The organism is Streptomyces sp. NPDC087300 (assembly GCF_044744425.1).
Taxonomy (GTDB): domain Bacteria; phylum Actinomycetota; class Actinomycetes; order Streptomycetales; family Streptomycetaceae; genus Streptomyces.
Genome location: NZ_JBIUYI010000018.1, coordinates 1 through 57,671, shown reverse-complemented (window position 1 = coordinate 57,671; position 57,671 = coordinate 1). Strand labels below are relative to the sequence as shown.

Genomic DNA, 57,671 nt, shown 5'->3' with positions numbered 1-57,671 from the left:
GCAGCCGAACCGGTGTGTTCGTGGGCTCGATGTCCCCTGACTACGCCGTCCCGACGGCGCCGGGCGAACAGGGTAGCGAAGGATACGTGCTCACCGGTACCAGCGGCAGCGTGCTCTCGGGCAGGCTCGCGTACACCTTCGGTCTTGAGGGACCTGCGGTCACCGTGGACACCGCCTGTTCCTCGTCCCTGGTGGCGCTGCACCTGGCGGCGCAGGCGCTGCGGCGCGGCGAGTGCTCCCTGGCGCTGGCCGCGGGGGTCACCGTGATGTCGACGCCGCGCACCTTCATCGAGTTCAGCAGGCAGCGGGGGCTGGCGGCGGACGGCCGGTGCAAGTCGTTCGCCGAGGCCGCCGACGGCACGGGGTGGGCCGAGGGCGCCGGGACGCTGCTGGTGGAACGGCTGTCCGACGCGCGGCGGCAGGGGCACCGGGTGCTGGCCGTGCTGCGGGGCAGCGCGGTCAACCAGGACGGCGCGAGCAACGGCCTGACCGCCCCGAACGGCCTCGCCCAGCAGCGGGTCATCCGGGAAGCGCTGACCGCGGCAGGACTGACGGCGGCTGAAGTGGATGCGGTGGAGGCGCACGGCACCGGCACTGCGCTCGGCGACCCCATCGAGGCACAGGCGATCCTGGCCACCTACGGGCAGGAGCGCACGCAGGGCCGGCCGCTGTGGCTCGGTTCGCTGAAGTCGAACATCGGGCACGCACAGGCCGCCGCGGGCATCGGCGGAGTCATCAAGACCGTGATGGCCCTGAGGCACGGCCTGCTGCCGAAGACCCTGCACGTGAACCGCCCGTCGACGCACGTCGACTGGACGGCGGGCGACGTCGAGCTGCTCACCGAAGCCACCCCCTGGCCGGAGACCGGGCGGCCCCGCCGAGCAGGGGTGTCCTCCTTCGGCATCAGCGGGACGAACGCGCACGTCGTCCTGGAACAGGCCGAGCCCGCGATGACGCCGGAGCGGGTCGAGACACCCGTGGTGCCCTGGGTGCTGTCCGCCAGGACCCCCGAGGCGCTGGCCGAGCAGGCCGCCCGGCTGGCGGCGTACGCCGAAGAGCGGGCGGACCTGGAGCCGGCCGCCGTGGGACGCGCACTGGTCGGGTCGCGGGCCCTGCTGCCGTACCGGGCGGTGGTGACCGGCGAGGACCGGGAAGAGCTCGTGGCGGGACTGCGCGCGCTGCCCGCGGACAGACTCCCGCACGAGGTGGGAGCGGTGGGCGGCAAGGTCGCCTTCCTCTTCAGCGGGCAGGGCTCGCAGCACCCGGGCATGGGCCGTGAACTGTACGAGCGGTTCGCGGTGTTCGCCCAGGCCTTGGACGCCGCGTGCGCGGAGCTTGATCCGCTGCTGCCGGCGCCGCTGCTGCCGGTGATCCTTGGTACGGCGGAACCGGAACGGGCGGGCGACCTGGACCTCACGGTCTTCACGCAGCCCGCGCTGTTCGCCTACGAGGTCGCCCTGTTCCGGCTGTTGGCTTCGTGGGGCCTGCGCCCCGACCACGTGGCGGGGCACTCGGTGGGCGAGCTGGCAGCCGCGCATGTGGCGGGTGTCCTGACCCTCGCCGACGCGGCCGTACTGGTAGCGGCACGGGGCACCGCGATGCAGGCACTGTCCGCCCGCGGCGCGATGGTGGCGCTCCAGCTGCCGGAGTCCGAGGCGCTGCTGTTGCTCGACGGCCAGCCCGATGTCTCGGTCGCGGCCGTCAACGGCCCCGCAGCCGTGGTGATCGCGGGGGACGAGGACGCCGTGCTGGAGATCGCCGCGCAGGTGCGGGAACGGGGAGTCAGGACGCGTCGGCTGCGGGTCAGCCACGCCTTCCACTCGTCGCACATGGACCCCGTGCTTGACGGCTTGCGCAACGTGGCCCGGGGCCTTGACCCAAGAGCCCCTGAACTGCCCTTCGTCTCCACGGTCACCGGGCAGGCGGACAGTCCCGCCGACGCCGAGTACTGGGTGCGCCACGTGCGCCGTGGGGTGCGCTTCCACGACGCGGTGACGACGCTCGCAGAGCTGGGCACCACGCTGTTCGTCGAGGTCGGGCCCGACGGCGTATTGACCGCGATGGCCCGCGAAGCACTCGGCGAGCGGGCCGAAGGCCTGGGCTTTGTGGCGGCCCAGCGCAAGGGACGGCCGCAGGTGCGCGCCGCCGCCGACGCGCTGGGGGCCGGGCACGTCCACGGCGCGGCCGTGGACTGGAGCGCGTTCCTCGGGACAGGCCCGGCGTACGAGAGCGCCGCCGAACTGCCCACCTACCCCTTCCGGCACCAGCACTTCTGGCCAGCCCCGGCACCGGCCGCGGCGGCTGCCGGGCTGGTCGGCACCGGGCATCCGCTCCTGACCGCCGAGGTCCCGCTGGCGAACCGGGCAGGAGCACTGTTCACCGGACAGCTCTCCCTGTGGCGGCAGCCGTGGCTCGGCGAGCACACCGTTCTCGGCACCGCCCTGGTGCCCGGCGCGGCCCTCCTGGAGCTGGTGCAGCACGCCGGTGTCCGTACGGGATGCGAGCAGGTCGCCGAGTTCGTGCTGGAGGCACCGCTGGTGCTGCCCGAACGCGGAGGGCTGATGCTTCAGGTCGTGGTCGACGAACCGGAGGAGTCCGGAGCGCGCCGGGTGGGCGTGTACGCACGCCCCGCCGCTGAGGAAGGCCCCGGCGCCTGGGTCCGGCACGCGGGCGGCACCCTGCGGCCCGCGGACGGGGCGCAGGTGTGCGCACCGCCCCGCGCATGGCCGCCGGAGGGCGCCGAGGAACTGCCGCTCGACGGGCTGTACGAGCGGCTGGCGGAGGCCGGCTTCGTGTACGGACCCGCCTTCGCCGGACTGCGCAGGGCCTGGCGCCGAGGGACGGAGACCTTCGCGGACGTCGCGGTGCGGCACATGGCGGACACCGACGGATTCACGTTCCCGCCCACCCTGCTGGACGCCGCGCTGCACACGACGAAGCTCGACGGCGGGGACGACGGCCGGCTGCCCTTCGCGTTCGGCGAGGTCCGGCTGCACCCGGGGAAGCACGAGGCACTGCGGGTACGTATCGCCTCCGTTCCGGGCAGCGGCCACAGGGTGGAGGCGTTCGGCGTCGACGGACGGCCCGCGTTCACCATCGGCTCCCTGTCCCTGCGGCAGATGTCGCCTCAGGCGTTGCGACGGGCGGGCGGCCGGCCCCCGCTCTACCGGCTGGACTGGACCGCCCTGCCGGCCGCGCCGCGGCCCGCCCCAGACAGCGCCCCCTGGGCCGTGGTCGACTCCGGTGGACTGTTCGGGGCCCCACCTGCCGGGGTCCCGGTCTACCCCGACCTCCAGGCGGTGCACATCGCGGCCGACGTGGGCGAACCCGTGCCGGAAACCGTGCTGTTCACGCTCGCGGCCACCGACGGCAGCGCAGCCGACAGCAGCGCCACCGACGTGCACGCGGTCGTACTCGACGTGCTCGGCGCGGTCCGGCGCTGGCTGGCCGACGAACGCTTCGCCGCCTCCCACCTCGTGCTGGCAGTCCCCGAAACGGCGGGGCTCGGCCAGGCCGCGGTGGAAGGGCTGATGCGGTCCGTCCAGACCGAGCAACCCGGCCGATTCACCCTCGCCCGCCTCGATGCGACGACGGACGCCATGCGGGTGCTCGCCGCGGTCCGACAGGCGCGCCAGGCCCGCGAGCCGCAGTTCTCGCTCCTTGAGGACGGCGTGCGGGTGCCCAGGCTGGTCAGGGCGGCCCCTTTGCGGGAGAGCGCGGAGAAGCCGGTGTTCGGCGGTACGGGCACGGTCCTCCTGACGGGGGCCACGGGTACGCTGGGTCGATTGACGGCCCGTCACCTGGTCGAGGTGCACGGGGTGCGGGAACTGCTGCTCGTCAGCCGCCGGGGCTCCGCGGCGGCGGGGGCCGGGGATCTACTGCGGGACCTCGCGGCGCTCGGTGCCCGCGTGGAGATCGCCGCCTGCGACCTCGCCGACCGCGGCCAGGCCGACGCGCTGCTCGACGCCGTGCCCGCCGACCGGCCGCTGCGGGCCGTGGTGCACGCCGCGGGCGTCCTGGACGACGGCGTGGCGACAGGGCTGACGGCCGAGCAGGTCCGTACCGTCCTGCGCGCCAAAGTGGACGCCGCGCTGAACCTGCACGAAGCGACCGCGGGCCTGGACCTGTCGGCGTTCGTGCTGTTCTCCTCGGCCGCGGGGACGCTGGGCACCGCAGGGCAGGCCAACTACGCGGCGGCGAACGCCTTCCTGGACGCCCTGGCCCGCGCCCGTGCAGCACGCGGACTGCCCGCGCTCTCCCTCGCCTGGGGCCTGTGGGACCAGGCGACGGGCATGGCCGGAGGCCTCGCGCGCACGGAAACGCTGCGGCTGGCACGCTCGGGCGTCGCCGCGCTCTCCGTACAGGAGGCACTGGAGCTGTTCGACGCCGCGTGCGCGGGCCCGGATCCGGTCGTGCTGCCGGTGCGGCTCGACCTGCCGGCCCTAAGGTCCCAGGGTGAGGACGGGCCGGCGCTGCTGCGGGGCCTCATACCGCAGCCGCTCCGCGCCGCCGCCTCAACGGCCGTCGCACCGGAGTCGGCGGCGGAGCGGCTGGTGCGGCTGCCCGCGGTCGAACGCGCCGCGGAACTGCTCGCCCTGGTCAGGACCCAGGCCGCCGCGGTGCTCGGCTTCGCGTCCCCCAAGGCGGTGCGGCCCGACCGAGGGTTCATGGAGATGGGCTTCGACTCGCTGACCGCGGTGGAGTTCCGCAACCGGATCAATCGCGTCACCGGCCTGTCCCTGCCGCCGACCGTGCTCTTCGACCACCCCGAGCCCACCCTGCTCGCCGACCGGCTCGGCGAAGAGCTGGCGGCACCGGCCGGCGAAGCCCCGGCGGCGCCGCACACGCCTCCGCTCGGCGAACTGGAGCGGCTCGAAGCGTGGTTCGGCACGGAACCCGCGGACGAGGCGGTCCGCACATCGGTGATCGGGCGCCTACGGCAGGTGCTGACCCGGGTCGCACCCGAGCCGGTCCCCGTCCCGGAACGACGCGACCCCACCGACATCGACCAGTCCACCGACGACGAAATCTTCGACCTCATCGACAACGCCCTGCGCACGCCGGGCGAGCGCACCGGTGCACCGGTCGACGACAGCCTTCCGTTCAAGGAGTGAACCCCATGGGGAACGAAGAAAAGCTTCGCGGATACCTCAAGCGGGTCACGGCGGATCTGCAACGTGCCCACCAGAGGATTGAGGAGGCCGAGAAGTGGGACAGGGAACCGATCGCCGTCGTGGCGATGGGCTGCCGCTACCCCGGCGGCATCGGCTCACCCGAGGAGCTGTGGGACCTGTTGGACCGCGGTGACGACGTCATCACGGCCTTCCCCGACAACCGGGGCTGGGACCTGGCGGCGCTCTACGACGCCGACCCCGGGGCGACGGGCACGAGCTACACGGCCGCGGGCGGGTTCCTGCACGACGCCGACCGGTTCGACGCCGCGCACTTCGGCATGAACCCGAGAGAGGCGGCCGCCACCGACCCGCAGCAGCGGGTGCTGCTGGAAGTCTGCTGGGAAGCGCTGGAACGGGCCGGGATCGGCGTCTCCTCGGTCAAGGGCAGCAGCACCGGCACCTTCGTCGGGGTCATGTACAACGACTACGGATCGCGACTGCACACCGTGCCCGCCGAGTTCGAGGGGTACGTGGGCAGCGGCAGCGCCCCGAGCCTCGCCTCCGGCCGGATCGCCTACACCTTCGGGTTCCAGGGACCCGCCGTCACGGTGGACACCGCCTGCTCCTCCTCACTGGTCGCCGTGCACCTGGCGGCGCAGTCACTGCGGCGGGGCGAGTGCACGCTGGCGCTCGCGGGAGGCGTCACGGTGATGTCGTCGCCGAGCACGTTCGTGGAGTTCAGCAGGCAGCGCGGGCTGGCACCGGACGGAAGGTGCAAGCCGTTCTCGGCGGATGCCGACGGCACCGGCTGGTCCGAAGGCGCAGGCGTGCTCGTACTCGAACGACTGTCGGACGCGGTCCGCGCGGGCCACCCGGTGCTGGCGGTGATCCGCGGCTCGGCCGTCGGCCAGGACGGCGCGAGCAGCCGGCTCACCGCCCCGCACGGCCCCTCCCAGCAGCGGGTGATCAGGCAGGCCCTGGCCGCGGCAGGGCTGGGACCGGCGGACATCGACGTGGTGGAGGCCCACGGCACGGGGACCGCGCTCGGCGACCCCATCGAAGTCCAGGCCCTGCAGGCGACCTACGGCACCGGGCGGCCCGCGGGGAACCCGCTGTGGCTGGGCGCGGTGAAGTCGAACCTCGGTCACACCCAGGCCGCGGCCGGTGTCGCCGGACTCATCAAGATGGTCATGGCGCTGCGGCACGGCGCACTGCCCCGCACCCTGCACGCCGAACGGCCCCTGACCGGCACGGACTGGGAGTCCGGCGGGGTGTCGCTCCTCAGCGAGAGCCGGCCCTGGACGGCGGGCGACACGCCCAGGCGGGCAGGGGTGTCCTCCTTCGGCATCAGCGGCACCAACGCGCACGTCATCGTCGAGGAACACCACCCAGCGACGGACCGGGACACCCTGCCGGCCCCCGGGCCGGACGTCACACCCCTGCTGCTCTCCGCCCGGAGCGCGGAGGCGCTGCGGGCGGCGGCGGACCGGCTCCTGCCCCTGCTGGAGGGCCAGAACGCGCCGTCCCCGGCCGCCCTCGGCCACGCCCTGCTCACCGAACGCTCCGTCTTCGCGCACCGGGCCGTGGCCCTCGGCACCGGTCGCGCCGAACTGGGCGCCGCCTTGGCGGCCCTGGCACGGGGCGAGGACTTCCCGGGCCTGATCCGCGGCGTGGCCGCGACAGAGGGACGCACCGTCTTCGTCTTTCCCGGCCAGGGTTCGCAGTGGGTGGGCATGGCCACCGAACTCCTCGACTCCAGCGAGGTGTTCGCCTCCTGGATCGGCCAGTGCGCCGACGCACTGCGCCCGTACACCGACTGGGACCTCGTCGCCGCACTCCGCGGTGGCCAGGGAGCGCCCTCCCTGGAGCGAGTGGACGTGGTCCAGCCCGCGCTGTTCGCGGTCATGGTGTCCCTGGCCGAACTGTGGCGTTCGCACGGCGTGCGTCCGGACGCGGTGATGGGCCACTCCCAGGGCGAGATCGCCGCGGCCTGCGTCGCCGGGGCGCTGAGCCTGCCGGACGCCGCCCGTGTGGTGGCCCTGCGCTCCCGCGCGCTGGCGTCCTTGTCCGGCACCGGCGGAATGCTCTCCGTCGCGCTTCCCGCCCGGGAGGTGGCTGCCTTGTTGCCCGCCTGGGAGGGCCGGATCGCCGTCGCGGCGGTCAACGGGCCCCGCTCCACGGTGACGTCAGGTGACCCCCGGGCGCTGGACGAGCTCCTGGCCGCGTGCGAGCGCGACGGCGTACGGGCCCGGATGATCCCCGTGGACTACGCCTCGCACTCGCCCCACATGGACGTTCTGCACGACGATCTCACCGAGGCGCTGGCAGGGCTGGCACCGTGCCCCACGGATACCGTGTTCTGCTCGACCGTCACCGGCGGCCCCCTGGACGCGGCCGGCCTTGGCGCCGACTACTGGTTCCGCAACCTGCGCCGTCCGGTGCAGCTGGAGCGTTCCACGGCCGCTCTGCTGGAGAAGGGCTACGACTGCTTCATCGAGGTCAGCCCGCACCCGGTGCTGACGGTCGGACTCCAGGAGACGGTGGAGGAGCAGGGCGGCGACGCACTGGTGCTCGGCACCCTGCGCCGGGACGAGGGGGGCCCGCTCCGGTTCCTGACAGCCCTGGCACAAGCTCATGTCGGAGGCATCCCGGCCGACTGGTTGCCTGCACTGCCCGACGTCGGCGGGCCGCGGCCGGAGCTTCCCACGTACCCCTTCATGCGCAGCCGCCACTGGATCGAGGGGGCCTCGCCGTCGGCGCGTGCGGACCGGCTGGGCCTCGGCGCTACGGACCACGAACTGCTCGGCGCCGTGGTGAGGCCTGCCAGCGGCCAGGAAGTGCTGCTCACGGGCTCCGTGGGGGTGGACTCGCACCCCTGGCTTGCCGACCACGCCGTGGCGGACACGGTCCTGCTGCCCGGGACAGCGCTGGTGGACCTTGCCCTGCACGCGGCTGGACATGCGGGAATGGGCGGACTCGCCGAACTGGACCTGCGGGCGCCCCTGGTGCTGACCGCGGACGGGGTACGGCTGCAGGTGCTGGTGGGGGCACCTGGCGACACGGGAGCGCGGACGGTGGACATCCACTCCGCGCGCGGGGGACAGGACGACAGCGTGACGTGGCACCATCACGCGTCAGGAGTGCTGGCACCCGGAACACCGGCACCGGTGCAGGACGACGGCACCGCATGGCCGCCTGCGGGGGCCGTGCCGGTCGACCTCGCCGGGCACTACGACGCACTCGCCGACCGCGGTTACCACTACGGGCCCGCGTTCCGCGGCCTGCGGTCGGCCTGGCGGAGGGGCGACGAGGTGTTCGCCGACGTCGCCCTGGACGAGGAAGGCCCGCTGCGCGCCGACGGCTTCGAACTGCACCCGGCCCTGCTGGACGCGGCGCTCCACGCCACGACGCTGCTGTCCGGAGGCGAGGCCGACACGGTGCTGCTGCCTTTCGCATGGAGCGGAGTGTCCCTGTGGGCCACAGGGGCCACCCGGCTCCGGGTGCGTCTGAGCCGGCTTCCCTCGGGCGCGTACAGGCTCCGCCTCGCCGACGACACCGGGGCGGTGGCCGAGGTCGAGGAACTGACGCTGCGCCCGGCCCCGCACGATCTCGGCCGGGCGGGCGCCGAGCATCTGTACCGGATCGACTGGGCAGAGCTGCCGACGGGGGAGGCGCCCCGGGACCCGGGCCCGTGGGCGTTGCTGGGCGGCACCGACGAACTGGCGCACGCGCTGACGGAAGCGGGCGTTCGGACCGTACGTCTGCGCTCGCTCGACGAACTGGAGCCGGACGCGCCTGTTCCGGCGGCGGTGCTGGTGGACTGTGTCGGCGAAGCGGAGGAGGCCCGGCTGCCCCGGGCCGCGCGAGCTGCGGTGGGCCAAGCGCTGGAAGCGGTCCGGGCGTGGCGGTCGGACGAGCGGTTCGCCGACGCCCGGTTGGTGTTCCTCACCCGTGGAGCGGTCACGACCGCTACTGGGGGTGAGGTACCGGACCCCGCGCAGGCCGCTGTCTGGGGACTGCTGCGCTCGGCCCAGGCCGAGAACCCCGGCCGTTTCGTCCTGCTCGACACCGACGGCCGAGCGAGCTCGCTGGGTGCGCTCCCCGCGGCGCTGGCCTCGGGCGAGCCCCAGCTCGCCCTGCGCGACGGACTGCTGTCGGCCCCCCGCCTGGCCCGGTTCGGCGCCGCGCTGCGACCGCCCGCGGAAGAGGTGCCGTGGCGGTTGGACTTCGCCGGGCGGCACATCCTTGAGGGACTGGAGCTGGTGCCGAATCCGGAGGCCGCAGCGCCGCTCGGCCCCGGAAGGCTGCGGATCGCCCTGCGGGCCGCGGGAGTCAACTTCCGCGACGTGCTGATGACGCTGGGCATGGTGCCGGCCACCGCCGGGCTGCCGGGAGGAGAAGGCGCCGGAGTGGTGCTGGAGGTCGGCGAAGGCGTCACAGGCCTGGTGCCGGGCGACCGGGTGATGGGTCTGTTCGCCGGGGGCATCGGACCGGTCACGCTCGCCGACGCCACGATGGTCGCCAAGGTCCCCGCCGGACTGGGCTTCGCCCAGGCGGCCGCGCTGCCGGTCGCGTACCTGACCGCGTACTACGGCCTGGCCGACCTGGCGGGGCTGCGGTCGGGCGAGTCCCTGCTCGTGCACGCCGCCGCGGGTGCCGTCGGCAACGCGGCGGTCCAGCTCGCCCGGCACTGGGGCGCGGAGGTCCACGCCACGGCGAGCCCGCCCAAGTGGGACGCCGTGCGGGCGCTGGGCGTGCCCCGGGAGCGCATCGCTTCGTCCCGCACGCTGGACTTCGAGCCGCACGTGCTGCGGCAGACGGGCGGCGAGGGGGTTGATGTCGTACTCAACTCCCTAGCAGGGGAGTTCGTCGACGCCTCGCTGCGGTTGCTGCCCCGAGGCGGCCGGTTCATCGAGATGGGCAAGACCGGCATCCGCGCCGCCGACGAGATCGCCGCGGACCGTCCTGGCGTGTCCTACCGCGCGTTCGACCTGGGGGAGGCGGGCCCGACCAGGATCAAGGCGATGTTGGAGGAGGTCTCCGCGCTGTACGAACGCGGGGTGCTCCGGCCGCTGCCCGTTACTGCCTGGGACGTACGGCACGCCCCGGACGCCTTCCGGTACCTCAGCCAGGGACGCAACGTCGGCAAGGTCGTGCTCACGCTGCCCGCACCGCCGCGCGCACGAGGGACGGTCCTGGTCACCGGCGGGCTCGGTACCCTCGGCAGCCACATCGCCAGACACCTGGTGACCCGGCACGGCGTGCGGCGGCTGGTGCTGACCGGTCGGCGCGGCCCCGCCACCCCCGGAGCCGCCGCCCTGTGTGAAGAGCTGGCCTCACTGGGGGCCCGTGCCGAGGCGGTGGCTTGCGACACGGCGGACCGCGAGGCCCTGGCCGGAGTGCTGGACGCGATTCCCGCGGCCCATCCGCTGGTCGCGGTTGTCCACGCCGCGGGAGTGCTGGAGGACGGCGTGCTCGACTCGCTCACCGCCGAGGGCGTCGAGCGGGTGTTCCGGCCGAAGGTGGACGCGGCGGTCCATCTGGACGAGCTGACCCGCGACCAGGACCTGGACGCCTTCGTGCTGTTCTCCTCGGCGGCAGGCGTACTCGGCAGCGCAGGACAGGGCGGATACGCGGCCGCCAACGCCGTACTCGACGCGCTGGCGGCCCGGCGGCGCGCGGAGGGCCTGCCCGGGCTCTCCCTGGCCTGGGGCCTGTGGGTCGAACGCAGCGGCATGACCGGACACATGACCGATGCCGACCTGGCGCGCATGCGCCGCACCGGCCTGGCACCGCTGGAGACCGAGGAGGGCCTCGCCCTCTTCGACACCGCGCTGACCGCGCCGGACAGCGTGCTCGTGCCCACTCCCGTGGACGGCGCGGCACTGGGGCGGCAGGCCGCGCACGGTCCGCTGCCGCCGCTGCTGCGGCCGCTGGCCCAGGTCACCGTGGCGCGCCGCACGGCCACGGCACAGTCGCCCGCCACCGCCGACGGGGCGCACGCGCTGACGGACCGGCTGGCCGGCCTCACCGCCCCGGAGCGGACCCGCACCCTGCTCCAGGTCGTCCGCACGCACATGGCCGCCGCACTGGGCCACTCCTCGGCCGAATCGGTCGACGGCGGGCGCACGTTCAAAGAGGTCGGCTTCGATTCGCTCACCGGAGTGGAGTTCCGCAACCGGCTGGCGGCGGCGACCGGGCTGCGGCTGCCGGCCACCCTGGTCTTCGACAAGCCCACACCCGCCGCCCTCGTGGACCACCTCCTGGCACGCCTGGCCCTCGAAGAACCCACGGCGGCCGCCCCCGCGGGCCCGCTGCTGATCGAGGAGATCGACCGGCTGGGCGGGCTGCTGCTGGCTGCACCGGCAGGTGCGGAGGAAGGCGGTGCGGTGGCCGCCCGGCTGCGCGGCCTGCTCGCCCAGTGGCACGACCGGCACGGCGCGCGGGGCGGACCGGCCCCCGATGGCGACCAAGCGCTCTTCGACACGCTCGACAACGAGCTCGGAGTGGCCTGACCCCATGTGTCAGGTGATACGGCGCCCCTTCCGACTTCGTCCTCCAAGGAGTTGACAGCAGTGTCCAACGAGCAAAAACTCCGCGACTACCTCAAGCGTGCGACCGCCGACCTGCGCCAGGTGAAACATGCACTGGCCAAGGCGGAGTCCCAGGACCGGGAGCCGATCGCCGTGGTCGGTGTCGGCTGCCGCTTTCCCGGCGCGGTCGACTCCCCCGAGGGGCTGTGGGACCTGCTGGCGGCGGGCCGGGACGCCATAGGCGCGTTCCCGGTCAACCGGGGGTGGGACCCCGACGGGCGGTACGACCCCAATCCGGAGGCCGTGGGCCGCAGCTACGTCCGCGAAGGCGGATTCATCCACGACGCCGACCTCTTCGACGCCGAACTGTTCGGGATCTCGCCCCGTGAAGCCATTGCCATGGATCCCCAGCAGCGCCTGCTGCTGGAGACCTCGTGGGAAGCGGTGGAACGGGCGGGCATCGACCCCCACGCCCTGCGCGGCACCCGCACCGGAGTCTTCTTCGGCGTCATCGCGCAGAGCTACGGCCCCGCCCTACAGGACGCCGACTCCCAGCTCGGCGGCCATCTGCTGACGGGCACCACCAGCTCCGTCGCATCGGGGCGGGTGGCCTACACGCTGGGCCTGGCGGGTTCGGCCATCACAGTTGACACAGCGTGTTCCTCTTCACTGGTCGCGCTGCACCTGGCCGTCCAGTCGCTGCGCCGCGGCGAACACGACATGGCTCTGGTCGGCGGCGCCTCGGTCATGCCCACGCTCGGTGCGTTCGTCGAGCTGAGCAGGCAGCGCGCGCTGTCACCGAGCGGCCGGTGCCGGGCGTTCGCGGCAGACGCCGACGGTACGGGGTGGGGCGAGGGCGCGGGCGTGCTCCTCGTCGAGCGGCTGTCGGACGCCCGACGCCACGGCCACCCCGTGCTCGCCGTCGTCCGCGGCTCGGCCGTCAACCAGGACGGCGCGACCAACGGCCTGAGCGCGCCCAGCGGCCCCGCCCAGCAGAAGGTGGTCGAACAGGCGCTGCACAACGCCTGGCTCTCCCCGGACCAGATCGACGTCGTCGAGGCGCACGGCACGGGCACCGCACTGGGCGACCCCATCGAGGCCCAGGCGCTGCTCGCCGCGTACGGAAAGAGCCACAGCGCCGAAAAGCCCCTGTGGCTCGGCTCGTTGAAGTCGAACATCGGCCATACGCAGGCGGCTGCCGGAGTCGCGTCCCTTATCAAGATGATCCTGGCCATGCGGCACGGCGTACTGCCGCGGACCCTGCACGCGGACGAGCCGTCGCCGCACGTGGACTGGTCGTCGGGCACGGTACGGCTACTGACCGAGCCGGTCGACTGGCCGCCGGAGGCAGGACGGCCCCGACGCGCCGGGATCTCCTCCTTCGGCATCAGTGGCACCAATACCCACGTGATCCTCGAAGAGGCTCCACGCGACGACGTTACCGAGAAAGCGGACCCGGGACCCGACCCCGCCGCGGACGTACCGGGCGTAGTGGTCGTCCCCGTCTCCGGCGCGAGCGAGACGGCGCTGAGCGCCCAGGCACAACGCCTGGCGGGCCTCCTGCGCGACGACCCCGGCACGCCGCTGCGCTCCGTCGCGCTCGCGGCGGCGACCACCCGCGCCGCGCTCGGACACCGGGCCGCCGTCGTCGGCACCGGACGCACGGAAGTCCTCGAAGGCCTTGAAGCGCTGGCCGGCGGCCGTGAAGTCCCCTCGCTGGTGACCGGTTCGCCCGGCATCGACTCGCGACCGGTCTTCGTCTTCCCCGGGCAGGGCTCGCAATGGCCCGGCATGGCCGCCGAACTGCTGGTGCAGTGCCCGGCCTTCCGGGAGCAGGCCGACGCCTGCGCCGAAGCATTGGCCCCCTACCTGGACTGGTCTCTGCCAGAGCTACTGCGCGGGGCGGCGGACGCGCCCCCGATCGGTCGCGCGGACGTCGTCCAGCCCCTGCTCTTCACCGTCATGGTGTCCCTGGCTGCGGCCTGGCGCTCGTACGGGATCGAGCCGGGGGCGGTGGTCGGCCACTCCCAGGGCGAGATCGCCGCGGCCCACGTGGCGGGCGCGCTCGACCTGCCGGACGCGGCGCGGCTGATCGCGATGCGCAGCAAGCTGTGGACGCGGCTCTCGGGCAAGGGCGGCATGGTGTCCGTACTGGCACCTGCCCACCAGGTCAGGGAATGGCTCGCGCCCTGGTCGGACCGGATCGGTGTGGCCGCGGTGAACGCTCCGTCCACCACCACCGTGTCCGGGGACCCGGAGGCGTTGGAGGAGTTCGGGGCCCAGCTGTCACAACGGGGGGTGCTGCGCTGGCCGATCCCGGACGTGAACTTCGCCTCGCACTCCCCGCAGGTGGACCTGCTGCGCGACGAATGGCCCGGCGACATCGCCGGACTCCGGCCGCGAACCTCGCGCGTACCGTTCTTCTCGACCCTGACGGGCGACCTCCTGGACACCGCGGACCTGGACGTCGACTACTGGTTCAGGAACATGCGGGAGCCGGTCGAGTTCGAGCGGGCCACCCAGAAGATGCTGGCTGCCGGACACCGGTCGTTCGTGGAGATGAGCCCGCACCCACTGCTCGCACCCGCACTGGCGGAAACCGCGGAGGCCGCGGGCGCCGACATCGTCACGATCGGCTCGCTGCGCCGCGAGCACGGGGGAGCGCGGCAGCTGCTCACCTCGGTGGCCCAGGCGTGGGCCCGGGGCATCGCACCCGACTGGTCCGCCGTCTGCCCCGATGCCACGGCTTCCCGGGTCGAGCTGCCCACCTACGCGTTCCAGCGCACCCGCTTCTGGGCTGGGGACGTGTCCGTGGCCAGGGGCTCCGACGACGCGGGGCAGGCCGCTCTGCCTGAAGCACGGTTCTGGGAAGCGGTGGAACGCGAGGAGCCGACGGAGCTGGCCAGGCTGCTCGGCCGGGAGGAGAACGGCGGGCTGGCCGAACCGCTCAGCGTCGTTCTGCCCGCCCTGTCCGGATGGCGTCGGCGCGAGCGCGACCGGGCCCGTCTGGACGGCTGGCGGTACCGCGTTGCGTGGCAGCCTGTCGCCGAGCCGGAGTCGGTGCCGTCGGGCACGTGGCTGGTGGCCGTGCCCGACGGCTCCCCCGACCCCGGCACTGCTGAGCTGGTCAAGGGCGTACGGGAAGCACTCGCCGACAGCGGTGTGCGCACGGTCGCCGTGCCCGTGCACGCGCCGACCGCCGAACGGGCGGCGTTGGCCGGGCAGCTCGCCGACGTGGTGAACTCCCTGGTGTCCGTCACCGGGCACCCCGGTGACGGCGAACGGAACCGGCCAGCGGGCGTGGTGTCCCTGTTGGCGCTCGACGAACGCCCGCACGCCGCCCACTCCTTGCTGTCCGCCGGCCTGGTCGCCACCAACGCGCTCGTCCAGGCGTTGCTGGACACCGGGACGACGGCCCCGCTGTGGTGCGTCACGAGCGGCGCGGTGGCCACCGGGGACAGCGAACCGGTCTCCCCGGCACAGGCCCAGGTCTGGGGCCTCGGACGGGTCGCCGCGCTCGAACACCCCCGGCTCTGGGGCGGGCTCGTCGAGCTTCGCGAGCCGCACGACCCGGTGGCCCAGCGCCAACTGCGCGCGGTGCTGTCCGGGGCGGGGGACGAAGACCAGGTGTGCGTCTCCGCATCGCGGCTGCTGGGCCGCCGACTGCTGCCCGCAGAACCGGGAGGCCGACCCGTGACGGGTACATGGACGCCGCGCGGCACAGCCCTGATCACGGGCGGCCTGGGGGCAGCGGGCGCGCACATCGCGCGCTGGCTGGCCCGCCGTGGCGCCGACCACCTGGTGCTGGTGGGCCGCAGGGGGCCGCAAACGCCCGGCGCGGCCGAGCTGCGGGCGGAGCTGATGCAGCACGGGGCCCGGGTGACCGTGGCCGCCTGCGACGTGACGGACCCGGACGCGGTCGGGGAGCTGGTCGGGCGGGTGACGGCCGACGGGACGCCGATCCGCACGGTGGTGCACGCGGCTGGCGTGGGACAGCTCTCGCCGCTCGACGCCACCGATCCGGCCGAGTTCGCCTCGGTGGTGGCCATCAAGGCCAAGGGAGCGGACTGCCTGGCTGAGGCGGTGAACGCGACCGCGCTGGACGCGTTCGTGGTGTTCTCCTCGGTCGCGGCGGTCTGGGGGAGCGGAGGCCAGGGCGCGTACGCGGCCGCCAACGCCTACCTGGACGGCTTCGCACAGCTGCACCGCTCCCGCGGACTGCCCGTCACATCGGTGGCCTGGGGCGCGTGGGACGGTGACGGCATGGCCGCACGGCCGGAGATGGCAGACGTGCTGCGGCGCAACGGGCTGCGGAAGATGCCGCCCGGGTCCGCCGTCGCCGCACTGCGCCGGGCAGTGGAGCACGGTGAGACGTCGACGGTCGTCACCGACATGGACTGGACGCTCTTCGCCCCCGGGTTCACCGCCGCCCGTCCCAGTCCGCTGCTCGACGAGATCCCCGCGGCGCGCGATGCCCTGCAGGCGGGTGCCTGGCCCGCCGACGACACGCCGGGGCCGGGCCTGCGCGAGACCCTGCGACCCCTCTCGGACGCGGACCGCTACCGCACCTTGATCGACACCGTCAGCAGGCACGCAGCCGGAGCGCTCGGCCACGGCGCGACGGACCGCATCAGGCAGGACCAGGCGTTCCGGGACCTCGGCATCGACTCGCTCACCGCCGTCGAACTGCGCAACCGGCTCCGCAGAGCGACCGGCCTTCCGCTCCCCACCACGGTCGTCTTCGACTACGCGACGCCGGCCAAACTCGCCGCCCACCTCAAAGAGGCCCTGACGGACGACGCGGCGGACGGGCCGATGGACGCCGAGGAGCGCGAGATGCGTCGGCTCCTCGCCTCCGTCCCGGTCGGCCGGCTGCGCAGGACCGGGCTGCTCAAAGAGCTGTTGCGGTCCGCCGCCGACGGCTCGTCCGCCGGGACGGGCGACGACGCCGCGACCGGGCCGATCGAGTCGATGAACGCCGATGATCTGATCGCCATGGCCCTCAAAGCCTCCGACTCATGACCGCCCCCCGAACCAGTAGCGAGGACGAAGCCGTGGCTCCATCCGCCGAGAAACTCGTCGAGGCGCTGCGCAGCGCGTTGCGGGACAATGAACGGCTGCGTCAGCAGAATCACCAACTGGCCGAAACCGACCGGGAACCGATCGCGATCATCGGAATGGGCTGCCGGTTCCCCGGCGGGGTGGGCAGCCCGGAGGAACTGTGGGACTTGGTGGTCCAAGGCAGGGACGCGGTCTCCGAGTTCCCCGAAGACCGTGGCTGGCGCACCGGGGAACTGTACGACCCCGACGGCGGCCTCGGCCGCAGCTATGCGCGCGAAGGCGGCTTCCTGACCGACGCGGATGCCTTCGACGCCGACTTCTTCGGCATCTCGCCGCGCGAGGCGCTCGCCATGGATCCGCAGCAGCGACTGCTCCTCGAGGTCACCTGGGAGGCGGTCGAGCGCGCGGGCATCGACCCGCTGTCGCTGCGCGGCAGCGACACGGGCGTGTTCGTCGGCGGCCGGGCCCTGGACTACGGGCCCCGGGTGCACGAGGAGGTGCCCGAGCAGGTGGCGGGCTATCTGCTGACCGGCGGGTCCCCCGCCGTGATGTCCGGCCGCGTCTCCTACGTGCTCGGCCTGGAGGGTCCGGCGCTCACCGTGGACACGGCCTGCTCCTCCTCCCTGGTCGCCCTCCACCTGGCGACCCGCTCGCTACGCGCGGGCGAGTGCTCACTGGCGCTCGCGTCGGGCGCCGCCGTGATGGCCACCCCGGGGGCGTTCGTCGAGTTCAGCCGACAGCGCGGGTTGGCGCCCGACGGGCGCTGCAAGGCGTTCTCCGCCGACGCGGACGGCACCGGCTGGGGCGAGGGGGTCGCCGTCCTCGCCCTGGAACGGCTGAGCGACGCCCGCCGCCTCGGCCACGAGGTGCTCGCGGTGGTGCGCGGCAGTGCCGTCACTCAGGACGGCGCGAGCAACGGGCTCAGCTCGCCCAGCGGGCTCGCCCAGCAGCGGGTGATCCGCGAGGCCCTGCGCGCCGCGGACCTCACGGTGGACCAGGTGGACGTCGTGGAGGCACACGGCACCGGCACCCGGTTGGGCGACCCCATCGAGGCGCAGGCCCTGCTGGCCACTTACGGCACGCGAGGGCCTCAGCGGCCCCCGCTGCTGCTCGGCTCCATCAAGTCCAACATCGCCCACACCCAGGCGTCCTCAGGGCTGGGCGGCATCATCAAGATGGTCGAAGCCGTCCGCCGCGCCACCGTGCCGCCGACCCTGCACGCGCGGACCCCGTCACCGCACGTGGACTGGGAGTCCGGCGCGGTACGGCTTGCCACTGAGAAGACGGACTGGCCCGAGACCGGAGAGCCGCGCCGCGCCGCTGTGTCCTCCTTCGGCATCAGCGGCACCAACGCCCACGTGATCGTCGAAGAGCCGCCGCAGGACGGCGAGCGGACCGAACCCGCTCCCGCCACCGAGCTGTCCGCCGTGCCGTGGACGGTGTCGGGACACAGTGCCGAGGGACTGCGGGCCCAGGCACTGGCACTGCACGGGTTCACGGCCACGCGCCCCCAGGTGCGGCCCGCGGACGTCGCCCTGTCCCTGGTGACGACCCGCGCGGCGCTGGCGCACCGTGCGGTGGTCGTCGGCACGGATGGCGAGGACCTGCTCCGCGGCCTGGCGGCCCTGGCGGACGGCACGCCGAACGGCGACGTCGTCCAGGGTGTCGCCAGACCAAGCGCGAAGACCGCCTTCCTGTTCACGGGCCAGGGAGCCCAACGCCCCGGCATGGGCAGAGAGCTGTACACACACTTCCCGGCGTTCGCCACGGCGTGGGACGAGGTGTGCGGCCATCTGGATCCGCACCTCGACCGGCCTCTGAAAGAGATCGCGTTCGCCGAGCAGGGCACTTCCGAAGCGGCAGCACTGGACGAGACGCAGTGGACCCAGCCCGCGCTGTTCGCCTTCGAAGTGGCGCTGTTTCGCCTCCTGGAGTCCCTGGGCGTGCGTCCGGACGTGGTGGCCGGGCACTCGATCGGCGAACTGGCCGCGGTGACCGTGGCCGGCGTCCTGTCGTTGGCCGACGCCGCCGCGCTGGTGGCCGCCCGCGGTCGGCTGATGTGGGAACTGCCCGCTGGCGGCGCCATGGTCGCGCTCCAGGCCTCCGCGGACGAGGTGGCACCGCTGCTGCGGGGCCTCGAACACCAGATGGCGATCGCCGCGCTGAACGGTCCCCTCACCACCGTCGTCGCAGGAGACCGCGCCCCGGTCCTGAAGCTGGCCGAGCAGTGGCGCGAGAGCGGCAGGAAAGCGACCGTGCTGCGCGTCAGCCACGCATTCCACTCCCCGCACATGGACCCCATGCTGGACGCCTTCCGCGCGGTGGCCGAAGGCATCACGTACCGTCCGCCCGCCCTTCCCGTCATATCCGGCCTGACCGGCCGGGTCGCGGACCCCGCGGACCTCTGTTCGGCCGAGTACTGGGTGCGACACGTGCGTCAGCCGGTCCGGTTCGCACAGACCGTGGCCGCGATGCACGAGACCCAGGTCACGAGATTCGTGGAAGTCGGGCCCGACGCCGTTCTCACCCCCATGGCCCGGCAGTGCCTGCCCGAGAGCGCCGATGACCCGGTCGTGCCGGTGGCCCGCCGGGACACGTCCGAGGTCCGCGGGCTGCTGAGGGCGATGGGCGAGCTGTACGCGCACGGCGCGCCGGTGGACTGGGCCGCCGCCCTCGCTGGCACCGGCGCCCGGCGCACGCCGCTGCCGACCTACGCGTTCCGGCACCAGCGATTCTGGCTGGCGGACGCGCCCGCGGCCGCCGTTCCCGCCGCCGGCCTCAACGAGGTGTGCTCACCGCTGCTGAGCGTCGCGCTCGGGCTGGCCGACGGCGGCGGGTGGGTGGGCACCGCCGTACTGTCCCCGCGGCGCCAGCCGTGGCTGGCCGACCACACGGTCCAGGGAACCGTCGTGGTGCCGGGGACCGCGGTCGCCGAACTGCTGGCGGTCGCCGGCCGGGAACTGGGCCTGGACAAGCTCGCCGAACTCACCTCGCAGGCACCGCTGACCGTTCCCGAGGACGACGAACTGCACGTCCAGCTCGCGGTGGGCCCGGCAGCGGACACCACCGACCCGGATCGCGCCTTCACCCTGCACGCCCGGCCGGGATCGGACGGCGAAAGCCCGTGGACCCCGTACGCCACCGGCGTGCTCACGACCGGCGTGCCGGACGCCACCGGAGACTTCGGCTGGACCGCCGAAACCTGGCCGCCGGAGGACGCGATGCCGGTCGACCTGGATGAACTGCTCGACGGCCTGGACGAGACCGGCTTCACCTACGGCCCGGCCTTCCTGGGACTGCGGGCGGCCTGGCGGCGCGGCGACGAACTGTTCGCCGAGGCGGCGCTGCCCGAAAAAGCACAGGAGTCCGCCGCCCCCTACATCGTGCACCCCGCCTTGCTGGACGCCCTGCTGCGCCCGGTCGCCCTCGGCGCTCTCGCGAAGACCGGTGCGGACGGCGAACGGCGGCGCTACGGCCTGCCGTTCTCCTGGGCCGGCCTCTCCTGGCAGCGACCGGGCGCCACGACACTTCGCGGACGTTTCCGACCCGCGGGCGACGACGCCGTCGCCATCGAGCTCGCGGACGCCTCGGGAGCGCCGGTGGGCTCGGCCGACGCACTCGTGCTGCGCCCGGTCTCGCCCGGCCGCCTCGTCGGCTCCGGCCAGGCGTTCGCAGGAGACCTGCTCCACCTCGACTGGCGGCCGCTCTCCACCGGTTCGGTCACCCCCACGTCTGGATCCTGGGCCCTGCTGGACACCTCGGCGGGGGAGGAAGCGGGCCTCGCCGTGTGGCAGAAGCACCTCGCCGCCTGCGCACCAGCGGTCCACCGGGACAGCGCCGCACTGATCGCGGCACTCGACGCGGGCGAACCGGCCCCGGCCGTTGTGGTGGTGCCACCGCCCCCGACAGGGAACGCCCCACCGAGCACGGCCCTGCGCCAGAGGCTGCACCCTGCGCTGGAGACCGTCCAGACGCACCTGGCCGACGAACGTCTCGGTGCCTGCCGGACGGTGGTGCTCACCCGGTCCGCCACGGTGGCGACGGCCGCCGACGGCCCGCCCGACCCGGCAGACGCGGCGGTGTGGGGCCTGCTGAGGTCGGCGCAGTCCGAACACCCCGGCCGCTTCGTCCTGATCGACCTGGACACGGACGCCCCCACGGACCTGGCGGGCCTCATGGCGGCCGCCCTCGCCTCGGGCGAGCCCCAACTCGCCCTGCGGGGCGATACCTTCCTCGTACCGAGGCTGTCCAGGGCCAGCACCACAGCCTCTTGCGCCGAGCCCGTCGTCGACCCCCTCGGTACGGCCCTGGTCACGGGCGGCACCGGCGCGCTCGGCGCGCAGGTCGCCCGTCACCTGGTGACCCGGCACGGCATACGTGACCTGGTCCTCGTCAGCCGCCGGGGCCCGGCCGCCCCCGGGGCACAAGAGCTGCGGACCGAACTCACCGGCCTCGGCGCCCGCGTCACTCTGGAGTCCTGCGACATCGCGGACCGGACGGCGGTGGACCGCCTGCTCGCCTCGCTCCCGGCCGAACGCCCCTTGCGCACCGTCGTGCACACCGCGGGAACGGTCGCCGACGCCGTGCTCAGCTCACTCACCGCGGCAGACCTCGACGCGGTGCTCGGAGCCAAAGCGGACGGCGCCTGGCACCTGCACGAAGCGACGCGCGAACTGGACCTCTCGGCGTTCGTACTGTTCTCATCGGCCGCAGGACTCCTGGGCAGCGTCGGTCAGGGCAACTACGCCGCCGCCAACGCCGCCGTCGACGCGCTGGCCGCTCACCGCCGTGCCGCAGGCCTGCCCGCCGTGTCCCTGGCCTGGGGCTGGTGGGACCAGGAAGAAGGCATGTCCGGTCAACTGGGCGAGTCCGACCGCCGGCGCATCAGGGCCGCGGGACTGCTCCCCCTCTCGGCCGAACAGGGCCTCGCGCTCCTCGACGCGGCGCTGGCCACGGGCGGCGAACCCGGATCCGGGCCGCACAGCGCACTGCTGGCCCCGATGCGGCTGAACATCACGGCGCTGCGCGCCAGGGCCCGCACACATCCGGTCCCCGCGGTACTGCGCGACCTCGCCGGAGTGCCCGACACCCCGGGCTCCGGCGCCGGGGAACCGGCGGACCCGGAGGCCCGCCGCGCGCGGCTTGCACGACTGGCCGGACCGCAACTCGCCTCCGAACTGTCCGAGACCGTCGGCTCCACCGCCGCTGCCGTGCTCGGCCACGGCAGCGCCGAGGCGATCGACAACGAACGCGGCTTCCTGGACCTGGGGTTCGACTCGCTCACCGCCATGGAGCTGCGTACCAGACTCACCCGCCTGACCGGCCTGCGGCTCCCGGCCACCGTCATCTTCGACCACCCCAGCCCCGCGGCGTTGACCGACCACCTGTTCAGGCAACTGTCCAAGGAAACCGAACCGGCGCAGAGCAACGCCCTTGCCCGGGTGCGAAGCGACCTGAACTCACTGGAGGCCCTGCTGGCAGACCCCTTGCAGGAGGAGGACCGCAGGACGGTCACCGACGGGCTACGAGCCCTGCTGCGCCGGGTGGAGGCACCGCATGGCCGGCAGGAGCCGCCCGCGCGGGCCGATGTCGACGTGGAGAACGCGACGGCACAGGAACTCTTCGCCGTACTCGACGAAGTGTTCGACAACTCATGAGACGGCGCGGCGACGGAACGAAGGACTTGAGGGGTACTGGATGAACGACGAGGTACGGGCGGGCGGGGACGGACAGCTCCTCGACTACCTCCGCCGGGCCACCACCGACCTGCGTGAGACCCGCCTCCAACTGCGAACGCTGCGGGAGCGGGATCACGAACCTGTCGCGATCGTCGGCATGGCGTGCGTCTACCCGGGAGGGGTGCGCTCCCCCGAAGGACTGTGGGAGCTGGTGGCCCGCGGCGGGGACGCGATCGGTGGCTTCCCGACCGACCGCGGCTGGGACCTGGAGAACCTGTACGATACCGACCCCGACGCGCTGGGCAAGTGCTCAAGCAAGGAGGGCGGATTCCTCTCCGAGGCCACCCTCTTCGACGCGGAATTCTTTGGCATCTCGCCCCGCGAGGCGCTGACGGTCGACCCGCAGCAGCGGTTGTTGCTGGAGTGCGCCTGGGAGGCGTTCGAGCGTGCGGGGATCACCCCGGGCAGTGTGCGCGGCACGGACATCGGGACGTACGTGGGCGTCATGTACAACGACTACGCCTCCCGCCTCCAGCCCGCTCCCGCGGGGTTCGAGGGGTTCCTCGGCAACGGAAGCGCGCCCAGCGTGGCCTCGGGACGCGTCGCCTACACCCTGGGGCTCGAAGGACCGGCCGTGACGGTCGACACGGCCTGCTCCTCCTCGCTGGTGGCGCTGCACCTGGCCGTCCGGGCGCTGCGCCGCGGTGAGTGCTCGATGGCACTGGCCGGGGGCGTGACGGTGATGTCCACGCCCGGCCCGTTCATCGAGTTCAGCCGACAGCGCGGGTTGGCGCCCGACGGGCGCTGCAAGGCGTTCTCCGCCGACGCGGACGGCACAGGGTGGGGCGAGGGCGCGGGACTGCTATTGGTCGAGCGGCTCTCCGACGCACGCCGCAACGGCCACCCCGTGCTGGCCACCGTCCGTGGCAGCGCGATCAACCAGGACGGTGCGAGCAGCGGCCTGACCGCACCCAACGGCCCCTCCCAGGAGCGGGTCATCCGGAAGGCCCTCGCGGACGCCGGACTTCGGGCGCGGGACATCGACGCGATCGAGGCGCACGGCACGGGCACTACGCTCGGCGATCCGATCGAGGCCCAGGCGATCATCGCCGTCCACGGCCAGGACCGGGAGCCGGACCGGCCGCTGTACCTGGGCTCCCTCAAGTCCAACCTCGGGCACACCCAGGCCGCCGCCGGCGTCGGGGGAATCATCAAGATGGTGCAGGCCATGCGGCACGGAGTCCTGCCGAAGACGCTGCACGCCGAGAAGCCCAACCCCCACATCGACTGGTCCGCGGGAACCGTGCGGCTCCTCACCGAGGCGACCGCGTGGCCGCGGACGGACCGCCCGTGCCGAGCGGGCGTCTCCTCCTTCGGCGTGAGCGGCACCAACGCACACGTCATCGTCGAATACACCCCGGACCCGTCCGCCCCCGCGGTCCCGGACGAGCCCCGGGGGAGCGCACTCGGCTGGCCCCTGTCCGCCACGACACCCGCCGCACTACGCGACCAGGGCGCCCGGCTCCACCACTGGCTGCTCGACCACCCGGACACCGACCTGACCGCCCTGGCAGCCGCGCTGAACACGGACCGTACCCTGTTCAAACAGCGTGCGGTGATCCTCGCCGATGACAAGCCGGGCCTGCTGGCAGGACTCGAACGCCTTGCCGCGGGCGAGAGCGGGCCGGCCCTGGTCCGAGGGGAAGCGGCCGTGCGGGGCGGACTCGCGCTGATGTTCTCCGGGCAGGGCTCCCAGCGCCCCGGAGCGGGCCAGAACCTGAGCCGCGCCTTCCCGGAGTTCGCCGCCGAACTGGACTCCGTCTGCGCCCACTTCGACCCGTACCTGGACACTCCGCTCCGAGACGTACTGCTGGCCGAGCCCGGTACCGAAGCGGCGGCCCAGCTGGACCGGACCGCCTACACCCAGCCGGCCCTCTTCGCTCTGGAGGTCGCCCTCCATCGGCTGCTGGAACGGTTCGGCGTCCACCCCGGATTCGTCACCGGGCACTCGATCGGCGAGCTCGTGGCCGCGCACGTGGCGGGCGTGTGGACGCTGGAGGACGCGGCCGCACTGGTCGCCGCCCGAGGGCGGCTGATGCAACAACTCCCCTCCGACGGCGCCATGCTCGCGGTGCAGGCGGCAGAGGAGGAAGTGCTGCCGCTGCTCGCCGGGCGGACGGACCGAGTGGCGATAGCCGCGGTCAACGGCCCGGAAGCCGTCGTCGTCTCCGGCGACGCCGAAGCCGTGGCGGACATCGGGCGCCAAGCCGCCGCCAAGGGCCGACGGACGAAACTCCTCCGCACCAGCAACGCGTTCCACTCCCCGCACATGGACCCCGTGCTCGACGCGTTCCGCGCCGCCGCCGAGCGCATCACCTACCACCCGCCCACCATCCCCGTCGTCTCCAACCTCACGGGCCGCGCCGCCTCCGCCGCCGAGATCACCGACCCCGCATACTGGGTGGAGCACGCACGTCGCCCCGTGCGCTTCGCGGACGGAATGCGCTGGCTGGCAGAGGCGGGCGTACGGACCTTCGTCGAACTGGGCCCGGACAGCGTGCTGTCGTCGATGCTGCCCGGCTGTCTGACGGGCCTGCCGAACGCCCCCACGGCCGTGCCGCTCGTCCGCCGCGACAGGCCCGAACCCACGTCCCTGGTCACAGCCCTGGCCACGCTGCACGTGCGCGGCACCCACGTCGACTGGACTCCGCTCTTCGCGGACCACCCGGCGCCCCGGGCGGAGCTCCCGACGTACGCCTTCCAAAGGCACCCGTACTGGCTGGAAGCCACCGCCTCCGCACCGGGGGCGGACGCCGCGCACCCAGGAGCACGCTTCTGGCGACAGGCCTGCGACCACGGCGCGGAAAGCGCCGCGGAGCTGCTGGGACTGTCCGCCGACGCGTCGCTGAAGGACGTGGTTGCGGCACTCGGCCGGTACGACGACAGCGCGCCGCCCGCCCCACCGCATGCGCAGGAACCGGCTGCTGACACACCCCTTGCCGCGCTCACGGGCGAGGAACGCCGACGCGCCCTGCTGGAACTGAGCACCGACGTCGCGGCCGACGTCCTGGGATACGACGCACCGCGGGCACTGGACGCCGACGCCGATCTGCTGGAGCTCGGCATGACGTCCCTGATGGCGGTCGAACTGCGCAACAGGCTGGGGGAGGCCCTGGGGCTCGAACTGCCGCCCACCCTGGTGTACGACCACCCGGTCGTCACGGAGATCGCACGCTTCCTGGACGAGGAGGCGAGCAGGTGACCGCGGCCGACAGCTGGATCCGTCGCTTCCACCCCCTGCCCGACCCGGCGGCCCGGCTGCTGTGCTGCCCCCACGCGGGCGGTTCCGCCGGCGCGTACTTCGCGCTGTCGCAGGTGTTCGCCGCACGACTGGGCGTGGAGGTGCTCGCCGTGCAGTACCCCGGCCGCCAGGACCGCCAGGACACGCCCTGCGGGGACGGGATCGTCACCATGGCCGAGCGGATCGCCACGGAGCTGGAACCCTGGAACGACCGTCCGCTGTCCCTGTTCGGGCACAGCATGGGGGCCACCGTCGCCTATGAACTGGCCCGGGTGCTCAAGACGGCCTCGGACGAGCCCCGCCGGCTGATCGTGTCCGGACAACGCTCTCCCGCCCGGCAGCACCACAGCCCGCTGCGCGAGATGACCGACGACTCCCTGATCGCGGAGCTGGAGCTGCTCGGCGGCACGGACCCCCTGCTCCTCGCCGATCCCGAGGTGCTGCACATGTTCCTCGCGCCGCTGCGCGGCGACTACGCGGCCCTGCGCGCCTACCGGCACCACCCCGAGCCGCTGCTGTCCTGCCCGGTCACCGCTCTGACCGGCACCGCGGACCCGAAGGTGCCCGTGGCTGACGCACGCGGCTGGGAGGCGGTCACCGAAGGCCCCTTCTCACTGCGGCTCTTCGACGGTGGCCACTTCTATCTGGACACCCTCCGGGAGGAGTTCTTCGCGACCCTGTCCGAACTCATCGGCTCTCCCACCCACGCACTCTGAAGCCGCCCACCGCGCGACGGAACGGACCACCACCATGGCCAGCCAGACCGAATTCACTCCCGACCTGCTCGCCTACGCCCGCGACACCTCACTGCGGGACGACCCTGTTCTCACCGACCTGCGCGACCTCACCGCACGGCTCCCCGGCGGCCCCTCCCTCCAGGTGATGGCCGAAGAGGGCCAGCTCCTCGGCCTGCTGGCCCGGCTGATCGGCGCCACGTCCGTCCTGGAGATCGGCACCTTCACCGGATACAGCACGCTGTGCATGGCCAGGGCACTTCCGGCGGCCGGGCGGCTCGTGACCTGTGAGCTCAACCCGAAGTGGATCGAGATCGCCACGCCCTACTGGGAACGGGCCCAGGTGGCCGACCGCATCGACGCCCGGGTCGGTGACGCGTCCTCGACGTTGCGAGAGCTCCGGGACGAACACGGCGACGGCGCCTTCGATCTCGTCTTCGTCGACGGAGACAAGGGCAACTACGTGCACTACTACGAGTCCGCCCTGGCCCTGCTCAGGGACGGCGGACTGGTCGTCCTGGACAACACCCTGTTCTTCGGTCGCGTGACCGATCCCTCCGTACAGGACCTGGACACAGCGGCCGTCCGCCGACTCAACGAGTTGCTCCACCAGGACGAACGGGTGGACATCAGCATGCTGGTCATGGCGGACGGCATCACCCTGGCGCGTAAGCGGGAGCGTGCGGCCTTACCTCACCTCATGGCTGAGTAGATCGAGCGGAGTTCACCGCGTCGGCTGACCCGCAGCTTGCGGTAGATGTTCGTCAAGTGCTGCTCCACCGTACTGACCGTGACGAACAGCTGCATCGCCGCTTCGCGATTGGTCAGCCCCTTGGCCACGAGACGGGCCACTCGCCGCTCCGACTCACTGAGCGCGGAGAAGCGGTGCACGGGCAGGTGCGCGGGGGCCAGTCGCCGCCGCTGGTCGGGAACGCCGGGGGAGCCGTCGGCCTGGAGAACACGCACCAATGGCTCGGCCCGGCACTTCCCGGCCTCCTGCCGGGCCCGTGCCATGGCGTCCGAAGCGCCCGCGTGGTCGCCCAGTTCACCGCGCGCCTTGGCCAGGTCGGCCAGCGCCCGGGCCAGCTCCAGCCTGTCACGGGCCTCTTCCAGGCTCCGCAGGGACTGCTCCAGCAAGTGCGCACGGCGCTCGGTCCGGTACGTGGCGGCCAGCGTGCGCAGGGTCATGCCGTAGGTGCGCGGATGGGACGGACCGAGCAGGGCGAGTTGTTCCTCGGCCAGTTGCCGTGCCTCGTCCGGCCGGTTCAGCCTCAGCAGCGCCTGGGCGGCGTCGGTGCGCCAGGCTGCCAGTGAGGGACGGTCCAAGCCCCATTCCCTCATCCGTGTGCCGCATGACTCGAACTCCCGCAACGCTGCCTGCGGATGGTCGAGAGCCAGGTGGAAATGGCCGCGCGCCTGCTGGTAGTGGAGACCTCCACGGGTGTGGAAGATGCTCTGAGGCATGGGCTTGGTGACGATCTCGTGCGCGGTGGTGAGGTCGCCCCTGGCGGTGGCCGCCGCCAGCCTGGCGGCCTGGGGCGGACCGACAGCCACTCCCCAGCCCTCGGCCGAGATGCAGGACAGGGCGAGCTGGGCGTGCTCCTCCGCGTCCTGCAGATCGCCTGTGCGCAGCGAGATCTCGGCCATGATCGAAGACAACACGCCGATCCACGCGGTCACCCTTCGCTTGTGCGCTTCGGCCAGCAGACGGGTGCACCACCGTGCTGCGGCGTGTGCGCGATCCGCGTAGATGAGGGCCGTGAGCGCGGTGCCGAGTGGTTCGAGCGTCTCGTCGCTCAACCGCAGCAGTTGGAGCGCCTGCTCGATCCAGGTGACGTCCTGTTCCGCGGGGCTTCCCAACAACACGGTGTGCAGGAACGTCGTGGCCTGGAGCAACGCATCGGTGGTCTGCACCTCCTGGGGCAGGGCGGCCTCGTCCACCTTGGCCCGTTCGGCGAAGCGCTGCGTCAGGGCCGGGTACGAGCAGGCGAGCCAGAGCCAGAACGACCGCAGGTCGCCGGAGGCCTCGTCGGACGGCAGGGCGGCCCGTTCACCGAACCGCCTCAGCATCGCCTGGGCCTCACGGAACATTCCATGCCGCAGCAGTCCCTTGATCATCTGGATCGCTTGCCGGGCGTCGAGTTGCCCCGGATCGATGTCGGTCATGCTCTTGATGTGCCGCAGCGCGGCGTCGGGACTGCGGCGCCAGACCGTTCTGGCGAGCTGCAGTGTGACCGCCACGTATTCGTCCGGGTCGGTGGTCTCGCGCTGCGCGAGCTCCAGGAAATTCTGCGCGAGATCCGTGCGGTCCTCGCCGAGCACCTGTTCGGCGGCCTTCCGCAGAATGGAAGCGGACCATGCCTCGGGGGCCTGCCCTGCGGCAAGCAGATGCGTGGCCACGGCTGCCGGCGCTATGCCGTAACCGTGCAGCAAGTGAGCCGTCCGCAGGTGCAGGGTCCGGTACGTCGACGGCGGTATGTGCTCCAGAACGGCTTCGCGCACCGCTGGGTGCCGAAAACCGGTTTCACTCAGCAGTCCGCTGCCGATCAGGACGTGGCACAGCCGGACCACCGATTCCTGACTCAGGTCCAGCAGCCGGTCGGCCAGCCATTCGGAGCCCGTCTCGTGCAGGACCGCCAGCGCATGGGCCAGGCTGGCCGCCTCGGCGCTTCCCCTCTGCAGACAGGCTGTTATCGCCTGCCGGTAGCTGTCGCCAGGGCCCAGGTATCCGGCCGGCAGCAGCTCGTTCACTCTGGCGTGGGCGGCCACGCCTTTCTGGTCCTCCAGCAGCGCCTGTACCAACAGCGGACTTCCCCCGCTCAGTTCGTGGTGGGTCGGCGCGACCCGCAGCGCGTGCTCCGGGTCGAGATGGCGCGCCAGTACCCGGCCAACCCCGGGAGGGGAGAGCGGAGCCAAGTGCACGTGGTGGCAGTGGGGAAGCCGGCGCAGTTCGGTCTGGAAGAGCTGGTGGCCGCGGATGCAGGCGGACTGTTGGCTGAACACGAGCAGTGCGGGGCGGCGCAGTGTCCCGCGGGCCAGTCGCAACAGGAACGACAGGGACAGGGCGTCGCTGTGGTGCAGGTCGTCGACGGCCACGAGTATCGCGGACCTGTCCATGAGGCCAATGAAGATCGCGTAGATCTCCGTCAGCAGGTCCGTCAAGAAGCTCGCTTTGTCGTCTGACTGGTCCGCTGGCGATCCCTGGTACCTGCGGAGACGGGAAATCGCCTCCGGTGCACGGGGAGCGAGAGCCAATGGAACATCGTTCATCAACTGTCCGAGCAGCCCCAGCGGTATTTCTCTCTCAAGTGCCGAAGCGGCGGCCGTGAGAGCGATGATGTCGGAATTGTCTGCCTGGTCTACAGTTGATTGCAGCAAGCTGGTCCTGCCGCTCGCCACAAACCCATCAATAATCAGCAGCCCCCCCTTTTTCTCGCCCAGAGCACCGATGAGCTCGTTAATTATTCGAAACTCTTTTTCGCGTTCTACTAAATCCATAAATTCTGACCCCCGTTAAGCGGCTCGCGAAGTGGAGCGGCTGGACAGCATGGGATTGACTTAGTGGGGAGCTTCGTGGGCTCCTGTCCGGTGAGGAGAGAAGCGGAACGTTGACGCGCGTGAGGTTCGTGATGGGGTCGTCGGTACACGGATCCAGCCGACGAATTGACTTGATCAGATGCTTGGCGGCGAGGCGGTTTTGACCCGGCCAGCAGTATCCGTGGTTGTCCGTGCGGTTGCAGTAGGCGACAAGCAGGAGCTTTCCCACGCTGCCAAGGCCGTCGGCCTCTAGCGCCATCGCGACGTGTTTCACGGTCATGCCCGGGCCTCCGGCTTCGCGTAGCCGGAAGCGGCAAACTGGCCCGCGACGGGGCGTAGAAAGACGAGTTGCATGTCAAACCCAAGGACGCCCTGGGCGGCGGATAAGACACTGGTGGTGGACCCTCTGCAGCCCATCAAGAGGCGGCAGAGCGTGTCCGCTGCCGCGTACGAGCGGCGACGGTGGGCGTACATCGGGTGATCTCCCCCGAGTGGGGAGCCGTGAGTAGCGCGATGTAACCAGGGCGGAAGACGTACAAAAAAGGGCCGCGCTCTGGAGTTCCAGAGAGATCCGCCTATCCTGTGGGCAGGTGGCCACACGGACCCTCGGGTGGTTTCACCTCCGCAGCCGAGGTCACCCCGCTGCTCACGACTCGTACATTTCAGGTTGGGCGAGTCGATCGCGAAAGAGGCCGTTCCTGTTGGTAGTAGGAGCGGCCTTCCGCATGTCTACGGGGCGCGAGAGCGGGCGCACATGGTCACCAGGACCTCTCTTCCAGGCTCATTAGTGGGGGGCACGGGCATGTGTCCAACTCGCGGCGACTGGAGTCGGGCCGCGAGGTGCGTGTGCGTGAGGCTTCCTGACGAGATACGACGCAAAGGTGGCCTCCGCTGCGACACCGTCCTCGGAGCGGCATGTCGGTCAGGGGTGGCGATCAGTCATCGCCGAACGGCACAGGCGCAGCAGCATCCGTGCCGAGGCGATCCTGGCAATTCCGGTCTTCTGAGTGGCTTCAGGGAACCCCGGACGGAGACCGCCACGAGGTTCTAGGGCATCCCAGTCTCCGGGGGCTGACACCGTGTCCCCCTAGAAGGTGAGGGCGGGCCAGACTCTGACACCGGCATGTTGCTGCGGCAGACGGCATAATCTGCCCGGTGGCACACCGCTCTTGCAAGGAGTGGCGGTGTACCTGTCCGCCCAAGCGCCTTATGATCAAGGCCTGTTCGCTGCTGACGCAACATGCCACTACCTCTTTCGGGCCGACTCCCGAGGACGATATGCCGCCCCTTTCGCCGTTGCAACATGGTGCGCCTCTAGTGCAGTATGTTGCGCCGGAGGTGGATGTGAACAAGCCACAGGACGCCAATGAGCGCCCCGAACAGGCCATTGCCGATCAAGTGCAGGCGACCAAAGCTGAGATTGCCGAGCGCCTGAGGTATCTGCGGCAACAGCATCCCGAAGGACCCTTCACTCTAGGGGAGTTGGCCGAGCGTGCAGGGCTGTCCAAACGGACTCTGGTGTCGGCAGAGTCACCGGAAGGGGCCAACCTCACCATCGAGACTCTGCTGAAAGTCGCACACAGCCTCGGTATCCGACGCCCCGCCTACTTCCTGGACGAACAGGTCTTTCAGCAGGTGAAAAGGGAACTGGACACAGTCAAGGAACTGCGCCGCCGAAACGTCCGCAGTGTCGCACTGCGTGCGGCGCACACATCCGAGCCCTCCGGCCCCGCCGGACCTCCAGCCGATCAGGTCGCTCAACTGCTGGCGGGGATCATCGATTCCGCAGCGAAGGCTCGCAATGCCCTGGGGAACTTGCCGCCGGATCCGTCATCGGGACAGGGCTGCTCCGGCGAACCCCAGTGCTGATCATGCGCTGGCGTCGTGCAGACTCCACATCCAAGCCGGACAGCTTCCACCAGCGGTGCGCGGCACAGGTGCAGTCTCTAGGGCTCCCGGTAACGGACCAGCTCACCATCAACGAGGTGTGTGAGCGCCTCAGCCAGAGGTCCGGACGCCCGATCCGGCTGGTCCCCTTTGCGCTGCCTTTCGGAAGCCCTGACGGGCTGTGGGTATCCGCCGAGGACGAGGACTTCGTGGTCTTCGAGCAGCGCCTCGCTCCGATACATCAACAGCAGGTCATCCTGCACGAGTTCGGTCATGTGCTCTGTCAGCACGAGGCGGCGCCCATCATGTCACCGGAGGCATCCCAGCTGTTGCTGCCCTCCCTGGATCCGGAAATGATCCGGCGCACTTTAGGCCGGGAACACTCACGGACGGAGGCCGAAAAGGAAGCCGAGTATGTGGGCTCCCTCATCGGGCGACGCATCAGTTCCTGGGCTACCCAGCCCTTTACGGCCGTTCCGCCTGAGGCCCGGGAGCTGGTCGCCCGCCTCGCGGCGCTGGAGGCCCCGACTTCGCGAATGAGACATGAATAGCATTCTCTATCCTGCCGTCGCGGGGTTGAACCTGATCGCGCTCATCTACAAGTTGCGCATCCTGCGGACCGACCGTTCACCGGTCCAGTGGATCCTGGCCGCCAACTTCTTCTTCCCCGTCCTGATCTTCACGGCATCCACGCCTGTGGTGTGGGTGGCTACCAGCCAGTGGGCCGGGATCGTCAACTTCTCCGGGCTGTTTGCCCAGGGCTGCGTCATTCTGCTGACCGCAAGCCAGCAACTCATCCTGCTCCATTTCGCCTACGAGCGCGGCGGCACCCTACGGCGCAAGGCCGTGCCCCGGATGATCGGTATTGGTGCCGCACTGGTGGCGATGGTGGTGCTCTTCGCCACCACGACCAGCCCGCAGGAAGCGCCCACCACCTTCGCGGAGAGCCAGGCCCAGTACTATCCCGTCTATCTGACAGTGTATCTGGCCGCCTACCTCTGCAGCGAGATCGATCTCTGCATCCTGTGCTGGCGCTACTCCGCGGCCGCTCCCAGTCCGTGGCTGCGCCGCGGCCTACGGATCGTTGCCATGGGACTGCCGTGCGACCTCATCTACGCGGGATGCCGCGCGGCAGACATCCTCGCCGGCCAGTTCGGCACCAGCGGACATGCCTGGGAATGGCTCGCCCCCATCTCCGTTACGGTCAACGGCCTCGTCAAGGCCGTGGGCTGGACCATGCCTGACTGGGGCAAGTACCTCGACCGGGCACGGGAACTGCTCGCCGTATACCGTACGCACCGCATACTCGCTCCCCTGCACCGCGACCTGACCTCCGCGGTCCCCGACGTCGTCCTCGACCTGGAGCGCGCCGATATACGCACCCGCCTCTACCGGCGCATCGTGGAGATCCGCGACGCACAATGGGCCCTGCGTACTTGGATGGAATCCGCCATCACTGCCGAGGACCATCGGTCCGCGAAGGCCTCCGGACTCACTGGCGATGCGCTGGCCGCAGCCGTCGAAGCCGCTGGCCTCCACGCCGCGCTCCACGCCAAGCAGCGAGGCATCAAACCCGTGAGTCCCGTGGACAGTCCCCGCCTGGCCGAGCCGGAAAGCCTGGTCGCCGAACTCGCCTTCCAACGCGCCCTCACCCGCGCCTACACCGAGCCCGCACCCCCGCTGCCCAGTCAAACTCTGCTCGCACACGCTGCACCCGACCCGAAGGACCTCGCGTGACCACCCCCGCCGCTCCTGCCCACGACCTGCCCCGGCCGTTCGACAGCACCCACTTCAGCGACCCGCACACCACCTACCGCCGCCTGCGCGAACAAGCCCCCGTCCACCGCATCGCGCTCCCCGACGGCTCTCCCGTCTGGCTCATCCTGCGGGAGAGGGATGTCCGGGCCTCACTCAGCAACCCGCGGCTGTCCGTCGACAAAGCCCACGCCAGCACCGGCTACAAAGGGTTCGACTTGCCCAAAGCCCTGGATGCGAACCTGCTGAACCTCGACGGCGACGATCACCTGCGGCTGCGCCGCCTGGTCTCGAAGGCCTTCACTCCCCGGCACGTCGACTCCCTACGCGAACGCATACGGACCTACGCCGACCGCCTAGCCGACACCCTGGCCCGCCAGTTGACCTCCCAGGAAGAAGCCGATCTGGTTGCGGAATTCGCCGCCCCTCTTCCGCTGATGGTCATTTGCGACCTCCTCGACGTGCCCGAGGCCGATCGCAAGGCCTTCTCCACCTGGGTCACCCACATGCTCGAGCCCACCAGCCGCCAGCAACTCGCCGAAGCCATCCAGCAGATCCACCAGTTCTTCACCCGCCTCGTCACCGACCGCCGAGCCGCACTCGGCGACGACCTGCTCTCCGCCCTCATCACCGCCCGCGACGAAGACGACAAACTCACCGAGGACGAACTCGTCTCCCTCGCCTTCCTCATCCTCATGGCCGGCAGCGAAAACACCCAACACCTCATCAGCGCAGGCCTACTCACCCTCCTCAACCACCCAGAACAGCTCGCCACCCTGCGCGCCTCCCCCCGCCTCCTCCCTCACACCATCGAAGAACTCCTGCGCTATGCCCATCCCAACCACACAGCCATCCGCCGCTTCGCCACCGAGCCCTTGACTCTCGCCGGAACCACTATCCCGGCCGGCGACACCGTCCTACTCAGCCTGGCCGCCGCCCACCGCGACCCCGACCGCTACCCCGACCCCGACCGCTTCGACATCCACCGCGCAGACACCGCCCACCTCGCCCTCGGCCACGGCATGCACTACTGCCTCGGCGCCCCTCTGGCCCGTGCCCAAGTCGACATCGCCCTGACCACCCTGCTCCACCGCTTTCCCCACCTCTCTCCCGCGATCCCCGCAGAACAACTCTCCTGGCGCACCACTTTCCGCTTCCACGCCCTCAAACACCTGCCCCTCACAACTCAGTCTTGAATACCCGAGGGCAACCGAGGGTCTGTAAATCGACCGTACAGACCCGGATCCGCCCTGCTTCAGTGATGCCCCAACGGACGTCAACTTGCGATTTGGGTTGGATCCGCGTGGTATCCGGCTGTTCTGCATGGAGGCGATGAGCCGATGGACCTCGAGTGCGACGTATCGCTTCAGGCACCTGCTGGTCGTTCGGCGGGCCTTGCCCTCGGAGAGAGGCCGCAGCCAGTAGTCCTGGGATCGCCATGCGATTCCCGCATCGGCATGACGGTCAACGGAGTGCACTGGTCGCGCCGGTGGATGGCGTGGCGCCTGCGGCAGGCCTAAGCGGTCGTAGGCGGTCAGGTGGGAGCGCAGCAGATATCGATGCTCCTGGAGATCACCGGGGAGCCGACCGAGCACTATGACACGGCGAACTGGGTCTGAACCACGTGCTATTGAGCATCCGTGAGATCCAGCAGTGGACTGCCCGGCTACGGGAGAATCGAAGACCCTGAAGCCACGCCCCATCCGTCCTGCTCGCTGAGGTTCTCTGCCGCGATGCCCACCCCCACCCCCACCCCGTCCACCGACACGACACCGGCCGCCCCGCACCGGACGCTGCGCCCAGATCAGCAGGCGGCGGTGGACAGCGCGGCCCGGCACCTGAAGAACCCGGGCTCGCGCGGGCACATCGACTCTGCGTGCGGGACGGGCAAGACCCTGATCGCGGTGCCGAGTGTCGGCGTACGGACTTTTCTGGCCCTGGCAAGATTTTCGTGACGCGGGCGGATACCACCGTGCGCCGGTGACACCCCGTCACGGATGGCGGCGGCGGAGTACGGCCATGAGGATCACCCGGTGGCGGAGCAGAGGTACTCCCGCGCGGCCAGCCATGATCCGTTTCTGGAGCTTCAGGTCACAGATGCGGCCTTCGTTGACGCCCGAGTTGAACGTGGTGGTGATGCCCTGCACGATGGCGGGTTGGTCCTCGCGCAGGGCTTTGACCAGACCAGCCAGGGCCGGGAGGCGCGACGTAGCGAGTTGCTCGATCCAGTCGGACAGCGCGGTCGCGTCACGCGTGTCCAGCATCGCGGCGAACTGACGCACGAGGTCGTGGGCGCGGTCCAGTTCCGGGCAGTGCGTGAGCAGCCGACCGAGTGCTTCGGTGGCGTGCAGACTGCGGCGTGATGGTGCGGTGGTGATCCAGCGGGCGGTCTGGCGGGGCGAGGGCGGTCGCTCGCGTGGCGTGTCGATCGGCAGGCCGCTGCGCAGTGGGGCGACGGCCATCTTCACTCGCTGGTAGTGACCGCAGTAACCCTTGGCGGTGATCTCCTGGTGCAGCACGCTCGCGGTGTGCTCGCCCTCGTCCCAGCGCTGCTGCAGGTACTCCAGGTAGGGATCGAGGCTGGTGGTTCGCCGTGGCGGGGTGCGGCGGACGTATTCCTGCCAGGTGGTGGCGCGGGCGTACTTGGCCACCGTGCGCCGGTTCAGGCCCAGTTCGCGGGCCATGGCGCTGAGTGAGCGGCCGGTGCCGCCCGCCGCGTGCACCGCCTCGAACAGCCGCTTCGCGTGCCGCCTGGCCGGAGTATTGGCCGGCTCCGGCGATAGCGCCGGGTTCACGGGCGCCGGTTCAGGATCGACAACCGCGGCGGGCAGGCACCCGCGGTGGGCAGCGGCCACGTCCGACACCCGCTTGGAGAGTCCCTGCCACAAATGGAAACGATCGCTGACCTGCACCGCGTCCGGAGCCCCCTCGGTGATGCCCTGCCGGTAGACCAGCGAGCCGTCTCTGCACACCACACGGGCCCCGGGGTGCGCCCGCAGCCAGGCGGCCAGCTGTTCGGCATCGCGGCCGGGCCACAACTCGATCGGCAACCGGGACTCGGCGTCCACCAACAGCGTGCCGTAGGTGTCCGCGTACAGCGCGAAGTCGTCCACCCCCAGCACCCGCGGTGTCGGTGCCGGCGGGAGCGGCATGCGCATCACATGGAACAGCACACTCGTCCGCGACAGCGGCGCCTTCAGGATCTGCAGCAGCCGGGCGTCTCCACGGCCGGCCAGGAGCACCCCGGCCATCTCCACCAGGTGCTGCAGCAGCGGACTGCGCCGCTGATAGCGCACCGTCAGCCCCTCGACCTGCTCGGCGAAAGTCCGCCGACCACAGCCTGGGGCGTCACAGAACAGCCGCCGCACCGACAGCCTGATCACCACCGGCCTGCCCCCGACCGCGACGTCGGCGAGCGTTCGGCAGTAGCGACTGTGCACGCGCGTCGTCCTGCGACCGCAGTCCGGGCACGGCGCCGTCAACTCGCGGGTACGGGCAGCGATGCGGACCACGCCGCCCGCAGACCACACCCGTTCCACCCGCACCACATCCAGGTGCGGAGCCACAGTTCGTACGAGGTCATCACACTCGCCGACCATCCCGCCATCCGTGACGGGGTGTCACCGGCGCACGGTGGCATCCGCCCGCGTCACGAAAATCTTGCCAGGGCCACGTTCACGTGTACGCCGACACTCACCGCCATCCAGGTCCTGCTCGAGCTCGCCATCGCCTTCCGCCACGCAGCCCGCGGCGAGCTGACCGACGCAGGCCCTCGGCGGCTGCACACCCTCTGCGGCCGGACGGCCGTGCTCAGCTACGTGCCCGGCGCGCCGCTCACCCGGCGGGCCGGCCAGAGCGCACGCCGTCCGCACCGGGTCCGAAACCGTGGGCATGGGCCCAGGCGACGGCCTCCGCGCGGGTGCGGACCTGGAGCTTGGCGAACAGGTGGTTGATGTGGGTCTTGACGGTGGCCTCTCCCACCAGCAGGCGCCGGCCGATCGCGCCGTTCGGCAACCCTTTTGCGAGCAGCCGCAGTACGTCGGACTCGCGCGGGGTCAGCAGGTCCTGCGACGGTTTGGCCCGCTGCCGTTCGGTCGTATGGCCGGTGCCGCGCATGGCGGCGGCCAGCAGCCGCTCCTGGACGATCGGGTCCAAGGTGGTGTGCCGGGCGAGCGCGGCCTCGATCGCGCGGACGATCTCGCTCTTGCCGGCGTCCTTGGTCAGGTAGGCGCGGGCGCCGGCCTGCAGGGCGTCGAGAATCAGCTGATCGTCCGCCATGGTCGTCAGCACCACGACGGCCACGTCCGGGTGCGCCGTCACGATCTGGCGGGTGGCCTCCACGCCGCCCATCCCCGGCATGCTCAGGTCCATCAGCACCGCGTCCGGGTGCGTTTGGGCGACCTGGGCGATGGCCTCCTCGCCGTTCGCGCCCCCAGCGACGACGTCGATGCCGTCCATCATGTCCAGCAGGGTCATCAGGCCTTCGCGGACCACCTGCTGATCGTCGACGACCACCACCCGAGTACTCATGCGGGCACCTCCGCCTGCACGCGCCACCCCTGCGGGGTGGGGCCGGCCGTCAGGTCGCCGCCGACCAGCAGCAACCGCTCGCGCATGCCGGCCAGACCGTAGCCGCCGTCCATCCCCGCTACTCGGGGCCGTGGGCCGGCCTCGATGCCACCGGAGCCGGTGGGCCCGGACAGCACGGTCAGCCTCACCTGGTCCTCTTCGTAGTCCAAAGTAGCGGTCAGCTCCTGTCCTCGGGCGTGCTTGGCGGCGTTCACCAGGGACTCCTGGGCGACTCTCAACAACGCCAGCCCGACGTCCGGTTCGAGAGCGCGCGGGGTGCCGACCGGTGTGAAGGTCGCGGGCGCGCCGGAGGCGGTGCGGTGGTCGTGGACCAGCGCGGTGAGGGCCTCCGGCAGGGGCGGGGTGTCCGCCCGCAGGACCGCGATCGCGCGGCGGGTCTCGCTCAGTCCGTCGACGGCGATCCGGCGGGCGTTGTGGACCCGCTCCGCCGCCTCTTCGGTGCGCGGCGGATCCGCGGTGAGTAGCGAGTCGGTCACGTCCAACTGCACCGCCAGGGCACCCAGCGACTGCGCCAGGACGTCGTGGATCTCCCGGGCGACCCGGGTCCGCTCGGCCAGCGCCGCGGCCCGCTGCTCCTCCTCGTGCACACGCCGGGTCTGCAGCAGCAGTTCCTCCGCCTGCGCGTGCTGCGTCCCGATGCTGCGCCGGGTCGCGCCGGCGAGCTGGCAAGCCAGCAGGGCGGCGATCCAGGCGGCGACGCGCGCCCATGCCTGCCCGGGGAAGCCGGCCACGATCCCGCCGATCGCCAGCGCCAGGACGCCGGCCGCCAGCACGGCCGCGCTGACCAGCGTGGACAGGAACACTCCGGACGACACCGCCGCCATGCCGACGATTGCCGTGGCCAGCATGGCCTCGGGTTCGAGGGTGACCAGGAGGTTCCCGCTGATCATTGCGACGCCCAGGATCGGCACTGCCAACGCCTCGGGCACCGGAGATCCCACGCGGAAGCCGGCCGCGCACCACAGAGCCCAGGCGCCGCTCATCAGCACCACCAGCGCCCAGGTGGTGGCGGACCAGACAAGCCCGTCCGAGAACGGCAGGCCGACCAGCACCAGAGCCAACCCGAGCATCCGGGGCAGCGCATGCTGCCAGAGGTCAGCACGCGGCAGGATCGGTCGCGGTGGCACGGGGTGCGCCGACGACGGCTTGCCCTCGTTGGTAATGACCATGGTTTCAGCTTGGCATGCGCCTCTGCCCCGCAGCCGGGCCGGGGCCCGCCGGCAGGTGGAGGAGGGTGGAGAAGGGTGGAGAAGGGTGGAGAGATCCGCGCTCCACCCTCCTCGGCTCCTCGGCCGACGCCCGGGCCGTGGCACAGGTCCGACGCTGTGTGGACAAGAACCCCCTTCACCTATCGGCGGAAACCATGTCCACCTTGCAGAGCGCTCTTCTCATCAACGTCGTCGTGCTGCTCACGACCCTGCACGCCGACCTCGGCACCAAGGCGGTGAGCCGCGGACGCCTGCTCCGCCCGCTGATCGTCGCGGTGATCATCGTCCCCGTGTTCGTCCACACCTTCTTCGACAACGGGATCGGCCTGGCCGTCGAGATCTGCGGCCTCGCGGCCGGTGTGCTGTTCGGGCTGGTCGCCGTCAGCCAGATCCAGGTTTTCCGGGAGCCGGACGGCCAGGTCGTCGCCCGGGCTGGCCGCAGCTACGCGGCGCTTTGGATCGGCCTGATTGTCGCCCGCTCGGTGTTCTCCATCGGCGCCACCTACTGGTACGAGTCCGAGCTGGGCCGCTTCTTCTTCCGGCACGGCGCCTCGCCTCAGGACATCGCCTCGATCGTCACCAACGGGCTGGTGTTCATGGCGATCGCCGCGCTGCTCACCCGCTCGGGAGCGCTGAAGGTGCGCGCCTCCGGGCAGCCCTGAGAACCTGAATTGGAAGCCCCGTACACATATGACGGGGCAAAAGGCTGCCGTCGTCCTTAAAGGCGCTAACAGAGCCGCTGGGCGTGGCGGTTGTGATCGGGCAGACGGCGAGCCCGAGGAAGGCTTCGTGGATGTCGTCGCGTCGTTCCCAGCGGATGCGTAGGCGGCGGAAACCGTGCAACCAGGCGATGGTGCGCTCGACGACTTAGCGGAATATACCCAGGCCGGTGCCGTGCGGCTCGCCCCGGCGTGTGATCACGGGTCGGATTCTGCGTTGCCAGAGCAGGCGCCGGTAGATGTCGTGGTCGTAGCCGCGGTCGGCCAGCAGCGCGTCGGGGCGCCGGCGCGGTCTGCCCACCCGGCCGGCGACGGCCGGGATCTTGTCGAGCAGGGGCAGCAGTTGGGTGATGCCGTTGCGGTTGCCGCTGGTCAGCGTGATGGCGAGGGGGATGCCCTGGCCGTCGGTGACGAGGTGGTGCTTGCTGCCCGGCCGTGCGCGGTCGACCGGGCTGGGGCCGCTTTGGGGCCCCAGCGGGCGGCCCGGACGTGCGAGGAGTCGATTAGCGCCCGCGACCAGTCGAGCTGGTTGTTCGAGTGCAGCTTCTCCAGCAGGACGACGTGCAGTTGGTCCCAGACACCGGCCTCGTTCCAGGCGGCCAGACGCCGCCAGCAAGTCATGCCCGAGCCGAAGCCCACTTCCTGGGGGCAGGTACTCCCACTGGATGCCGGTGTACAGGACGAAGAGGATCCCGCGCAGGGCCTGCCGGTCCGGGACCCGAGGTCTGCCCTCCACCAGCTTCGGACCCGGCTTCGGCAGCAACGGCTCGAACAACGACCACAGTTCATCCGACACGATCCACGGCCGCGACTGGTGCTTCGCCACAACCAGGCCAACGAGCGAAGATGCCAACAGTCACATGATCAACAGCTTTTGTTAGAAACATTGAGCGTTTTCAGCGTGGCCACTGATCGGGTGACGGGGCGATGTGTGGTCAGGGTGCGCAACAGGCAGGGCTCCCGTGCTGTTGAGGGAGGTGTGCGACGTCTCAACTCATCAGCGCAGGAGGCCTGTTGGTTCCGTATTCTGCCGCACTCGACCTGCCTCACGCCCTGGTCGAGTGGGTCACGATGCTCATCGTCACCCGTGAAGGTGACCGGCGGTGCAAAATGCCGCCGCACCGGCGTGCGCTGATCACACTGGTGTATCTGCGCCGCCACGACACCCTCGCCCGTATCGCCGCAGGGTTCGGGATATCCGTCGGCACCGCACACGCCTACGTCACCGCGGTCACCGCCCTGCTCGCCGAGCAGGCGCCGGGCCTGCTGAAGACGCTGCGCGTACACGATCCGGACTTCGTCCTCCTGGACGGCACGCTCGCCGCGTGCGACCGCGTCGGCGACGGCAAGGCTGACTGCTCCTCGAAACACAAGCGGCACGGGGTGAACGTGCAGGTCGTCACCGACTCCGGCGGAGAGATCCTCTGGCTGTCGCCGGCCCTGCCGGGCCGAACCCACGACCTGGCAGCCGCCCGCACCCACAAGATCCTCCGGATCTGCGCGCGCCAAGGCGTCCCCGTCCTCGCCGACATGGCCTGCATCGGCGTCGGCGACTGGGTCACCACCGCCAGGCGCCGCCCGCCAGGCGGCGAACTCACCCCCACCGAACGGACCAGGAACCGGGCCCTGTCCGCAGCCCGTGCACCCGTCGAACGAGGCATCGCACGGCTGAAGTCCTGGCAGATCTTCCGGAGATCGCGCATCAGCCCCAACCGCATGACCGTCATCGCCAAAGCCGTCCTCACTCTGGAGAGGCAACGCTGAAAACGCTCAGTGACTCGTGGAGCACGAACTGTGCTCATACCTCGCGCCGTTGCGGCCCGCTTCCGCCGTCAGGCAGGTAAAGGGAAGAATGCGGGCGCAACCGGCAGGCGTTGGGGCTCGCCCTCTGGGATCGCCCCCCTGGGCACCACTAAATGAAGTCTTCGGTCCACACGAGTGTCCCGGGGAAATCCGGGTGCCTGTTGGTCGCCTCCAGCTCGCCTCCTGCTGAAAGCGGCACGATCCACGGAGGCGGGGAGGCCAGCAGGTTCCCGACGAAGTCGAGCACAATAGACAGAGAAGCGTAAAGAGGGTTCTTCTCCTGAAAGTAGCCTTGCTCTATGTCCCCGGTGCCGAGTCCCCCTGTCCTGGTGTCGACCATCATCTTCAAGACACCGATCTCAGCCACAGGAACGAGGTAGGGAACGTCGGTTGCGCTCAGGTTCGCGTCATCCGGGTTCGCGTACCGCAGCCACGTCTCATAGTGCTTGATGATGTCCTCGATGCCGAGGAGCGTGTACCCCAGGAGGACGTCGGTGAGGCCGGAGCCGTCATGCTGTAACAGTGACCGCTCGACATCCTCGGGCAGCCGTACGCCGAGGCGTTGGTACAGGCGTTCCAGATTTTCGCGGGTGCAGGGGCCCGGCAACTGGGACTCTTCCGGAGCGTGCTGCGCTATCCAACGTTCGATCTTCTCCCAGGACTCCTCAACCGACATGTGCCCACTCCCTAGTTCCTCTGCCGAGCTGGCTGAAGTGCGGCGCCCGTTCTGCGCTCGGACAGGACGGGCACCGCACTAGGTTTATCGACGATGGGCAGGTTCCCAATGCGCCGCTGCACCGGACACGGCACAAGGACCGCAACGAAGCGAACGGCAACGCCGCCATCAAACAGTGCAAGAGGTACTGGGGCCCCAACTACTCCCAGGGCGGCGCACGAGAGTGCGACGAGTACCCCTTTAGGTCCACCATGGAAGGCGCCGCAGAGCCGGAATTCGATGCAGATGCCAAAAAGTTCAACTTCTCGGTCAAGCCCGTCAAAAAATCCGACAACGGTAAAGCTGGGCTGTTGCTCAAGAGCTACTACGCCAAGAACAGGATGCTCGCCGACACCGAAGATGACTCCTTCACCGTGAAAATCACGAACTGACGGATTCCCGGGGGCGGCCACTCCGAACGGCCGCCCCCGGACCCGAGTCAGCCGGCGGGAAAGAACTGCACCAGATACCGCTCCACTCCGGCGATCGGCTCCTTGGACTCCCGCAACGCAGCCACCTCGGCACGCCCAGCACAGTGCACCCGCACCCGCCACGGGCCCTTTCCGCCCAGCTCAACCAGATCGTCGGTGCGGCCCAACGACGGCGTCCACACAGCGACATCGCCGCTCAGCGACTCAAACCCCGCCTCACCCTGCGCGTCCCACACGCCAGCGTCCTGCGCCGGCGGGGTCTCACCCCACAGCTGCACCGTCACCGCCGCAGTATGCGTGTTACCGGCACTGCACACATCGACCCGGCTGGGAAACACATTAACGAACACATCCGAATCGAACGCATCCGGAAACTCAACCGGAAGCTCCGCATCCCAGGACTCCACAAACGCAAACGCGAAAGAGTCCACAAACACCTTGAGCCGCTGCTCCTGCACAAGCTCAGCCACGAAATCCACTCCCGCCCGAACACCGACGACAAGAACCGCATCGTAACCAGAATGATCAAGCTAGCCCTCGTCAACCGCGCAACCCCGCACTCCTGCCGGGTACAGGCCCACCGCGGGACCCTGACGCCGACGCAAGGAGGCGCCGTGTCCTGGGCTGACCGGCAGAACATCCCTGCCCTCCAGCAGGACTCCTGATAGGCCCGAGTGATCAACGCGACCAGGCGGACCCTGGAGGACGCGGCGCCAACCTGCGGCAGTTGCATGGCTGGGACCAATACCGTCCAGGGCGGAGACGGCCGGGGCACCGGGGAAGTCGGGGCGCTCGCCGGCACCGAGGGCATCGGGCAATCCAACGGCTGGGCATCAGGCCCGATCGTGTGCCTTCACGTCTTACGGCAAGACGGAGGAGGAATCCGAGTGCCCTGGTGAACAGGCCGTGAGCACGGCCTCCTCTGCTTCGATCCGCAGGGAGCATGTCCCCGATCGTGAGCTGGCTGTTGTACAGTGGGCTGTCCAACTGAGGGACTGACTGGTCAAGGAAAGCCAGCCCTCCTTGACGTTGACGACAACTCACGCGCGCCAGCGGTGTGTGCATCCCTCCATCAACGGTCCGCCGAACAAGTCGAGAGCCTGCTTGACCGCAGTGGCCAGCGGCAGCGGGTCGGCGTGCTCGGCCACGGCACGATGACCGTCCAACAGGGCTTTACCCAGTGCGGGATCCGCGCTCAGCAACCGGCGGGGAAGCCATTTGCCGATACCCGTCCAGGCGTTGTGATGGGCGGTGACCAGGTCAGCTGCTTTACGCAGCACCTGATCAGCGAGGGAAAGCTGTTCGTACCGGTTGTCCGGTGGAGTGTCGATCAGGTCGTCCAGGAAGCACGTAAGAACATAGCGGCCGTGTTCCCACTCGGCTTCGGTGAGTGGAGAAGGCCCGGAGGCGAGCACGTCTTGAGCCAGTTGACGCGCACGGGCCACATGCCCGTGCGGATCAGCCAGAGGCAGACCTTGGTCATAGACGAAGAGTACGGTTCCGCGGTGCCGGGCTCGGTCCCAAGCGAAGAACTCCGGCACGTCCGCAAGGGTGTTCAGGAACAACTCGACGATGCGGCCCTCGTGTCGGATCACCTCCCGGCGGCTCTTGTCTGAGTCGGGCAGGAGAACGGCCACGTCCAGATCGCTGGTTGGGGTGGCGCGACCTTACGACCTTGAGCAGCGGAGCCTCCGAGCATGGCGCCCAGGGAATGCGGAAAGAACTCAGTGACCACACGGAGAGCCAGGGCTTCGACAGCTTCTTGATCACCCATGGGCGCTCATCGTGCCAGTTGCCAGAGACAGATCGCTAGGCATCACCTGGCTTACGACCTTGCATTTCTGGGACGGAGCCGGAACGCGAGATACTGGTTGAAAGCTTCGTGGCTGTCGGGGGCGAAGCTCCACTCCAGCAGGGCCTGCCGCAGCTCCGGCTCGGTCAGCCAGCCATGCCAAGCGATCTCATCAGGATCAGCGGCCACGGCGTCCGGCACCACGGCTTCGTGAACGCCGAGCCAGTGAGGGCTCAAACCGCAGCGGTTGAGGAACGTGAACAGCAAGCGCGGCTGCACACGAACGCCCAGCTCTTCGGCCAGCTCCCGCGCGGCGGCCTGCTCATAGGACGCACCGACATCCACGGCGCCACCGACCACGACCTCATAGAGCCCGGGGAAGCGCGACAGTTGTTCCGACCGCCGGGTAACGATGATCCGCCCACCCTCATCACGACACACCGTCACGGCGACCCGGTGCAGCCACCCCTCCCGAACTGCCTGCCGGCGACTGACCACCCCCAGGACACGATCCTGATCATCGACGCGCTCCACCAGTTCGTCCACGCCGCACACCCTGGCACAGCCCACTGACAGTGCCACTTCTCGGAACCTGGTCGGTTCTCAAACAATCACTGAGCTTGTGCTTTATGGTCTGAGCCGCCTGAAAGCGTGTGGCAAGGCCCATCCAGCTCCTGAGTAGGGTTGTGGCCATCGCCAAGGGACTGGGGCGGATGCCCAAGGCGGATCTGGACAGCGGCGTCGAGGACGCGACGATGCTCATCCTGGAGTGGCTCGGCGAGCAGGGTGTAGGTGCCATGATCCGGGTCGACGCGGAGCGGATGCGTGACGGTCAGCCGGCGTGGACATTCGCAGCTTCTGGTGGGCCTCTGGATGGTGGGATGAGGGCCGATGGGGCCTCGGCCGCCGAGTGCATGGGCAGGGCATTGCTTGGGTTGCGAGAAGCCGGGCTGGTCGTTCCCTTCTGAAGCCGTGTGGCTATGTCGATGACTTCGGGGTTCTGACACAGATCTTGGGGAGCGGTCGCGGAGGGTTACTGAAGCAGGATCATTTTGCGGAGTAGTTCGAATCCGGCTCGGCCGTAGGGCTGCCTTTTGATCTTCTTGATGCGGTTCACGGCGCCCTCGACGCTGCCGGAGCTCCACTCCAGGGTGAGTCCGGCTGTCACGGCGTCGAGATCTCGGAGCAAGTGGAGTGCTAAGCCGGTGAGGCCGGGCAGTTGGCTGGTATCGACGGCGTCGATCCAGGCGGGGAGCCTGGCCTCGTGGCGGTGGCTGAGGATCTCGCCGAAGTCGCGGATATGCCCGGCGGCCGTGTCCAGTTCGGGGCAGTGGGCCAGGACCTCCTTCAGGTCGGCGCGGTCGTCTTCGCTTTGAACCCGCCTTTCATCCTTCGGCCGCCCTGCGACGGTGGAGGGTCAACGTGATCGTCTTCGTGCAGGCCGAGCTGCCCTGTAGTCCAGCTGCCCCGTCGTGGAGCCGTGGGTAGGCTCTGCCGCGCAGGAGGTGCCATGGAGCCGGTGGGTGGGCCTGGTGCAGGGTGTAAGTACGCCATGACCAGTGACGAGGATGATGAGTTTTGGGGGTTCGTGCAGGACGCCGAGGGGCTGTTCGATCCTCACGAAGACGGTCTGCGGCGGGTTGAACTCCTGGGATGCTCGCCCGAGGGAGAGTTCCTGACCAGCCTCGATCGTCTGGGGAGCCGGGGAGCGACGGCAGGCGGGGCCCATCTGTCGTTCCTCGATGCCGAGGGCATCAAGATGGGTTCCTACTTCGTCAGCGGTCTGACCGCGACGGCTGCGAGGCCGTCAGTCCACGGCGACGGGTTGTTCGATATCGAGGTGCGCCTGTGGTGCGATCAGCTGCTCCCTGGGTCGGCGGCAGTCTGGGACCTACTCCGAACAGGAAAGTTGAACCGCAAGGGCATGTGGGGTGACCTGGACGCGGGAGGCCGGAAGGCCTGGTTGTCCGTTGCACTGTGGTCTCGTGAGTACCAGCGTCGGGGACAGCCCGAAGACCGCCCGCCGGGCCAGGTGTTCACCCTGGACGGCCGGCAAGTCGTCGATATCAACGGCTTCTACTGCGCGCTGGGAGAGGCCATCAACGGTCCCAGCGGGTACTTCGGATGGAACCTCGCTGCCGTGGACGACTGCCTGAGAGGAGGCTTCGGCGCCAAGCCCCCGTTCACCCTGGAATGGCTGCACTCGAATGCCGACAGCTCAGGCCTGATCAGCGCTCCCGCCGCGGACAGCGACACTGCCGCCGATATCCAGGTTCTCCTTGAGATCTTTGCCGACCACGACATCGACGTCCTCATGCGGTGAACAGGAGGAAGAAGGCTTGAGCGGAGATCGGCACTCGTTCATCAAGCGGCCTTCAGAGGAGGTTGCGGGCGTGGCATGGCGGCGTTCGGCTGGGTCAGGCGGCGGGTCATGAGTGTGATCGCGGCGATGGTGAGCATCGCTTCGGCGTGTTCAGGCAGTGTCTCGTAGTCGCGGACATTGCGGCGGGCATGGAGCCACCACGCCAGGCTTCGCTCGACCACCCAGCGGACCGGCAGGAGGACGAAGCCCTTGGCGGACTTGGGGCGGCTGACTGTCTTGAGGGTGAGGCCAAGGAACGACTTGGCCCAGGTGACGAGAGTGCCCGCGTAGATCGAGTCGGCCCAGACGACCGTGATCTGCGGGTGCATGAGGCGCAGGCGGAAGAGGACTTCGCGGGCGGCGACGCTGTCGTGGACGCTACCGGGCGTCACCATCACGAACAGCAGCAAGCCGCGAGTGTCGACCACGATGTGTCTCTTGCGGCCCGGCATGTTCTTGCCCGGATCGTAGTCGGAAGTGGCTTTCGGGACGGTGGCCGTGACCTTGACGGTCTGGGAGTCGATCACGGCGGCCACGCTGTTCGGGTAGGTGCCGGCCTGACGGCGTACTCGCCGTCGCAGCTGGTCACGGATGAGGTTGAACACGCCCCGGCGGATCCAGCGGCTGTAGAAGCCGAACACCGTCTTGAACGGCGGGTAGTCGTGCGGCAGGGCCCTCCACTTGCAGCCCGTGTCGACGACGTAGCGGATCGCGTCGACGACCAGGAGCTCGCCTGTAAGCAGGTGACTGGTCCCGTGGTGCCCTCTGGTTGGTCAACTGCACTGGTGTCACGATGAGTTGGCGGTGCGGCGATGGGGGCGTGTGTGCAGGCTGACAGGCGGCGGATCCAGACGGCGGTGCTGGGTAGTGCGGACTCGGATGAGCCGCTGATGCTGCCGATGGAGGCGATCGAGCTGGATGCTTTCCGCTACCGCTGCGAGGGTGCGACCTACTGGTGCGGCACCCTCCTCGAGGGCTGCGGCGGTCAGCTGACCACGAAGCTGTGCACGGACCGCGCCTGTCATTTCGCTCATCACCCGGACCCGGACGGGCTGCCCCACGTGTGCGGGCGCCGCGCCCGTGGCGTGAACAGCGCAGATCACCTCTATGTGCGCTCGGCGGCCGCGGCCTGGCTCGCCGGCCGCGGCCAGCAGGCCAGCTTCGAGTACACCGCCGCTGCGGGAGGGCGGCTCGGTTCCGTGGTCGATATCCGCTGGCCGCGCGGCACTCTGCGGGTGTACTTGGACCGGTCGGTGGCGCCGGTGTGGGACGACGGTCTGGAGCCGGTGCTCGGCCTGGGGGTTCCGGTCGACCGGGACACACTGATCGAGCGCTGGTACGTGCACCGGATCCGTCTGGACAGCGAGGGCACGAGCAGGAGGGTGTGGATCGGCACGGAGGCCTTCGCGCGGCCCACCGAGTGGTTCGCCCTGGAGGAATGCGAGGTGACCGAGCGCGGGCTGTCGACGCCGGCGGTTCAGCGGATCGTCCAGGCCCGCAGCGCGTCGGCGCCCGCGAAGTGGACGCCGGGCCAGAAGGCGGAGTCGGCCCCCGACATGAGGGCGCGGGAGCTGTTGCGCAAGCTGCTCTACGCCCGCCGGATCGAGTCCATCGCCCTGGCGGAGGCGGTGTGCCGCGAGATACCGGAGCTCGCCGGGGTGAGCCCGCGGCTGCATGAGCAGCTGGATGGCGCCCTGCGCTCCGGCCTTCTCTGGCTGGAGAAGGAGGTCGGAGCCCGCCGGGGGCTGTTCGCCAGCCTGGAACAGGCAGTGACCGAGCAGCGGGTCCACAGGGTCGAAAAGCTTCTGGGGCAGGCCAAGACGGCCGCCAAGCAAGGGAGTTCCGGCGAGGAGCGCGGCGTGATTACCGCGGCCGCCGACTTCCTGGCCGCCGTCACGGCGGCCAGGAACAAGCGGCTCAACGCCCTCCTCGCTGAACTTGACCAGCTTCCCGCCGACCCGGACCCCGGCGTGCTGCGTTCCAAGGTCTGTGAGCTGCTTCGGGCGGCGAGCGTGGCAGGCAGTCTCGGGCCGCAGCGGCACGCGAAGATCGAGGTCTGGCGGGAGCGACTGCACCGCCTGGGAGAGGGGAAGCGGCTTCCGCAGCTCCATAAGCAGGTGTCCCGGAAGAGGTGGCTGGAGAGACCCTGTCCGCGCTGCGGGGCAGAGCAGAGCCAGCAGTGTGCCATCGACGCCACACCGGATGTGGTGCGACGGGTGCCGCACGACGAGCGGCTGAAGCCGATCATCAAGGAACGCCAGGAGCGGCAACGGGCCCGGCGCCCGTGGCGGGTGTACGAGGTGACATGCCCTGACTGCGGCCAGGGACCTGAGCAGCGGTGCACCACTGCTGGAGGCCCGCACCGTGCACGGATCGAACTGGCCCAGGAGTACACCCGGCTCAAGGAGGCCCGGCCGTAGAGGACTGCCGAGTCCCGCACGGATCAGAGGTCCAGGACGGCGCAGAGCGCCTGGTCGACGCGGGACATCACGGCGGGGTCGACGTCGCCGCGGCGGGTGGCGTCGGTGAAGCGCGCGGTGCGCAGCTGCTGCAGGTTCACCGCGACGGCCGTGCAGGCGACGGGGGTGTCGATGACGACGGACATCGCGGTGTCGGGGTAGCGGCCGGGCGGGTGCAGCACGATCGCGAGGACCGCGCCGTACGCCTCATCCAGGCCGGGTTCGGCTGGTTCCCCGTCGTCGCCGCGCGAGCCGTGACGGCGACCTTCTACCAACCACCAACCCCAGTTGCCCCTTGACCGAAGACATAGGGGCCCCGGCAAGCGACGGGGGAGTTCGACGACGTCGCGGACGCCCAGGAAGTTCCTCTGCAGGAGCCCGGACCAGCTGAGTTCTCCTAGGTCAGACCGCAGTTATCACTCTCCGTAATTATTGTGACACGGTTCATGTTGCCTGTGGGGAGCTCTCCTCATTACCTTCAAGATCATGAAGCCTGGCTTGACCAGCCGGGCGAGAACATGGGGAGAAACGTGAAGTCTGCAGTCAAGGCTGGCGTGGCAGTGAGCGCGATGCTTCTCACCGTGGGGGCGGCCGGATCGGCCTTCGCTTCTGACGTGCCACCCAGCGACGAGGTGAATGTTCCTTCCGGGGCCACGGAAGGTTTCGTGCCGGGTGCTGACACGATAGTCAAGCGTAATGTGGCTGCTGGAGAGATTCCCGCCGAAGGTGCGGGTGACCTCATGGGCGGTTCGGAGGCCAAACGTGCCGCCACGATGAAGGTGAAGAAGGTTAAATATCAGGGTGAGCTGTGCGGGCTCAGGAAGATTCAGAAGACCAGCGGTAGAGGTAAGACCACTCTGGTGATGACTGTCTCGAAAAGCGTTTCTTCCGAGGTGAGCACAGAAGTCGGTATCGACTACAAAATTGTCTCAGCCGCAGTCGGCTTCAAGGTGACGAAGAGTTACACCGTCGAGGACCAGACGCGCTTTGAGGTGCCCAAGAATAAGTTCGGCTACATCGAGGCCTACCCCCTGTACGACAAGTACACGTTCTCCATCTACAAGGGGACGAAGAAAAAGGGTGAGGGCACTGCGCTCCGGCCTGTGGGCGTCTGCTTTAATCAGTGGGCTAGCTGACCCTGGCGTGTTGTAGCAGTGGGAAGGACCCCGTTGAACCGAAGTACGCTTGCGCTCGTCGTGGCCTGTGCCGGCCTCGGGGAGGTCCTCTCTGCCTGCAGCTCCGGAAGCAGCGCCCCGGAGAGGTCTGCGAGTTCGGCTGCACCATCCGGAACGTCGCGCCTGCTGAGCCTTCCGCGTGTTTCACTGAATTCCGATGTCTTCGCAGATCTCGATGAGGGGTCTCCCGCGGAAAAGCGACGGGTTGTCGGCGAGGTGCACGTTGGTGAGAACCGCGTCGTACTGTACGCGGAGAAAGAATCATGCGGCGTGCTTGTCGTTCCTGACGGCGACCCGGAACGCGACATCCTGCATCTCCGAACGGCCTGGCCCGAGAAAGATGAAGGGACAATCGAGATCCCTCATGGACCATACCTGAAATCGTCGGGTTCCGGCTCTCACGGGAGTAAGATTTGGGCGTCACTGTCATGCGCAAAAGACGCGATGGTAGTGAACTACACCGCACCTTCCCTGCAGGGGAAGACGCGCCATCGCGGAGCGGTGTCGGTAGCGTCAAAATCCGCAGGGAAACCGGAATTGGCAATGGTGGTGGCTCCGAATGACAAGCGAGCTGGAATTCTCTCTTCGGTAACGTCTCGTCAGCCATGAGATGAGTACTGAATCTGATGCTGTTGGTCAAGCCGCTCTTCGGCATCTGACCCCGACAGTATTCGGATTCAGCGAAACGCCGCCCCGGATGGTGCCGCAGCCGTTTGACGTCTCGCGGACCACGTGTAATTCGCACTCCTGCAACTCCCCGGGGCGGCCAATGGCCGGTGTCCTTGGCGTGCGCGGTGTGCCGGTACAACCAAGCGCAGCGGGGCAGGGAACAGGATACGCGGCGGGTGTCGGATCTGTCCGCGCGGGCCGACGCGTCCACGAAGGCGACGCTGCGCAGCCACGCGCAGCTCCTGGCCGAAGAGGCCGACAAGGCGGGCCAGCACCTCACCGCGGTCCAGCGCCACGAGGTCGATCGGTGGGTGAGGCGCGACCACAACGCGCAGAACGGTATCGCCCTCGCGGCACCGGCACACCCTGCGGGCCAGGGGCCGGCGTCGTCGAAGCCCGGCACCGCCGCAGGCACCGGCAAAGGGAAGCCGGCCGTGCACACGGTCACGGTGTGGGTGTGGAAGGGCCGCTACGGAGGCCTCCGCGCCGACCATCAGACCCGTCCCGAAGCGGCCGTCCGGCACGTGCCGCTGCCCAACGACACCGGCCCGCTGCAGCGCCTGTACGGCAACCTCACCCGCATGATCGTTGAGCGGGAAGCCGCCGATGGTCCCGTGCACACCCAGCGAGGCACGCTGCCCGTGCGGCTCTGAGAGACCAGCGGCAGCTACCTGGCCGCCAGCATCACCCGGCGCAAGGGCGCCACCGTCGCACCGGTGACGCTTCCGGTAGAGCTGGAGCCCTTGCGTGAGCTGCACGACAAGGTGGCGGCGCAGATGAAGGCCCGCGGGATTCCCCCAGGAACTGCAGGGCGCCCGCGCGGTCGCCGAGCGCCTGCTCGCCCGCTGTGAGCAGGCCGCGGACGCGCCACCCGGTGGCCTGCCGCACTTCGGTGACGCGGTCGGGGCACTGTGCCACCAGGCCATGCACTACGAGCGCAAGACCGGGGCACTGGCCTGGCGCTACGCGAGTGCCGACGTGATGGTCGCCTTCACGTTGTGGCGTCGCATGGCCGATGGGCAGCCGCCCCTGAGCGAGGAGGTCCTGGCCGCTACGGCGAAGTGCCGCATCCGCCCGTGCTGCTGGTGTTCAACCGCATCGGCGAGCGCAACCCCAATCGCACCGTCCCGCGTCTGCAAGAGCTGACCCGTCACCTGTGGCAGGGGGAGCGGCAGCGCGGCGGCCACCATCTCTACGACGGGAAGATCCCGGTCGTCGCCGTCGGGCTGGGCAATCTTGGCGAGCACGGACCGGCCGGCCCCGTGTTCCTCCGCTTCGGCCGCGGCCACATGGAGCCGCTCCTGGAGGCGATCGGCAACCCGCGCCTCGAGGCTGCCGGCACCCGCGAGGCAGAAGAGTCCAGGGCCGGTCAGGTGGAGTACCAGGCACAGATATGGCGGGCGGCCCAGGAGCAGGCGGCCGAGCGCGAGGCCCGCCGTCTCGTCTGCACCGGATGCGGGGCGAAGTTCACCGATGCCCGCTGGGAGGCGGCACAGCCGACGGACTGGAGCACCCCGAAGGACTCGCACCCGCACCTGTGCGACGACTGCAAGCAGAGGGACAGCGCGGCCGCCGTCGGCCCGGCGGCCGCTACGCGGGAGCACCAGGAGCCGCGGCGCGCGGACGTGGGGCCGCACGACTTCCGGCGGAACCCCCGGCGCCCCGTCTGCACCCAGTGCGGTGCCGACTTCACCGACGAACGGTGGCGGGCGACCGAGCGCGTCGGTTGGGGCAGCACGGCCCAAGAGTCCCGACCGACGCTGTGCGGGGACTGCGACCAGCGGCACGAGACCGACTGGAAGCAAGCCTGGCCCGCCGCGAGCCGGGACCAGGAGCAGGCCGTGTCTGAGCAGAAGGCCACCGGCTGGCTCTCACGTCTGCGCCGTTAAGCCGGGCATCCTGTCGGCGGGGCGGACAAGCCCAAGGCCCTCCTGGGCAAGCCCGTGCCGTCGGTGACGGCCGGACGATGGGTCCCGGGACTGGTGAATCACCCAGCGGTGTCAACTCGCCAGCGGGTAGCGTCCCGGGCCAGGCACCTCGATGTGAACGCCGATGAGGCGTGGGAGCGGCTGCGGGCCAGCCGCTGGAAGCCACCTGGCAGGGCCAACGGCGGATCCCGCCGCAAGACCTACGCGGCGGCTCTGGAACAGACCGAGCAGATGTTCCGAGCCGCCGCCATCGTGGGTCCCGCTACGCGTCCTCTCCAGGTCTTCTACGGCCTGAGCCAGGCCGGACGGATCGCTGTGCCCTTTTCCAGCCTGGCTACGCCCGTTACATCCCGTTTCAAGCGGAGTGGGCAGGTGACTCGCTGCACACAAGTGCAGCTTCGAGGCCCTCCGTTGCGCTCGCTGCTCCGCTCATCCCCGTCGCTGCCCTCGGGTCGCGTGCCGTCAAGGCCGTGACCGTTCCGGCCGGGGCTGATGTGAGCGCCGCAGCTCTGTCTGTCGGGTGCCGGTCGTTCCGTTGCCGCTGGGTGTCCGCAGGTCCGGAGGCGGCTGGTCCGGTGATGGAGCCGGGTTCCGCGGATTCGTCGGCGTCCGAGAATGTCCGCGCTCGGCCAGCTACGGTCGCGCCTCGCCGTCGGAGTGGCGCGACGCTCTGCGCGTCCTTCTCCGGGGTGCCCCGGTGAACACTGCGGCCGCATCTTCTTCGCGTTGGTCGGGCGCCTCGGCGACGGAGCTCTCGGCGTCGTTGGTTCCTGCTGATGACCAGGTGGTGTCGAAGACCAGGTCGCGCCGGTCTGGCCCACGGCGATGGCTCCGGTCCGTCGAGTGGCTCGTTGCTCAGGGGCTTCATCCGCGGGCGTCGGCAACGACGTTGATGGTCGCGCGGGACCTGGCGGCGCGGATGGACTACGACACCGGTGTGGTCCGGTACTGCCTTGAGGGCATGGTGGACCGACTGGAGCTGTCGCGCGCGACGATCAGCCGGCATGTGGCGTATCTGCGCGAGGTGGGGTCGCTGGTATGGGCGGAGCGCGGTAGCCGAACCAATGTGCGCCGGGCCGCCGGGCTCGGCGGCTACGCCGCTACGGCGACCCTGTACGCGGCGGTGATCCCGGCCGCGTACGACCTCGCGCTCGGCCACACCATCGTCGGCTCCGGGTACACGGCCCGGATCGTGGTGGACCAGCGGGACCCCGGCCCCGCGGCTGCCGGGTCTGGGTCTGTGGATAACTCGCCTGTGGATAACCGCTGCTCAGGCGGCCTTGAGACCCCTTCCCTGACGGTGGTTAATGAGGTGGGTCAGGTGCAGATGAGGGGTGGTAAAGACGTTTCTACCGAGCAGGCTCGGACAGCCGATTCCACAACCCGCCGCTCGAAGCGCACGCTTACGATCCTCGGATACAAGATCACTGCCGATCGGATCGACCGCGCACGCAAATTCGCCGTCTCCGTAAGGCCGCTGGTGAACTGGACTCAGGGCGCCACACACGATCAGCTGTCCTGGGTCCTGCTCGACCTGGTTGCCAAGGACTGGTCCCGGACGCAGATCCTGGTGTGGCTGCGTGACCTCGGTCAGGAACTCGGTGTCGGACGCTGGCGGCCCAGGTTCCCTCACCGGGTCATCGCTGCAGCCCTGCGACGCCAGGACAAGGCAGAGGCCGAGCGCGCCTCGACACATGGCCCGGACTATGACGAGGTCCTCCAACGCGCTGTTCCACCCAACGATGCGTTCCAGAGGACCACCCGGAGGGTCCGGGCAGATCCTGCCGCCGGGGAGACCTGTACGGAGTACGCCCAGGTGGAGGACGTACCCATGAACAAGTGGGAAATGAGCCTGCTACGCGACGCCGTGAAGACCACCCCGGAACTGGTGCTGGCGGCCGCGCGGATCTCCGGGCGGGAGGCAGCCGTACGCACCTACGGCACCGAGGGCGCCCGCATCCTCGACCTGCACGCCGAGTTCCAGACCGCCGGATTCTCCGGACCTCCTGTCCAGTGACTCGTCGATCCCCACTGTCTGAAGCAGGTGTGACGGCGCTGATCGAGACGGGGCCGTTGCCCTGCCGTGATGTGGCGTCATCCGGGTGAACCACCCCGTCCGCCTCAGGGCTTCTGGCGCGCCGAGCTGCCCCGAGCTGTCCCAACCCGAAGGATTGGGCGGCGGAAGGAAGGACGACAGAGTGAGGCATCTGCGCGCAGGGCGTCGTTGGACGATTCGTCTGGTGCCCTATGGCCGCCCCGCAGCCGGGGTGTGTGTCATCGACTGCTCCGACCCCACCTGCACACCGCTCCCGCAGCGCTTTCGCGACCCAACCCTGGCCCGCACTGCCGCACTGCAGCACGTACGCGAGCACGTCGCTCGGATCCAACTCGCTGAGCGCGCATCCTGCGGCTGCCGGGCACACCAGTGTGACTGGCACGCCACGCGGCCTGTGCCGCTGTGCCACGAGCAGATGCGGCTCGTCCTGGTGCCCGATGTGCTGGGACGGCTGTGGATGATCGCCGAAGTATGTGCGGGATGCGCGAAGGCGATTCCGAGAGCCAAGGTGCTCCAGGCACAGGCAGCGCCGCCTCCGCGGCGCACCCCTGCCAACTGCCCGGTCTGCCAGGAAGAGTGCTCCGACACCACGCTTCGCGAAGACCAGCCGGAGGGGGCCAAGGACCTAGCCCCGGCAGCCACGGGCGAGGGCCGGCAGGCAGTGGACGGGGAACGTGAGGTGGGCCCGGCCCCGCAGGGCTGGTCCCCGCCCGCGCGCTACACCAGCATCGTCGACTCCGCCCTCGAAGCCCTCGCCGAGGCCCGCGCCGGAGCCAGCGCCGAGGCCCGCCTCCTGGCGCTCGTTGCGATGCTGCGCCACCGCAACGACCACACGGCACGCTTCATCGCCGAGGACTTCACCGACGACCGTGCGGGCCTGAGCGAGGCGGCGCTGGAAGACCTCATCGCCGGTGCCTGGATCCACACCTCCGTCGCGGCCGTGCGTGCTGCCACCGTCGGTTTGCCCGCCGCCGTGTGCCCCGTGCCCGCGCTGGCGCTGCTGTGGAAGCAGACCGGCCTCGGACGCCATCTCCGTAAACCTTTCAGTGGGTGGGTAAACCGGCTGATCGCCGACGAACGGCTCTACGCCCAGCCGGCAGGCGTACGCCTGGCCGCCCTCTACCTGACAGCCCATAGCACCGTCGATGGCCGCGGCCACGCCAACCGCCGCACCATGGCAGCCCGCTGCCGCTTCTCCTCCCCCTCGGTCACCGACGCCGTGCTACAGACCCTGCAGCGCACCGGCTGGCTGCAGGCCCTCCACCTCAACACCGGCTGGAACGCATCACCTGCCTACCGCCTCGCCCAGCAGGTTCGCCACCACATCCCCGGCGCGGCTCCCCTCACCGCCCGCCCCACCCCGACCGTCATCGCTCTCACCGGTCGCGGGAGTGATCTCGCGGCTGCCGCACACACCTACCACCAGCACCACCGCCACCCCATGCCGCTGCGCGACCTCGTCGCCCAGTTCAGTCATGAGAACCCCCAGGCCCTCTGGAGCGCCGAAACCCTACGCACCGCCGTCCAGGGCCTTGTTGCCGAGGGCTGGCTCGACATCGGCCAGGACTCCTGGTCCAGCGTCCGCCCCGGCAGCGCGTACTGGGAGACTCTTCAGCCGCCAGCCCCACGCCCTGCCACCAGCAGCTCCCGCTCCAGACACGCCTTGTCGCCCCGGACGGACCGGCCCCGCCCACCACGCCAGCCACGAGTAGAACCACCACCAGGGCTCTCCCCCCACGGTCGCGGACCCCAGCTGCCCCTTCACACCGCGCCGCGCCGCCCCATCGTCCCGGCTGACGCAGACGATCCGGCACGCCCCCGCGGAATCTGGACGATCCCCGGCGCCCGCGAGATCCTTGGTACACCCCCTCAGCCACCTCGCCCGGCGCAGTGTGATTGATGGCCTGTGCGCAGGCCCTGCATGGGGCCGTGCAGAGATGCGGCGACTGCGCGCGGGCCAGGGCCCGACGCGGCTTCGACGAGCGAGTCGAACGCCGCCACGGTGAACGCCGTGCCCCGCAGGGACCTGGCGAACCTTCAGGATCGAGGCCCAGGACGCGGTTGTCGTCGCTAGTGCTGTGACCGCAAAGGTTCACCGGCCTGGGGCATGTGTCTTCCTTTGGCTGAGCAGACGTTCAGGTGCACTCGCGCAGGGAGACCGTCG

The 57,671-nt window shown here is 70.2% G+C and carries 31 protein-coding genes and 5 pseudogenes (1 of these 36 running past the window's edge); 24 read left to right on the top strand and 12 right to left on the bottom strand.

Translation table 11 applies throughout. The annotated features are described in order from the left end of the window. The 7 genes and pseudogenes from ACIO9J_RS41755 to ACIO9J_RS41725 all read left to right on the top strand — a co-directional run. Positions 1–5,114, top strand: partial view of a type I polyketide synthase gene (locus ACIO9J_RS41755; protein WP_402010771.1) — the 3' portion only. 8,614 nt of this gene lie to the left of the window's left edge; 5,114 of the gene's 13,728 nt are visible here — the last part of the coding sequence; its start codon lies beyond the left edge, outside the window; it ends in the stop codon at positions 5,112–5,114. Positions 5,115–5,119: 5 nt separating this feature from the next. After that, entirely contained in the window at positions 5,120–11,629 is a 6,510-nt protein-coding gene (locus ACIO9J_RS41750; protein ID WP_402010770.1) for an SDR family NAD(P)-dependent oxidoreductase, read from the top strand. A gap of 63 nt (positions 11,630–11,692) precedes the next feature. After that, a pseudogene (locus tag ACIO9J_RS41745) lies at positions 11,693–16,669 on the top strand (type I polyketide synthase); the annotation flags it as partial. A 47-nt stretch (positions 16,670–16,716) separates the two neighbouring features. Then, positions 16,717–22,365 (top strand): annotated as a pseudogene (locus ACIO9J_RS41740) (SDR family NAD(P)-dependent oxidoreductase); the annotation flags it as partial. Between the two features lie 40 nt (positions 22,366–22,405). Beyond that, positions 22,406–25,648 (top strand): type I polyketide synthase, encoded by a 3,243-nt coding sequence (locus ACIO9J_RS41735; protein ID WP_402010768.1) that lies wholly within the window; start codon positions 22,406–22,408, stop codon positions 25,646–25,648. Then, the gene (locus ACIO9J_RS41730; protein ID WP_402010766.1) at positions 25,645–26,403 is read left to right on the top strand and encodes a thioesterase II family protein; all 759 of its coding nucleotides are present in this window, start codon (positions 25,645–25,647) and stop codon (positions 26,401–26,403) included. Before ACIO9J_RS41735 ends, ACIO9J_RS41730 begins: the two co-directional genes overlap by 4 nt. A gap of 34 nt (positions 26,404–26,437) precedes the next feature. Then, positions 26,438–27,133 carry an O-methyltransferase gene (locus tag ACIO9J_RS41725; protein ID WP_402010765.1) on the top strand — a complete coding sequence of 232 codons (696 nt, stop codon included), beginning with the start codon at positions 26,438–26,440 and terminating at the stop codon, positions 27,131–27,133. Here the strand turns inward: ACIO9J_RS41725 and ACIO9J_RS41720 are convergent. Beyond that, positions 27,115–29,919, bottom strand: a complete 2,805-nt coding sequence (locus tag ACIO9J_RS41720) for a LuxR C-terminal-related transcriptional regulator (RefSeq protein WP_402010763.1) — start codon at positions 29,917–29,919, stop codon at positions 27,115–27,117. The two genes, ACIO9J_RS41725 and ACIO9J_RS41720, sit on opposite strands and share 19 nt — an antisense overlap. 1,377 nt (positions 29,920–31,296) lie before the next feature. On the opposite strand from ACIO9J_RS41720, the gene ACIO9J_RS41715 reads away from it, so the two are divergent. The 5 genes from ACIO9J_RS41715 (at position 31,297) to ACIO9J_RS41695 (ending at position 35,555) form a co-directional block, all read left to right on the top strand. Beyond that, complete coding sequence (locus ACIO9J_RS41715; RefSeq protein ID WP_402010761.1) at positions 31,297–31,827, top strand: helix-turn-helix domain-containing protein; 531 nt, start codon at positions 31,297–31,299, stop codon at positions 31,825–31,827. Continuing rightward, positions 31,821–32,396: a hypothetical protein gene (locus ACIO9J_RS41710; RefSeq protein ID WP_402010759.1), complete on the top strand. Its 576-nt coding sequence runs from the start codon at positions 31,821–31,823 to the stop codon at positions 32,394–32,396. Before ACIO9J_RS41715 ends, ACIO9J_RS41710 begins: the two co-directional genes overlap by 7 nt. After that, positions 32,389–33,582, top strand: coding sequence for an MAB_1171c family putative transporter (locus ACIO9J_RS41705; RefSeq protein WP_402010757.1), 1,194 nt, complete (start codon positions 32,389–32,391; stop codon positions 33,580–33,582). Before ACIO9J_RS41710 ends, ACIO9J_RS41705 begins: the two co-directional genes overlap by 8 nt. After that, positions 33,579–34,796, top strand: a complete 1,218-nt coding sequence (locus tag ACIO9J_RS41700) for a cytochrome P450 (RefSeq protein ID WP_402010755.1) — start codon at positions 33,579–33,581, stop codon at positions 34,794–34,796. The genes ACIO9J_RS41705 and ACIO9J_RS41700 overlap by 4 nt, the downstream gene beginning before the upstream one ends. A 537-nt stretch (positions 34,797–35,333) precedes the next feature. Beyond that, positions 35,334–35,555 carry a DEAD/DEAH box helicase family protein gene (locus tag ACIO9J_RS41695; RefSeq protein WP_402010754.1) on the top strand — a complete coding sequence of 74 codons (222 nt, stop codon included), beginning with the start codon at positions 35,334–35,336 and terminating at the stop codon, positions 35,553–35,555. A 36-nt stretch (positions 35,556–35,591) separates the two neighbouring features. On the opposite strand, the gene ACIO9J_RS41690 is transcribed toward ACIO9J_RS41695, so the two are convergent. The 3 genes from ACIO9J_RS41690 to ACIO9J_RS41680 all read right to left on the bottom strand — a co-directional run bounded on the left by ACIO9J_RS41690 (position 35,592) and on the right by ACIO9J_RS41680 (position 39,359). Continuing rightward, positions 35,592–37,199: an ISL3 family transposase gene (locus tag ACIO9J_RS41690; protein ID WP_402010752.1), complete on the bottom strand. Its 1,608-nt coding sequence runs from the start codon at positions 37,197–37,199 to the stop codon at positions 35,592–35,594. A gap of 235 nt (positions 37,200–37,434) precedes the next feature. Beyond that, entirely contained in the window at positions 37,435–38,130 is a 696-nt protein-coding gene (locus tag ACIO9J_RS41685; protein WP_402010750.1) for a response regulator, read from the bottom strand. After that, positions 38,127–39,359, bottom strand: a complete 1,233-nt coding sequence (locus ACIO9J_RS41680; RefSeq protein WP_402010748.1) for a sensor histidine kinase — start codon at positions 39,357–39,359, stop codon at positions 38,127–38,129. The genes ACIO9J_RS41685 and ACIO9J_RS41680 overlap by 4 nt, the downstream gene beginning before the upstream one ends. A gap of 158 nt (positions 39,360–39,517) precedes the next feature. Between ACIO9J_RS41680 and ACIO9J_RS41675 the strand changes: the two genes are divergently transcribed. Beyond that, the gene (locus ACIO9J_RS41675; RefSeq protein ID WP_402010747.1) at positions 39,518–40,060 is read left to right on the top strand and encodes a hypothetical protein; all 543 of its coding nucleotides are present in this window, start codon (positions 39,518–39,520) and stop codon (positions 40,058–40,060) included. 106 nt (positions 40,061–40,166) lie between these two features. On the opposite strand, the pseudogene ACIO9J_RS41670 reads toward ACIO9J_RS41675, so the two are convergent. Further along, positions 40,167–40,943: pseudogene (locus ACIO9J_RS41670) on the bottom strand (IS5 family transposase); the annotation flags it as partial. Between the two features lie 188 nt (positions 40,944–41,131). On the opposite strand from ACIO9J_RS41670, the gene ACIO9J_RS41665 reads away from it, so the two are divergent. Next, positions 41,132–41,881, top strand: coding sequence for a transposase family protein (locus ACIO9J_RS41665; RefSeq protein ID WP_402010745.1), 750 nt, complete (start codon positions 41,132–41,134; stop codon positions 41,879–41,881). Positions 41,882–42,029: 148 nt separating this feature from the next. Here the strand turns inward: ACIO9J_RS41665 and ACIO9J_RS41660 are convergent, their stop codons facing one another. After that, positions 42,030–42,596 carry an SMI1/KNR4 family protein gene (locus ACIO9J_RS41660; RefSeq protein WP_402010743.1) on the bottom strand — a complete coding sequence of 189 codons (567 nt, stop codon included), beginning with the start codon at positions 42,594–42,596 and terminating at the stop codon, positions 42,030–42,032. A gap of 251 nt (positions 42,597–42,847) precedes the next feature. Between ACIO9J_RS41660 and ACIO9J_RS41655 the strand changes: the two genes are divergently transcribed. Beyond that, positions 42,848–43,027 (top strand): hypothetical protein, encoded by a 180-nt coding sequence (locus ACIO9J_RS41655; protein WP_402010741.1) that lies wholly within the window; start codon positions 42,848–42,850, stop codon positions 43,025–43,027. A gap of 47 nt (positions 43,028–43,074) precedes the next feature. Here the strand turns inward: ACIO9J_RS41655 and ACIO9J_RS41650 are convergent, their stop codons facing one another. The 3 genes from ACIO9J_RS41650 to ACIO9J_RS41640 all read right to left on the bottom strand — a co-directional run bounded on the left by ACIO9J_RS41650 (position 43,075) and on the right by ACIO9J_RS41640 (position 45,413). Continuing rightward, the gene (locus ACIO9J_RS41650) at positions 43,075–43,536 is read right to left on the bottom strand and encodes a hypothetical protein (RefSeq protein ID WP_402010739.1); all 462 of its coding nucleotides are present in this window, start codon (positions 43,534–43,536) and stop codon (positions 43,075–43,077) included. Between the two features lie 570 nt (positions 43,537–44,106). Further along, positions 44,107–44,703 (bottom strand): nucleotidyltransferase domain-containing protein, encoded by a 597-nt coding sequence (locus ACIO9J_RS41645; protein ID WP_402010737.1) that lies wholly within the window; start codon positions 44,701–44,703, stop codon positions 44,107–44,109. Positions 44,704–44,891: 188 nt separating this feature from the next. After that, on the bottom strand, positions 44,892–45,413 hold the full coding sequence (locus tag ACIO9J_RS41640) for an NUDIX domain-containing protein (RefSeq protein WP_402010818.1): 522 nt from the start codon (positions 45,411–45,413) through the stop codon (positions 44,892–44,894). 131 nt (positions 45,414–45,544) lie between these two features. On the opposite strand from ACIO9J_RS41640, the gene ACIO9J_RS41635 reads away from it, so the two are divergent. Beyond that, a complete protein-coding gene (locus ACIO9J_RS41635) occupies positions 45,545–45,826 on the top strand; it encodes a hypothetical protein (RefSeq protein ID WP_402010735.1) in 282 nt (93 codons plus the stop codon). A gap of 65 nt (positions 45,827–45,891) precedes the next feature. Here the strand turns inward: ACIO9J_RS41635 and ACIO9J_RS41630 are convergent. Beyond that, a pseudogene (locus ACIO9J_RS41630) lies at positions 45,892–46,215 on the bottom strand (transposase); the annotation flags it as partial. Between the two features lie 195 nt (positions 46,216–46,410). Between ACIO9J_RS41630 and ACIO9J_RS41625 the strand changes: the two are divergent. Continuing rightward, complete coding sequence (locus ACIO9J_RS41625) at positions 46,411–47,181, top strand: barstar family protein (RefSeq protein WP_402010734.1); 771 nt, start codon at positions 46,411–46,413, stop codon at positions 47,179–47,181. Between the two features lie 89 nt (positions 47,182–47,270). Here the strand turns inward: ACIO9J_RS41625 and ACIO9J_RS41620 are convergent. Continuing rightward, positions 47,271–47,942 (bottom strand): annotated as a pseudogene (locus ACIO9J_RS41620) (IS5 family transposase); the annotation flags it as partial. 102 nt (positions 47,943–48,044) lie between these two features. On the opposite strand from ACIO9J_RS41620, the gene ACIO9J_RS41615 reads away from it, so the two are divergent. After that, positions 48,045–49,640 carry a hypothetical protein gene (locus ACIO9J_RS41615; RefSeq protein WP_402010732.1) on the top strand — a complete coding sequence of 532 codons (1,596 nt, stop codon included), beginning with the start codon at positions 48,045–48,047 and terminating at the stop codon, positions 49,638–49,640. Between the two features lie 23 nt (positions 49,641–49,663). Here ACIO9J_RS41615 and ACIO9J_RS41610 read toward each other — a convergent pair whose 3' ends face one another. Next, a complete protein-coding gene (locus tag ACIO9J_RS41610) occupies positions 49,664–49,954 on the bottom strand; it encodes a hypothetical protein (RefSeq protein ID WP_402010730.1) in 291 nt (96 codons plus the stop codon). 255 nt (positions 49,955–50,209) lie between these two features. Here ACIO9J_RS41610 and ACIO9J_RS41605 point away from each other — a divergent pair, with 255 nt between their 5' ends. The 6 genes from ACIO9J_RS41605 to ACIO9J_RS41580 all read left to right on the top strand — a co-directional run bounded on the left by ACIO9J_RS41605 (position 50,210) and on the right by ACIO9J_RS41580 (position 57,407). Then, positions 50,210–50,815 (top strand): hypothetical protein, encoded by a 606-nt coding sequence (locus ACIO9J_RS41605; protein ID WP_402010728.1) that lies wholly within the window; start codon positions 50,210–50,212, stop codon positions 50,813–50,815. Between the two features lie 884 nt (positions 50,816–51,699). Then, on the top strand, positions 51,700–52,176 hold the full coding sequence (locus ACIO9J_RS41600; RefSeq protein WP_402010726.1) for a hypothetical protein: 477 nt from the start codon (positions 51,700–51,702) through the stop codon (positions 52,174–52,176). Between the two features lie 423 nt (positions 52,177–52,599). Further along, the gene (locus tag ACIO9J_RS41595; protein ID WP_402010724.1) at positions 52,600–53,412 is read left to right on the top strand and encodes a hypothetical protein; all 813 of its coding nucleotides are present in this window, start codon (positions 52,600–52,602) and stop codon (positions 53,410–53,412) included. 54 nt (positions 53,413–53,466) lie between these two features. Further along, positions 53,467–53,925, top strand: coding sequence for a YaaC family protein (locus tag ACIO9J_RS41590; protein ID WP_402010722.1), 459 nt, complete (start codon positions 53,467–53,469; stop codon positions 53,923–53,925). A gap of 445 nt (positions 53,926–54,370) precedes the next feature. Continuing rightward, the gene (locus tag ACIO9J_RS41585) at positions 54,371–55,468 is read left to right on the top strand and encodes a hypothetical protein (protein WP_402010720.1); all 1,098 of its coding nucleotides are present in this window, start codon (positions 54,371–54,373) and stop codon (positions 55,466–55,468) included. A 454-nt stretch (positions 55,469–55,922) separates the two neighbouring features. Continuing rightward, complete coding sequence (locus tag ACIO9J_RS41580; protein WP_402010718.1) at positions 55,923–57,407, top strand: hypothetical protein; 1,485 nt, start codon at positions 55,923–55,925, stop codon at positions 57,405–57,407. Positions 57,408–57,671: the final 264 nt, after the last annotated feature.

Coding starts and splice junctions, on each gene's coding strand:
- ACIO9J_RS41685 (WP_402010750.1), bottom strand. CDS start 38,130: ATGAGTACTCGGGTGGTGGTCGTCGACGATCAGCAGGTGGTCCGCGAA.
- ACIO9J_RS41720 (WP_402010763.1), bottom strand. CDS start 29,919: ATGGATTTAGTAGAACGCGAAAAAGAGTTTCGAATAATTAACGAGCTC.
- ACIO9J_RS41680 (WP_402010748.1), bottom strand. CDS start 39,359: ATGGTCATTACCAACGAGGGCAAGCCGTCGTCGGCGCACCCCGTGCCA.
- ACIO9J_RS41690 (WP_402010752.1), bottom strand. CDS start 37,199: ATGGTCGGCGAGTGTGATGACCTCGTACGAACTGTGGCTCCGCACCTG.
- ACIO9J_RS41660 (WP_402010743.1), bottom strand. CDS start 42,596: ATGTCGGTTGAGGAGTCCTGGGAGAAGATCGAACGTTGGATAGCGCAG.
- ACIO9J_RS41725 (WP_402010765.1), top strand. CDS start 26,438: ATGGCCAGCCAGACCGAATTCACTCCCGACCTGCTCGCCTACGCCCGC.
- ACIO9J_RS41705 (WP_402010757.1), top strand. CDS start 32,389: ATGAATAGCATTCTCTATCCTGCCGTCGCGGGGTTGAACCTGATCGCG.
- ACIO9J_RS41655 (WP_402010741.1), top strand. CDS start 42,848: ATGGAAGGCGCCGCAGAGCCGGAATTCGATGCAGATGCCAAAAAGTTC.
- ACIO9J_RS41750 (WP_402010770.1), top strand. CDS start 5,120: ATGGGGAACGAAGAAAAGCTTCGCGGATACCTCAAGCGGGTCACGGCG.
- ACIO9J_RS41580 (WP_402010718.1), top strand. CDS start 55,923: ATGCGGCTCGTCCTGGTGCCCGATGTGCTGGGACGGCTGTGGATGATC.
- ACIO9J_RS41695 (WP_402010754.1), top strand. CDS start 35,334: ATGCCCACCCCCACCCCCACCCCGTCCACCGACACGACACCGGCCGCC.
- ACIO9J_RS41585 (WP_402010720.1), top strand. CDS start 54,371: ATGGACTACGACACCGGTGTGGTCCGGTACTGCCTTGAGGGCATGGTG.
- ACIO9J_RS41735 (WP_402010768.1), top strand. CDS start 22,406: ATGAACGACGAGGTACGGGCGGGCGGGGACGGACAGCTCCTCGACTAC.
- ACIO9J_RS41625 (WP_402010734.1), top strand. CDS start 46,411: ATGACCAGTGACGAGGATGATGAGTTTTGGGGGTTCGTGCAGGACGCC.